Below are 57,671 nucleotides of genomic sequence, written 5' to 3' on the forward strand. Positions count from 1 at the left end.
TGACCTTGGTCACGGAGAAGACCGGGATGACGAAACTCACCGGCCTCCTCCCACCGACCGCCGCAGGTCATTTGCGGGCAGCCCTTGAGCCGTTCACGAGCCCCCGCATCCCCACCTTCACCGACCCCACCGGCACCAGCACCGGCGCCGGCACCCACGACCTGACCGCCCCCGACGGCGACTCGGTCGACCCGCTACTCCGCGACACCCGCACCAGGGGTCAGAAACTCGCCGACGGCCTCCTCCAACTCGTCACCACCGCGGCCGGCCTTCCGTCGATGCCGCGCCTGAACGGGGCAGCCCCCACCGTGAACGTGCACGCCACCCTCGACGACGCCATCTCCGGTCGCGGTATCGGTTGGATCGACGGTCTCACCGAACCCGTCCCTGCAAGCACGATCGAAACACTCCTCTGCCACTCGGATGTCATCACCACACTCTTCGGTAGCCAGGGTCAGGTGTTGCAGCACGGCAAAACGAAGCGCCTGTTCACCGCCGCCCAAAACCGGGCCCTCGCCGCCCGAGACGGCGGCTGCGTGTGGCCCTCCTGCGAAGCCCCACCGTCCTGGTGCGAATCACACCACGTCGAAGGTTGGCAAACGAAAACCTACCAACCCGGCAAAACAGACCTCGACAACGGTGCCCTACTCTGCCACTTCCACCACTCACATGTGCACAAAACGAGGTGGAAGCTGGTGATGCGAAACGGCACCCCACATCTGATACCCCCCGACTGGCTCGACTGGCGGCAAACCCCCAGACCCTGCCAACAAAACCGCGCCCGCCCACTCCCACAAACCGGCTAACCCGCAGCAGACTCAGTCATTCACGGCACAGCCGCCCACCCACCCCCGCGCACCAATCATCCTGACACCGAGCAGAAGTTGACCCTCAACCGCGCACCGCGCACCGCGCACCGCGCACCCTGAACCATGCGGCCGCGCGCCCGCGCGCCCGGCGTCACTCTCGCACACCGGACATCCGTCAGTCACGCGCCGGATTCTCGCAGTGCGCCTCCCGGCCATCCGATCCAGCCACCTCCTGGACGCCCCCAGCTTAGGCGTCCAGCCACTGCACCAACCATCCGCTCAACCCGCCCATCCATCCCCGCCAAGCCCGCAGGGCGCGGCAGCCCCAGCCACCCGCCCACCACACCCATCCGTCGGCAAGCCCGCAGGGCGCGGCACCCCCAGGCATTCAAACACCCCACGCCTCCCCCGGCAAGCCCGGAGAGCGCAGCAGTGCAACCGCACCCTTCCGCAGATAGCCCCATCGGCGGAGCGCGGCCACCGTGACCCAGACGGGCCCACGACAAACCACGTGGTAGGTGATGCCACTCGATCAGCGACGCCATCGCATCAGCAACACTCTGCCAGCCCGCCCGAGCGGTAGACCGGAGTGCAAGCACACACGCACTTCTCTGGCAACCCGTGCCACTGTCGGCGGGGCGTTCTAGGCTTGGCTCATGAGCGACACCCACACCAACCCCGACGGCACTGAGGCCGAGATCACCGCGACCGACACCTCGACAGCCGAGACCACCTCCGACCAGCTCGAGCAGAAGGAAGACGAGCGCGAACAGGAACAGGTTGACACCTCCCTCGAGGGCGAGGGCCTGCTCCCCATCCCCGAGGCGACACCCACCGACGGCCAGGCGCCCGGCGCCTGACCCACGACGCCTTAGCCGCGGCGCCCGGCACCTAAACTGGGGCGCCTTACTCGTGGTGCCGGCGGCTGGGTCACGGCGGCGCTCCGAACCCAACCGGGCGCGCTCAATGCACGGGCCCCGGCGTAGGGCGCTGGCCACGGCGCGTGATCCTCACGGATCGACCCGACTCGCGAGGCCGTGCAGGCCCCGGCAGGGTCGCGCTCGGCCCGCGACGCGGCTGCTTTAGTTTCCTGGCACCCATTTCTTCGCGAGGGCGAACTGGCCGCGGGCGCGGGCGTACTCCTCGATCGCGAAATCCGAGCGCTGTTGCTCGAGGGCATGCAGCCGACCGAAACCGAAGGTGTTCTCTCCTTCGCCGGCGGCCGCGTCGGCGCTGCTGACCAGGAGTCTCTGCAGCAGAAGGCTGTCGCGGTATTCGCCGAGGGCATCCTGAACACGCTCTGAAGCAAGCGCGAGCCGGCGTGCCTTGTCGCCGAAGATCGCCGTATTGCCCGACGAGACGGCCTCGACGCCGAACCGAAGTCGGCGGGCGGCTTTGCGCACATCGTGCACGCGCTCGTTCCACTGTTCAGGGTTGGCCGCATCGTTCACCGCACCCATGTGTTTCGCGACCCGGGCGAAGTCGCGGGCGATCGGCTTCGCGAGCACCTTGGCGGCCGACCCGCGCAATCTCTTGCCGAACGTGGCGTTCGCGCTGAAGTCTTCGAGGGCGTCGAGCAGGCGGAAGTACCGCGGGCCCGACATGATGCGGTTCAGGTACCGCAGCGACCGCTGGTATTCCGCTGCCTTGCCGGCGACCAGGCGCGTCAACACCGCCTCGTGCATGCGCTTGTTCGCCTGCGAACGCACGAGGTTACGGGCCCGGTCGTGCATCACCTGGGGGTCGCGTGTGTCGCCGAGCACCTTGCCGAGCGCCTTCAGTTCTGCTTCGAGATACGTGGCCTCGGGCGACATGAGCACCGCGCGATAGGTCTCGAGGATGCTTCGCAACCGCCGAACGGAGGAGCGCATGGTGTGCACCGCACCGTCTTCGTCCTGGCGTACGAGAGGATCGGCCTCTTTCAGGCGGGCCGTCTGCCGGGCGATCGCGGCCCGCAGAACCTCGCCCGCAGAACTCTTGGAACCCAGCACCCAGCGCGGCTCCTGCTCACCGAGCTTCTCGCGTCCTAGCGCGTGGGCGAGCTTGGAGATACTGGCACTGGGCGTGGCACCGGCGGCCTGCAGCCTGTTCTCTATCGCGTCGAGGAGCGCCTGCCGCTTCTTCGGCGAACCGGGGGCGTCGTCGGTGAGTTCGACCTCCCACTCCCGCCAGACCCTCAGCTGCGCGGTGGCCACGTCACCGGCCGACACGAGGTCGTCGGCGATCTCCGCAAGGACGACGTCGTTCTCGTCGTAGAGACAGATGGTGGTGCGGGTGGTCGTCAGGCGCGCCACCGGGGCGAGCGGATGATCGCGCACATGCACCAGCACGAGGTCGAGCACAGCGGCGGGAACCGGCGATTCATCGCCGAGCGGCCAGTGCAGCTCGAGCCGACCCTCGTCTCCCGGCAGTTTGATGTGCCAGCCCTCATCGGCGCCGCCCCCGCGCCGGCGAAGAACGATGCGCTCGGAGGCGAGACGGAAGTCAGCGGTGTCGTAGTACACGGCGTGCAGCGTCGCGGTGTCGGGCTCGGAGACCCGCGCGATCGACCCGACCCCGGTCAGATCGGGAACGACGGTCGTGTCGTCGACGTCGTACTTGCGCTCGATCTCGATGTGCACCTGGTGGTTCATGCCCCTGCCTTCAACTCCGGATCCTACGGTAGTCCACCGGGGCCGGGACGGATGTCTGGCGCCTCAACTACGGTTGAGCCATGGCCAACCCCGAATCGCTGCAGCCCCCTCGAGCCGCGAAGATCCCCATCCGTCGCACCCATCACGGCGACACGGTGACTGACGACTACGAATGGCTCCGCGACAAAGACGATGCCCGTGTCATCGCTCACCTGACGGCCGAGAATGCCTTCGCCGAGCAGCAGACGGCCCATCTCGAGCCGTTGCGCGCGGCCCTCTTCGACGAGATCAAAGCCCGAACGCGCGAGACCGACCTCTCGGTACCGGTTCGCGACGGAGCGTGGTGGTACTACACGCGCACCATCGAGGGCAAGCAGTACGGCGTGCACGCCCGGGCACCCATCGACTCGCCTGACGATTGGATGCCGCCCACCCTGGAACCCGGGCGACCCGTGCCCGGTGAGGTGGTCGTGCTCGACGACAACATCGAGGCCGAAGGACGGGACTTCTACTCCCTGGGCAGCTTTGACACCAGTGCCGACGGGGGCCTGCTCGCCTATGCGGTCGACACCGTCGGCGATGAGCGCTACACGCTCCGCATCCGCGACCTGGCGACCGGTACCGACCTCCCCGATGTGGTCGAGAACACCGCCGCCGGTGCAACGTTCTCGCCCGATGGCCGCTTCGTCTTCTATCCGACGGTCGACGATGCCTGGCGCCCCGACACCATCTGGCGACACGAGGTCGGCAGCGCGGGCGAAGACACGCTCGTCTTCACCGAACCCGACGAGCGGTACTGGGTCGGTGTCGGAATCACCCGCAGTCGGGCCTACCTTCAGATCGATGTCGGTTCGAGCGTCACCAGCGAGACGCACCTTCTCGCTGCGGCGACGCCCGAGGGCGCGTTCACGGTGGTCTGGCCGCGCCTTGAGGGCGTCGAGTACTCCGTCGAACACGCTGTCGTCGACGGCACCGACAAGCTTCTGCTCACCCACAACGCGAACGGTGACAACTTCGAGCTGCTCGAGGTGGCCCCGGATGCTCCGCTCGACGAGTCGCGTTGGCACGCCGTGTTGGCGCACGACCCCGAGGTGCGGCTGGAGAGCGTCGACGCGTTCCAGACCCACCTGAGCGTGGAATACCGGCGCGACGCGCTCAGCAGGGTCGCGGTCATCCGACTGGCCGGGGCAGATGGTGATGGCAGCGGCTACGGCCCGCTCGAAGAGCTCCCCTTCGATGAGCTGCTCTCCGTCACCGGCACCGGCAGCAACCCGGAATGGACGCAGCCCACCCTCCGCGTGGGCTTCACCTCCTTCGTGACGCCGTCGACCGTGTACGACTACGACATCGGCACCGGCGAGCTGCGGCAGCTGAAGCAGCAACCGGTGCTCGGCGGATACGACAGCTCCGCCTACACCCAGCGGCGAGCGTGGGCCGACGCGGGCGACGGTGACATCGACAACGGCAGTGACACCGAGGGCACAACTGCAGGAACGAGCATCCCGCTCTCTCTCGTCTACCGCACCGACCTCGTCACCCCCGGTACCCCCGCCCCGCTGGTGCTCTACGGCTACGGTTCGTACGAGGCCAGTATCGACCCCTCGTTCTCGGTCGCGCGGCTGTCGCTGCTCGACCGCGGCGTGGTCTTCGCAATCGCCCACGTTCGCGGCGGCGGCGAGCGCGGCCGCTGGTGGTACGAGCAGGGCAAGAAGCTCTCCAAACGCAACACCTTCACCGATTTCGCGGCCGCCGCGCGCCACCTGATCGAGGCCGGCGACACCAGCCCCGACCAGCTCGTCGCGCAGGGCGGCAGTGCCGGCGGGCTGCTGATGGGCGCGGTGGCGAACGACGCACCCGAACTGTTCGCGGGCATCCTCGCGCAGGTGCCGTTCGTCGACGCGCTGACGTCGATCCTCGACCCGTCACTGCCGCTCACCGTCATCGAGTGGGATGAGTGGGGCGATCCGCTGCACGATGCGGAGGTGTACGCCTACATGAAGTCGTACTCCCCCTACGAGAACATTCGTGAGGGCATCCGGTACCCGAAGATCCTCGCGGTGACCAGCCTGAACGACACGCGGGTGCTGTACGTCGAGCCCGCGAAGTGGGTGGCGCGCCTGCGGGAGGCGGGCGCCGACCCGCTGATCAAGATCGAGCTCACCGCGGGCCACGGCGGGGTGAGCGGTCGCTACGAGCGCTGGAAGGAGACGGCCTACGAGTACGCCTGGATGCTCGACGTGCTGGGCCTGGCCTGATTGTCAACTGACCCTCGCCTCCCGCCTCGCTGTGTAGGGTGAAGACAGACCACCGCGAGCGACAATGAAGGCGAACGATGACTGATTCTGTGCTCAATGAAACCTCACCCTTCGACTCCGAACCGTTCGACAACGCTCTGCTGGGTTCCCTGGCCGAATGGATGCCGAGGCAGCGCTGGTTCGGCGGAAAGGCTTCCCGCCCGAAGCTCCGCCTGATCGGCAGCTTCGATCTGCCGCACGGTGACGCCGAGGTGCGGGTCACGACATTCCTCGTGCTCGACGAGGGCGGGCAGCAGTCGCGGCTCTACCAGGTGCCGCTCACCGTGCGGGGCGACCGGGTGCCCGAGTACGAGAATTCGCTCATCGTGGCGCTGAGCGCGCAGCCGGGGTCTGACAGGGCCGACTCCGACACTCCCACGAACGCCGTCACCACCGGCGAGGGTGCCCACACCCAGTTCGTCTACGACGGCACGCACGACCTCGCCTACTCCGGTGCCCTGCTCGACCTGATCACCAGGGACCAGGCCAGCGATGGCACCGGTGGGGCCACGGCGACGGGGCGGGCACAGCTCTCCGGGCATCCACTGACCGTTGTGTCGGCGAAGGTGCTGAGCGGCGAACAGTCGAACTCGTCCATCATCATGGAGGTCGAATCGCCCGAGGGCGAAACCCACACTCCCGTCATCACCAAGGTCTTCCGGGTGCTGCACCACGGCAACAACCCCGATGTCGTGCTGCAGTCGGCGCTGGCGAAGGCCGGCTCCACCCGGGTCCCCGCCTCGATCGGCAGCGTCGTCGGCCAGTGGCACGATTCACGGATGCCCGACGGTCGCACCTCGGGCCACCTCGCCTTCGCGCAGGAGTTCCTGCCCGGCGTACAGGACGCCTGGCGCGTGGCACTCGACGCCGTGGAAGCGGGTCGTTCGTTCGTCGTCGAGGCGACGGCGCTCGGTGAGGCGACCGCCGAGGTGCACGAGACCCTCGCCGAGGTGCTGCCCACGATCGAGCCCGCGGGCGACGTGGTGGCCGCCGTCATGACGAGCATGCGCCGCCGCCACGGTGGTGCGGTGCGTGAGGTCCCGTCGCTCGCCGAACACAACGACGCGATCGAGCGCGTGTTCGAGGCGGCGGAGGCGAGCCCGTGGCCGAACCTGCAGCGCATCCACGGCGACTACCACCTGGGCCAGGTGCTCTCGACGCCCGCCGGCGGCTGGGTGCTGGTCGACTTCGAGGGCGAACCTCTGCGGCCGATGGTCGAGCGCAGCCAGCCCGACCTCGCGCTCCGCGACATCGCGGGCATGCTGCGCTCCTTCGACTACGTGGCCGGCTCCTACGCACAGACCCACCCCGGTGAATCTGCGACAGAGTGGGCACTGGATGCCCGGGCCGCCTTCCTCGACGGCTACATCGCCCGATCGGGGATCGACCTGCGTGCGAACCGGGCCCTGCTGGATGCGTTCGAGATCGACAAGGCCCTCTACGAGGCGATCTACGAGGTGCGCAACCGCCCCAGCTGGGTCTCGATCCCGACGGCCGCCGTCGCCCGCCTCGCGAACCGCCCCCGGCGCTAGCGCACTACCCCCACACCAGCCCCACCCGCCTCGCGGGCCGGACGGACACGAATACCGCCATCCCCGCCGCATAGCGCGCACGAGTGCAGGATTCGTGTCCGTTGCCTTCGGGGGTCGGGGCGGCGCGATTCAGGTTCGGAGGTCGTGGGTGGTGGGGCCCTCGAGGAGGGTGCCGTCTGGGGCGAAGCGGGAGCCGTGCAGAGGGCAGTCCCACGAGGTCTCGGCGGTGTTCCACGTGAGTACGCCGCCGAGGTGCGGACAGACCGCCGAGACCTGGCAGGTGCGTCCGTCGACCGTTGAGGTTCCGGTGGGCCGGAGGCCGGAGCGGGCGATGAAACCCTGGCCCTCGTCGGGCAGCGGCAGATCATCCGTCGCCGGCCCGGTGAGCACACCCGCCCACCCCTTCAACGCCCACCAACCGGTGGCCGCGTTCGCGCCGAGGCCCGAGGCGATGGCGGCGGGCAGCGTCACCCGGTGGTGCAGCACCTTCGCCCAGGGCGGAGTGTCGCCGGTGATGTCGCCGAACAGCGTCAGCGCAGCCTGGACCGCGTTCGTCATGCCCCACTTGTCATAGCCGCTGGCGAAGTAGATGCGGCCCCGACCACGCGGCAGGTAGCCGACGAAGGGCACACGGTGCGGCGTCTCGTAGTCCTGCGCGCTCCACGAGTGGGTGGGTTTGGCGCCCGGGAAGTGGTCGGCCGTCCACTCGTGCAGGTCGTCCACGAGGCGCTGGGTGTCGTGCTCGCGGCCGACCGGATGCCCGTTGCCGCCCACGATCAACGTGTCGGCTGCCAGACCGGCGGCCCCGGCATCCGCCGTCACACCGTCCTTTGCCGGAACCGTACGCACCGACCGGGTCGGCGCATCCACCGACAGGTACATTCCCTGCGGCAGGAGCGTCGCATCCGCCGGCAGGGAGTACGACGCCGCGTACGACCGCTTCGCGCTGAGCTTGGCGAAGTACAGACCACGGTTGAGCATCGGGGTGCCGGTGGTCAACAGCACATGGTCGCCGAAGACCTCGCCGCGCGAGGTGCGCACCCGGGCCGGCTTCTCGGCCTTCACACCGATCACCCGTGTGCCCTGGATGATGACACCGCCGAGCTCGCGGAGATCCGCCGCCAGCGCGCCCAGAATGTCGAGCGGGTCGAACTGCGCCTGGTCGGGCAGCACGACCGCCCCGAATGTCTCGAACGGCAGGTCTGTCGTGTCGGTGAGCCGCACAGGGAGCCCCGCCGACGCGGCGATGCGGTACTCCCGTTCGACGGTCGCGACACCCTCAGAAGTACCGGCGTAGCTCACCGCGTCACGGCGCTGAACCGCTATTCCCCGGGAGTCGGCGTAGTCGAGCAGCCACCGTTGGCCCGCGAGGTTGCCGTCGACGTAGGCCTGTACGACCGACTGGTAGGTGTGCGCCTTGATCTTCTGCAACTGGCTGCTCTGCAGCAGCGAGAGCTTGGCGGTGCTTTTCCCGGTGGCGAGGGCCCCGATGGAGCGCGACTCGAGCACGGCGACCCTCCTGCCCGCCCGGGCGAAGAGCAGCGCAATCGTGAGCCCGGTGAGACCCGCCCCCACCACGACCTCGTCGTAGCGGGCATCCGGTTCGAACGGATCGGTCGTGATCTCGGGTGTCGACGCCAGCCAGAGGGATGTCATCGCCTCAGGCTACGCCCGAAGGTCTCACAGCCACCCGCGCTTCTTGAACATGGCGTAGAGGCCTACACTGAGGCCGACCATGAGGCCGATCGCCGCCGGATAGCTCCAGGTGAAGTGCAGCTCGGGCATGTAGTCGAAGTTCATGCCGTAGATGCCGGTCACGACCGTGGGGGCGAAGAAGATGGCGGCCCAGGCGGAGATCTTCTTGACCTCATCGTTCTGGTGGTTGCTCGTCTCGGCGAGTTTCTTCATGTCTTCGTTCTGGCGCTGCGCGACGAGAGTCGCATTCACGGTGAGGATCTCGCGCAGGGTCTGGCGAAAACCGTCCACCCGCTCGTTGACCACCGCAACGTGGTCGGCGACATCGCGGAACGCCCGCTTGAGCTCGAGGTTTCCCGTCTCACCCTGGCCGTACGTTTCACGGAGGGTCTGCAGCATCCCGGTCAGCGGCAGCGTCGCACGCTGGAAGTCGAGCACCTCCTGAGAGAGTTCATAGATGCGCCGCGAGACCTCGGGGTCACCCTCGAAGACCTGCGCCTCGATCTGGTCGATGTCGGTCTCGAGTCCGGCGACGACAGGAGCGTACTGGTCGACGACCGCATCCATGATGCCGTAGAGCGCGGCGATCGGGCCGAGGGCGAGGAGTTTCGGGTCAGCCTCCATGCGCCGCCTGACGATCGACAGGTCGGGCGAGGCGCTGTGCCTGACAGAGACCACGAAGTTCGGGCCCACGAAGAGGTGCAGCTCGCCGAACTCGACCTCCTCCCGTTCGTCCACATAGAAGGCGGCGCGCAGCACGACGAAGAGCACGTCGCCGTACCGCTCCAGCTTCGGGCGCTGGTGTGCGCCGACCGCGTCTTCGATGGCGAGCGGATGCAGCCCGAATTCGTGTTCGAGTTCTGACAGGGCCGCCTCGTCGGGGCGGAACAGTCCGATCCAGGCGAGGGCGTCGGGGATGCTCGACAGGGCCTCGATCGTCTGCTGGGGTGTCGCGCAGGAGAGCACCCGCTTGCCCTCGGAGTAGATGGCGTTGTCGATGACGCCACCGCCCGCGCCGAACGGATGCAGACTCGGTGCGACCTCGACCGGAGCGTCGTCGTGCGAGGCGGGACGACGCGTGACGGCGCCTTTGATCACCTGTGAGAACTTCATGCAGATCCACCTCCGTGCGGCGTCGTGCGTTGATTCACGGCGACATCTTCTAGCCAAGCCGACCTTACAGTGACATACTTTCTGAGGCACAAATCCAGGCCCGCGCATGTTTGTCTTCTTGCCGCGTGGCGTTTACCCGACATACAGTTTCGTCTGCTTGGCTTTGTTTCGCACCGCCCGTCGTGCAGCCACACAGCGGGAAAGCCAACCCGAAACGGCCCTTGTCAAAAATGCCAGCTCAAGCTGCGTCAACGGAACCCGACCAACCCACCCCGATCTCCCCGGCCCCGGCGAAGACCTTCGCCCAGTACCCGCGGCCCGATCACTTCGTGCTGCACTTCAGCGACACCCACTTCGTCGGCCACGACGACCTGCTGTACGGCAAGGTCGACAGCGAGGCGCACCTCACGAAGATCCTCGGTGAGCTGCTGGAGTCCGGTGCCCGGCCCGAGGCCATCGTCTTCACCGGAGACCTCGCCGACAAGGGCGACCCGAAGGCGTACGAGAAGCTCCGCGCGATCGTCGAACCCGCCGCCGCCAAGCTCGGCGCAGAGGTCATCTGGGTCATGGGCAACCACGACAACCGCGCGGCATTCCGCGCCGGGCTGCTCGACCAGCAGCCCTCGATGAAGCCGATAGACCGTGTGCACGACATCAACGGCCTGCGCATCATCACCCTCGACAGCACGGTGCCCGGGTCGCACTACGGAGAGGTGACCCCCGCCCAGCTCGACTGGCTCGCCGAAGAGCTCTCAAGCCCCGCACCGCACGGCACCATCCTCGCCATGCATCACCCGCCCGTGCCCAGCGTGCTCGACCTCGCCGTCATGGTGGAGCTTCGCGACCAGGCCTCGCTTGCCGAGGTCATCCAGGGCAGCGACGTTCGCTCCATCATCGCCGGGCACCTGCACTACTCGTCGACGGCGATGTTCGCCGGTGTGCCCGTCTCGGTGGCCTCGGCGACCTGCTACACGCAGGACCTGAACGTGCCGGTCGGCGGAACCCTCGCCCGTGACGGAGCCCAGGCGTTCAACCTGATCCACGTCTTCGAGAACACGGTGCTGCACTCGGTGGTACCGATCGGGCACTACGCGCAGGTGTCGTACACCTCCGCGTCGGAGACCGCAGCCATTCTCGAGAAGGCCGGGGTTGCATTCCTCCCCCCGGCCGGTGCCCCCGTCGTGGCCGAAGAGCCCCTGGTCGTGCCGGCCCTGGTCGCCACCGCCTGACGGATCAAGGGATGGGCCGACCTTCCCCGCTGACCTGCCCCGCCGCGACCTACCCTGCCGCGACGAACTGGCCTTTGTCGAGCGGAACCCGGGCAGCGCGCTCGGTCTCCCAGGGGGCCGGGAACGGGAAGTACTGTTCGAGGAACGCCTGCACGACGGCCGTGCGCTCTTCTGCCGACACCTCGGGAAAGCTCCCGTCGTTGAGGCAGAAGAAATCGTAGGCGCGTTTACGCAGTATCTCGGGCAGCATCCCCAGGCCCGACCGCACCGTCGTGTCGACGTACGCGACCCGCGCAGCCTCCTGCACGACGGCCTGCCCGGTCATCAGCGCGTAGTAGTGGTACAGCGAGTTCGTCACCGAGATGTCGGTGCTCGACCGGAAGCGACTGGCCGCCGTGCGTCGGAAGTCCTCGGGGAACTCCCCCTCCAGCTCCGCCATGACACTCCGACGAAGGGGTGCCGCTGCATGCTCGAGGTGCCGGGTGATGATGCGGCCGAACTTCTCGCTGAGCAGGCGGCGGTTGACTCTCGCCGCGTTCTCGAAACCGCTTCGCTCGAGGTCGTTCTCACCCAGCCCGATACGGGTCTGGGCCTCGATGAACTTCGTGACCCCGCCGGGTGAGAAGAACATGTTCGGCTGCACGGGGCGACCGAAGAACATGTCGTCGTTGGAGTAGAGGAAGTACTCGCTGATGCCCGGGATGCGGTGCAGCTGGCTCTCGACAGCCTGCGAGTTGTGGGTCGGCAGCACGGTGACGTCGCCGAAGAACTCCTCACTCCGCACGAAGGTGACCCGCGGATGCTCGGCCAACCATGCGGGCTTCGGTGAGTCCGTGGCGATGAAGATCCGCCTCACCCAGGGGGCGAACAGGTACACCGATCGGAGCGCGTACTTCAACTCGTCGATCTGGCGGTACCGGGCATCCGAATCGTCGCCGTCGCCGGCGACATACCCCTTGCCCTGCGCCCGGCGTCGGCGCTGGTAGTCGATGTCGTTGCCGTCGACCCAGGAGAAGACCATGTCGATGTCGAAGACCACGTCGGTCGCCTGGATGTCGAACATGCCGCGGAGAGTGTTCCACGAATGCCCGTAGAGGTTCACCGTCGTCGGGTTGGCCTCCGACCGCGGCAGGATGCGCCGTGTCAGCGAATTCTCGACGGGGCAGATGATGTTCTCTGCCTCGAAGCTCCAGAGCTGCAGCTCGATTCCAATGGATGACCCATAGGTCAGCCCGCCGCGCGGCTCGACGCGCGGGCGGTACAGCCGGAAGATGCGCGCCTTGCGGCTCTCCGACAGCACGCCCGTGGAGACCAGCAGCGGTGGCCGCTTCTTGCCCGTGACCGTCTTGGCGTACATGGGCTCGTTCTGGCAGGCCAGCGCGAGCGCGCGTTCGAGTTTGCGACGTGCTGCGGCATCCACCACGATCACCGGTCGCTCGTCGTTGCCGCGGATGAGGAAGAAGGCGATGCGGGCCTTCTGCAGCGCCCGACGCACGAACAGCAGGTCTTCGACCAGGGCTTCGTGGGGCGTCAGGGTCTCGTTGACGAGCGCGAGCATGCCCTTGCGTACGACGACGTCGGGCCGGCCATGACTCTTCGGCCACGAGCGCGGTGCGCCCGAACGCCCGGAACCCCGGGTGAACAGCTCCTCAGACGCATCGGGTTCGAGCGGATTCTCCAGCGCGACGTTGTGCGTGGCGGCACTGCCGGCGGAGAGGCCGGCGCCGCCTCCGCCGATCATGACAACGCCCTCTCCAGGAGGCTCACCAGAGCCTCGAGCTGCACACTGTCGCTCGAGCCGATCTCGGCGTCCGACCCGTCGAGCGCCCGGGCCGCGAGACCCTGCTTGCTGTCGATGAGCTCGGCGATCTTCGAATCGATGGTCTGCGCCGCGATGATGCGCCACGCGGTGACAGGCTCGGCCTGGCCGATCCGGTGCACCCGGTCGATCGCCTGGGTCTGTTCGGCCGCCGTCCAGGAGAGTTCAGCCAGCACGACGTTCGACGCAGCCTGCAGGTTCAGCCCCACACCGGCGGCGGTCAGCGAGCACACCGCGACCGCGACATCCGCGTCGTTGTTGAACGCGTCGATCTGCGTCTGGCGGTAGGTCGCGCTCTGGTCGCCGCGGATCGAGATGGTGCGGAGGCCGGCCTTCGCAAGGGCCTCCTCGGCCTGGTCCATCACGTCGATGTGCTTCGCGAAGAAGACGACCTTGCCCACCGAGCGGGCGAGCTGGGCGGCATAGTCGGCCGCGAGACCGGCCTTGGCCTGGCCGATCTTGCGCACCATGGTGAAGACGTTCTCGCCGGTCGAACTGGCTTTCGACTCCTCGAGTTCGGCCTTGGCGACCATGCGCATCAGTTCGGCGTTCGGGCCGTCGCTGGTGTCGTAACCGGCCCCGACCGCCCCTGCGGCAGACCGGCGGTACCGCGTGACGAGACGCTTGCCCAGCTCGGCTTCGGCCTGGCGGATAGAGCGGCCGAGGTCGTCGTCGAGTTCGACCGGGAGGTCGACGACCCGCTTCGCCGGAAGGTCGGCGGCGACATCCACCTTCTTGCGGCGCACGATGCCCATGTCGATGACGGCCTCGCGAGCCTCGGCGAAGAAACCGAAGTCGGCCGGGGTGAGGCCGGTGTCTTCGAGCTTCTCCATCAGCTCGGGGGTGGGCTTGTCGCCGTCGATCCAGCCGAGGTACTGCCAGATCGCGCGGAAGTCGTCGACATCGTTGATCAGCGGCGTTCCGGTGAGGGCCATCATCAGCGGGTCGCCGCCGGGCGCGAACCTGCGGATACGTTCAGCCAGTGCCAGCACGTTCTTCGAGCGTTGCGACTGCAGGTTCTTGATGAAGTGCGCCTCGTCGACGACCATGCCCTTGAAACCGAGGGTGCCGAGCCAGGCGAGGTGCCGGTCGAGAACGTCGTAGTTCACGATCACCACGTCGGCAAAGGCATCGAGCCCTGCCCCGTCGCCCTGGATGACCGTCGCGCGGCGATGCGGGGTCCAGATCTCGACCTCGCGGGCCCAGTTCATCTTGACGACGTTCGGTACGACCGCGAGCAGCGGGTAGGAATCGGAGACGGATGCGGCCAGCAGCGACTGCGCCGTCTTGCCGAGGCCGGGCTCATCGGCGAGCAGGAACGACCGGTGCCCGGCGGCGACGGCCGCGATGAAGCGCGCCTGGTGGTGCATGAGTTCGTGGCCGGGAGGCGAGATGCGGTCGATCTTCGGCGCCTCGGGCAGCTCCATGCTGGCGACCGTGCCACCGGAGCCATACTCGAAGGCACGGTAGAGGGGGCCGAGCAGCTCCCAGCTCGACAGGCGGCCGCGGGAGACCGGGCGGTGCGCCGTCGCGGCACTGAAGTCGGGAGCGAGGAACGGGTTTGCGAGCTGGCGGGCCTTCACCGACTGCGGCATGACCTGTCGCTCCGCAGCGGTGCCCCGGAAGCTGAAGTCCGAGGCGAACGGCGACGCGGCGGCCGGCGGCGGGAGTTCCTCCTCCTCGACCTCGAGACCGGCGTCGGTCAGATACTCACGGCGCATGCGCTGCGCAACGGGCGACACCGGCACGTCGCTCTCCAGCAGCGTGATGAGCGAGGTGTCGCGCGCGGCCGTCTGCGCCAGGATGCCCGCGATGCCGTCGAGCCGTTTCAGCTGCTCGGCGCGTTCGCCGTCGCTCAGCTCGGAGTCGCCCTTGATGCGGGCGCGTTCCTCCCGCATGAGCAGGGCAACGACGAGGAACTTCGTGCGGTTCGAGGGCACGACCTTGCCGCGCTGGGCGGCTGCTTCGACCTCCCTGACCTTCCGCGCGAGAATCGGGATGAGGCCGGTGTTGTCGACCGTGCGGGTTGACCGGCGAACGCCTGATCGTGACATGCTCCTCCTGTGGAGTGTGGCGCTGCCGGCGTTCAGACCCAGCTGAAACGACCTTCGGCGCGAACCTGCACCGGATTGCTGACCAAATCAGCCGTGTTTTCAGAAACAGCTGCGGGTTACCCGGTGCGTTCCCGATTCTAACGCATTGTCGGCTAGAGTCTGCGCTACTTCGCGTTCGACACGGGGATCTTGATCAGCAGGCCCGCCGCGACGAAGACGATGGCGGCGGCCAGGTGCAGGGCGTACCAGACCGGCGGCACGAAGTCGAGCGGCACGATCGGGTTCCACACGACCGCGATCGGCACCAGCCCGATGATCCACCACCACTGTTTCGCCTGGTACGCGAAGACCGAGACGATGAGCGCGAGAATGGCGATCGCGTAGCGGAAGAGGGTGAACCAGCCCGAGTCGATCACGGCGACGGCGGCGAGCAGGATGACCGCGGCGAGAAGCCCCGGAGCCAGGGCGGTGCGGGTGAAGGTGGGGTAGCGCGACGCGGGCGTGGCTCCCGTCGGCCGGTTGCGCAGCTGACGGTTGCGCTCCTGCTGTTCCCGCAGCTGCGCATCGCGCTGCCCCTTGTTCACTGCTGGCCCCGCAGCCATTCGAGGGCGTCGAGCACCAGTTCGTGGTCGTCGGCCTGGGCGAGGCCCGAGACGCCGACGATGCCGATCAGCGAGCCGTGCACGAAGATCGGAACCGCTCCGCCGTGGGCCGCGAAGACGATGGGGTCGAGGCGGGCAGAGGCCTCGAAAGTGGTTCCCCGGGAGCGGAAGAGTGTGCCGACCACGTACGACGATTCACCGAAACGCCGAACCACACGGAACTTGCGCTCGAGCCAGTGGTCGTTGTCAGACGAGGCCCCGGGCATCCCGGCGTGGAAGACACGCTGCTCGCCGAAGACGATCGCGATCGCGATCGGAAGCTCCCGCTCGATGGCCGCGTCGCGCAGGTGCGAGCCCAGCGAGAAGGCGTCAGCGTGGTCGAAGGAGTCGAACTGCAGCGCCTGTTCGCGCTCGCGCAGCCGGTCGAGTCGTTCGGCCTCCGCGAGAATGGCAGAATCGCGTGAGGGCGCAGAGTCGCTGGGGGGCATAGAGCCAGCCTAGAACCGAAGTCGCCCGAACCCTGACCGCTGCCGTAGAAAGACACGTGATGCCCCAGCCCTTCGTCATCTCCGATGCCGTGACAGACGCACTCGAGAACGGTCGCCCGATCGTCGCCCTCGAATCGACCATCATCTCGCACGGGCTCCCCCGGCCCAGAAACCTCGAAGCCGCGAAGGAGTTCGAGGAAATCCTTCTCAGTGCGGGTGTGACGCCGGCGACGATCGCGGTGCTCGACGGGATTCCGCGTATCGGGCTCGACGCCGACGGGATCGCGCGCATCGCCAACGAGGACATGGTCAAGGCGAGCGTTCGCGACCTGCCGATCCTTGCGGCCAAGAAGATCAGCGGAGCGACCACCGTCGCAGCGACCGCCTACCTGGCGGGCCGCGCCGGGGTGCGGGTCTTCGCGACCGGCGGGCTCGGCGGCGTTCACCGCGGCGCCAGCGCGACCTTCGACGAGTCGGCCGACCTCAGCTCGCTCGCCCTCGCCGGGGTGACCGTGGTCGCGGCCGGGGTGAAGTCGGTGCTCGACATCGCCGGGACGCTCGAGCGGCTCGAGACCCTGAGCGTTCCCGTGCTCGGGTACCGCACCACCAACTTCCCGAGCTTCTGGCTCACCGAGTCCGGCGAGCAGATCGACTGGTCGGTGGACTCCCCCGACGAGATCGCCCGGGTCATGCAGAGCCAGGACGAGTTGGGCCACGGGCAGGGCATCATCGTCGCGAACCCCCTGCCGTCTGCGCTGCAGTGGGACCCGGCCGAACACGACACCGTGCTGCTCGAGGCCCTGGCCGAGGCAGACGCGCGGGGAATCCGGGGAAAGGCCGTGACACCGTTCCTGCTGTCGTACATCGTGGGGGCATCCGGCGGTCGGAGTCTCGAGGTCAACCTCGACATCGCACGCAACAATGTGCGGCTTGCGGGCGAGATCGCGACGGCCTGGAGCGGGCTCGACCGTGAGTGACGCCGCAGGGTCGGCGGGCAGTCGCCCGCCCGTCCGTGTCGTGATCGTGGGCGACGTCTTCGACGACATCATCGTGACGCCCTCCTCGGGCATCCGCGCCGACACCGACACGCTCGCGAGCATCGAGCGCCGCGCGGGCGGTTCGGCCGCGAACACGGCAGCGTGGCTCGGCTCGCTCGGAACGCTCGTCGACTTCGTCGGGCGCACCAACGTCGCCGACACCGTGCGGCACGAGAACCTGCTGCGTGATTCCGGCGTCACCCCGCACCTGTCGGGCGAGGCGGTGCTGCCCACGGGCACGATCGTCGTGATCGTCGAGGGCAACGACGTGCGCACCATGCTCACCGAGAAGGGGGCGAACGTCGACACCTCGCCCGCCGACGTGACGGATGCCCTGCTGAGCGTCGCCACCCACCTGCACTTCACCGGCTACACGATCTTCAGCGGGCAGCCGGTCGAGGGGTTCGCCGACCTGATCCGGCGCGCGAAGGCGCACGGCGTGACCGTCTCGGTCGATCCCGGGTCGGCGGGGTTCATCGTCGATCACGGCGCTCCGGGGTTCCTCGGAGCGATCGAGGGTGCCGACATCCTGTTCCCGAACCTCGAAGAGGGCCAGGCGCTCACCGGCGAGAGCGACCCGGGGAGAATCGTCGACGCTCTGGCGGCACACGTCGAGGTCGTCGCCCTGACACTGGGCCGGCGGGGCGCGCTGATCGGAACTCGGGAAGGGTCGCGGGTCGTGATCGAGTGCGTTCCGGCGGAACCGCGCGACACCACGGGAGCGGGCGATGCCTTCGACGCGGGCTTTCTCGCGGGGTTGTTCGACGGCCTGAGCACGGCAGACCGGCCGCTCGAACTCCGCGGCGAGGCGTTCGCGGCACGACTGCGCCGGGCCGGGGAGACGGGGGTCGCCACGGCGTCACGTGCTGTCGGAATCGTCGGGGCGCGACCGAACGGCTCCGTGCCGCTGCACCCGCGTTAGGCAGAACCGCTAAGCGACTTCTTCGGCCGTGTCGGCCTTGTGCGCGGGCGCCTTCGTGGTCGGCCCCGGATGCTCGTTCTTCTGCTCGGCCAGGTGCACGGCGCTCTCGGTGATGTGGTTCGCCATGCCCGGAAAGATGAACCCGTGGAAGGGCAGGATCGAGTACCAGTAGAGGCGCCCACCGAGACCGAGCGGAAAGAACACGGCGCGCTGGGTGTAGCGCGACCCGCCACCCTCACGGGGCGTGACGGTCATCTCGAGCCATGCCCGCCCGGGAACCTTCATCTCGGCGCGGAGGCGGAGGAACGTGCCCCGCTTGATCTGCTCGACCCGCCAGAAGTCGAGCGCGTCGCCGGTGTGCAGGTGGTCGGGGTTGCGGCGACCGCGGCGGAGTCCGACGCCGCCCACGACCTTGTCCATCCAGCCGCGAACAGCCCAGGCGAGGGGGAACGAGTACCAGCCGTTGTCGCCGCCGATGCCCTCGATGACGTGCCAGAGGTCACCCGGCTTGGCGTCGGTGTCGCGCACCTGCAGGTCGGTGTAGACCGTGTGGCCGGCCCAGTCGGGGTCGCTCGGGATGTTGTCGCTCGGAGCGCCCTGCACGTAGCTGTCCTGCCAGCTGGTCTCGACCTGGCCGTCCCGCATCTTGCCGAGCGCAAGCCGCACCGCACGGCGATAGCCGGTGAGTCCGCCCACCGGGTCGGGAACGTAGTCGGCGATGTCGTGCTCGTGCGCGACACAGTCGAACTGCAGCGACTCGATGATCGGCACCGCGAGGCTGCGGGGAATCGGTGACACGAGGTTGACCCACTGCGAGGCCAGCCAGGGTGTGAGCACCGGCAGGGGCGCGATGGGGCGCTGGTTCAGTCCGGCCTCGACCGCATACCCGTTCATCATCTGGCCGTAGCGCAGAACGTCGGGCCCGCCGATGTCGAACGTTCGGTTCAGGGTCTCACCAACATCCGCAGCCCCGATGAGATAGTGCAGAACGTCACGAACCGCGATGGGCTGGATGAAGTTGCGCACCCATTTCGGCGCGGGCATGTAGGGCAGCACCTCGGTGAGGTGCCGGATCATCTCGAAACTCGTCGACCCCGACCCGATCACGACGCCGGCCTGCAGCGCGATGGTGGGCACTCCGGACTGCATCAGGATGCTGCCGACCGCTGCCCGTGAACGCAGGTGCCGCGAGAGTGGCTGGCCCTCGGGGTGCAGACCGCCGAGGTACACGATGCGCTTCACGTCTGCAGCGAGCGCCAGTTCGGCCACGTTGCGGGCCGAAGTGAGCTCGGTCCCGTCGAAGCTGCCCTTGCTGCCCATGGAGTGCACGAGGTAGTAGAGCACGTCGACACCGTCGAAGACGCCGGCCAGCGAGTCGCGGTCGCTCAGGTCGCCCTGCACGATCTCGACCTCGGCTCCCCACGGCACGTCGGAGAGTTTCTGGGGCGAGCGCACCAGGACGCGCACCGTCCACCCCGCCTCGAGCAGGCGCGGCACGAGCCGACCGCCGATGTATCCCGTTGCTCCGGTAACGAGGGCGGTTCTCTCAGTAGTCACCCCATAAGGCTACGCCGCCCGGCCCCGATCGGGCACCCAGTCGTCCTCGATGACGCGGGGGCGTGACACGACGCGAACGAACAACAGGATGACCAGGGCGCTGGTGAGCAGGAAGAGCAGCGGGGCCGTCCAGGCGCCGGTGAGCTGGTGCAGAACTCCCACCAGGAGGGGGCCTAGAGCGCCGATGAGGTACCCGAAGCCCTGCACGAAACCGCTCAGCGCCACCGCGCCCTTCTGCGTGCGGCTGCGCTTGTTGATGAGCAGCAGCGCGAGAGGGAAGAGCAGCGGCCCGGCTCCCGCGAAAGCGACCCAGAGCCACGGCAGGGTGGCCGGCACGAGAAGCAGCCCGAGGTAGCCGAGCACATAGACCGACACCCCGGCGATGATGATGCCGCTGACGTTCCGGAGCCGCGCCGCGATGATCGGGATGAGCAGCGATGCGGGGATGCCCATACCGGTGTAGAGCGAGAGCAACGCCCCCGCCCCCGCCTGGTCGACCCCCGCGACATCCGTCAGTATCTCGGGCAGCCAGGCGAAGCACGCGTAGGAGTTCAGCGCGGTGATGCCGAACACCACACCCAGCCCCCGCGACAGGCTCGAGTGCCGTGCCCGACCGACCAGCTCGGCATCGGCTTCGGGCACCACGCCTTCTGAGGCCCGCGGGTCGGGCGCCCGCCGCCGATCGGCCGAGAGCAGCCGCACCCAGGGGATGAGCGCGACGAGGCCCAGGATGCCCCACATCCCGACCGCGAAACGCCACCCCGCCGCGTCGCTGACCGGCACAGCGACGAGCGGCGGCAGCAGAGCGAACAGGGCCATCACCGTGGCGTAGAGCGCCGTGACCAGCCCGATCCGGTCGGGGAAGTACTTCTTGACCATCGGAGGCAGCAGCACGTTGCCGACCCCCATGCCTGCGAACGTCAGCCCGCTCGCCGCGAGCAGCAGGGGGTACGAGCCGGCGAGGGCCCGCAGAGCGTCGCCCGCCACCATCGCTGCAAGGGCGAAGATCAGCAGGGACTCGACGCGCAGGTACCGCTGGAAGACGGGCGCGAGCAGCCCGAAGAGGGCGAAGCAGAGCGGCGGCAGCGTGCCGATGATTCCCACATCGAGGCTGGAGAGCGGGATGTCGCGGCCGATCTCGGTGAAGATCGGCGACAGCGCGGCCACCGCCGTGCGCAGGTTCATCGCGACCAGGATCACACCGAGAAGCGCCACCGTGCGGCCTGCCCAGAGCGGAACAGGCCGCGGCGCGACAGCATCCGGGCGCGGCGTGGCGGCCCGGCCGTCACCCGTCGTCACAGGATGCGCTTCCGCACCTGTTCGACGTCGTCCTTCATCTGCGCGATCAACGGTTCGATGCCTTCGTACTTGACCATTCCGCGAATGCGGCCCTCGAAGGCGATCAGAACCACATGACCGTAGAGGTCGAGGGTCTCATCGAGGACGAAGGCCTCGACCTGCTTCGGCGGCACGCCGTCGAAGGTGGGGTTGCTGCCCACCGAGATGGCCGCGGGGTACCTCGTGCCGTTGTCGGTCAGCCAGCCCGCATAGACGCCGTCGGCCGGAATGAGACCCTCCGACCTCGGCGACAGGTTCGCGGTCGGAAAGCCGAGCTCGCGCCCGCGCTTCGCGCCGTGCACCACCTCGCCCTGGATGGCCGGGGCGTGCCCGAGCAGCGCGGTCGCGGTCTGCACATCGCCCTCGCTGAGCAGCTCGCGGATCCAGGTCGATGACACCCGCCGGTCGGAGGTGGGCATCACATCGTCGATGATGCGCACCTCGAAGCCGTGGACCCTGCCCATCTCCTCCAGCAGCTGAACATCGCCCTCGCCGCGCAGGCCGAAGCGGAAGTCGCGGCCGACCAGCACCACGCGGGCCTTCAGACCGTGAACGAGGATGCGCTCGACGAACTCCGCTGGGCTGAGGAACGCGACATCCTGGTCGAAGGTCAGCATCAGCGTCGCGTCGAGACCCGTCTCGGCGAGCAGGTCGAGCTTCTGCTCGTTGCCCACCAGCGCGACCGGTGCGCGCTCGGGTGCGAGAAAGGCGAACGGGTGCCTGTCGAACGTGACAGCGGTCGAGACCAGGTTCTGCCGGGCGGCAACAGCGAGAAGCTCCCGGATGACCGCCCGGTGCCCCTCGTGAACCCCGTCGAACTTGCCGACCGTGATGGCCGAGGGCCCGAAGTCGGCGGGGATCTCGTCGACCGATGTGAAGACCTTCACCTCGCGACCACCGGACGGTTCTTCGAGAGCCAGAGCATGCCGAGCACCGGTAGCACCAGGGGAATGAAGAGGTAGCCCACGCCGTAGTACGACCACACCGATGCGTGGGCGAACAGCTCGGGCGCGACGACGCTGAGGGTACCGACCACGAGCACCCCGAGCATCTCGAACGAGATGGTCACCCACGCCACGCGGTACCACACGGCACCGCGGGCGACCAGCGCCACCGTGGCGACGATGTAGACCGCGGCCGACACGGCCGAGAGCGTGTACGCGAGCGGCGCCTCGTCGAACTGCTGGAGGATCTGTACCAGCGACCGGCCGAACGCCCCGAGGGCGAGGATGGCGTAGATGACGACGAGTACGCGACCGATACCGGCGATGCGGGGGCGCCTGGCCGACGCGGGCCCCGGCTCTGATGCAGATGTGGATGGCATGTCAGAGACCAGTTTAGACGCCCTGCACCAGCCAGATCGCGTTCATGCGGTAGACCATCACCGCGATGGCGAGGCAGGCGACCCCCAGGATGACCGTGCTCCACTTCGTGCGGTCGATAAGCGCCCAGAAGACCGCTGCTGCGGGCAACAGCAGGGCCGAGACGGCGTAGACGTAGAACTCCAGCACGTCTCCGCTCGCCGTGTTGCCGAAGGCGGGCGAGAGGAGGGCCACGACGAACTGGATGACCAGCAGAACCTCGACCAGGGCCGTCGACCCCAGCGTGAAGTCGTTCGGGGTGCGACCGGTGAAGCCGACGACGAGGCAGAACACACCCGCGAGCACAGCAATCGCGATCTGTACGTATGAGAACCACTCGATCATGCTGCAGCGCCCGTCATGAGACCGTGTCCGTGGGAAAATTGACGAGCACGCGGGTCGTGCCGTTCGAAAGCTCGACGAGCCCGATCAGCAGACCCTCGGGGTCGATGGCTGCGAGGGGTCCGGCGGTGTCGGGCCGGTCGAGGGCGACGCGCTTCCCGTTCCGCAGGTCGGCGGCCTGTTCGGCGTCGAGCGTCACCGTCGTGAACAGTCGATCGGCGATGGTGGCCGGGGCGACCAGGTCGCGTTCGGGTTCCACCTCCTCCAGGGTGTGCGCCTCGTCGATTCGAAAAGGCCCGATGCGGGTGCGTCGGAGTGCCACGAGGTGTCCGCCGACACCGAGCGCGTCACCGAGGTCGCGGGCGATCGCCCGGATGTAGGTTCCCGACGAACAGACCACCCGCACGCTCACGTCCCGGAACGCCGGGTCGGCCGAGGGTTCGCTCGCCAGCACGTCGATCGACGAGATCGTAACGGAACGGGCATCCAGAACCACCGTCTCGCCGCCGCGCACCCGGGCGTACGCGCGCTTGCCGTCGACCTTGATGGCGCTCACCGAACTCGGGCGTTGCCGCACCTCGCCCGTCTGGGCGGCCAGCCCCGCCACGATTCGCGCGTCGTCGACGGAGTCCATGGCTGCGGCAGAGGCGGTCTCGATGACCTCGCCCTCGGAGTCGTCGGTCGTGGTCGAGGCGCCGAGCCGGATGACCGCCTCGTACTCCTTGTCGAGACCGACGACGTAGGTGAGCAGGCGCGTCGAGCTGTTGACTCCCAGAACGAGCAACCCGGTCGCGAGCGGATCGAGCGTGCCGGCATGGCCGACCTTGCGGGTGCCGGCGAGGCGCCTCGTGCGGGCCACGACGTCGTGACTCGTCAACACCGGGGGCTTGTCGATGAGCAGGATTCCGCTGCGGCTGCTCGGTGACGTCACGTCGACAACGTTAGCAGCGGTCGGCGAAGAGCCTCTTCGGCTCCGCATCGTCGGCGACCGACACGATTGCGTCGCTCTGGATGCGCGGCTGCACCGCCGCCTGGTAGAGCTCGTCGGCGGCCAGCGCACGCGCATCGAGACCGGGAACGGCCGGGCCGCGGCCGGGCTCGAGGTAGACCACGAAGTTCGCCGTGCCCTTCAATTCAGGCCGCTGCAGGAAGGGCCCGTCGACGAGCAGGATGGCGTCGGCCGGGGCGGTCTTCCAGCGCGGCTCGAGCTGCTTGTCGCGTGACGCGTCGAAGCTCGCCGTCACGAAGGCGGCGCTGCCACCCATCCGGAACGGCTGCACCAGCACACGGCCGAAGGTGGCGTAGTCGAAGCGGTCGATGTAGAAGCCCTCAGGCGAGTCTGCGCCGCGCTGCTCGCGGGAGTCTCTCGGCAGCAGGAAGTCGTCGAGCGAGGCACGCACGACCGCGTGCCCCGCATCCCGCAGGGCGACGGCGAGATCGTCGGCGAACGCCCTCGTAGCGGTGACCCCGTCGACCGCCACCAGTCGCCGGCCGCGCGGGTAGTTGTGCGTGATCTCGGAGGCGAGAGCGGCCAGGAATTCACTGCGGGCGGTGGGCGGGTAGACCATGCCTCCAGTCTACGTTCGGCACACCCGTCACCCGGCGGTCGGCGGGTACCCTGGAACGGATGTCCCAGGCCGCCGTGATCTCCTCCACCCTGATCGCGTGGTTCGCCGAGAATGCCCGCGATCTGCCCTGGCGCCGACCCGGTTTCAGCGCCTGGGGAACGCTCGTCAGCGAGTTCATGCTGCAGCAGACACCGGTGGTCCGCGTCGTTCCGCGCCTCGAGCAGTGGCTCGAACGCTGGCCCACCCCGGCCGCCCTCACCGCCGAGCCGGCGGGCGAAGCGGTGCGGGCGTGGCAGTCCCTCGGCTATCCCCGTCGCGCGCTGTGGCTGCACGCGTCGGCGGTCGCGATCGTCGAACGTCACGGCGGAGCGGTTCCGCGGGCGGTGGAGGATCTGCTCGCCCTGCCCGGTGTGGGCGACTACACCGCCCGGGCCGTCGCAGCCTTTGCCTTCGGCGACCGGCATCCGGTGGTGGACACGAACATCCGCCGGGTGATCGCCCGCGCGGTGGACGGCCACGCTGAGCCCGGGCCGCCGAGCTCCCGAATCGACCTCGCCGCCATGGAGGCGCTGCTTCCCGGCGACCCGGTTGCGGCCCGTGCGTTCAACGGCGCCATCATGGAGCTCGGCGCCGTCGTGTGCACCGCCCGTGCGCCGCGGTGCGAAAACTGCCCGATCGCCACGGCGTGCCTCTGGCGCACGGCCGGCTATCCGCCTTTCGAGGGCCGGCGGAAGGTCTTGCAGAAGAAGTACGAGGGCTCCGACCGGCAGGTGCGGGGGCTGGTGCTCGCAGCGTTGCGCGCCCACGAAAGTGCAGTGCCGCGGGCCGTGGTCGAGGCCGTCTGGGAAGACGATGTGCAGCGCGACCGCGCTGTGGCAGGCTTGCTGGGCGACGGGCTGGTCGTCGAGACCCGTGCGGGGTACGCGCTGCCCTGAGAAGCCGCCGCGCCGCCACGCTGGGCTCCCGAGCCCACCCCTGCACCCCACCCCTGCACCCCACCCCACCCCACCCCACCCCCCGAGAGGACTTCCATGCAGATCGCCGTCATCGGCGCCGGAGCCATCGGCGGCACCATCGCCGCGCTGCTCGACGCGGTGGGCCACAGCGTCGAACTGACCGCGCGCGGGGAGCACCTGGCGCGCATCCGTGAGTCGGGCATCCGCCTCACCGGTGCATGGGGAACCCATGTCGCCCGGGTCACCGCGAATGAGACGCTCACGGTGCGCCCCGAACTGGCATTCGTGTGCACGAAGGCCCAGGATGCCCGTTCCGCGATCTCCGCGAACACCGATCTGCTTCGGGGCCTGCCCGTCGTCATTGTGCAGAATGGGCTCGAAGCGCTGGACACCGCCCGCGAAGCCCTCCCCGAGGCCGATTGGATCGGGGCCCTGGCGCTCTATGCGGCGAGCTACCTCTCTCCCGGCGAGATCTCGATCACCACGCCCGGCGTCACGTACCTCGGCTCAGGTCCCGGCGCGCCCTCCCCCGCGACGCGGGCGGTGCGGGCCACGCTGGGCGAGGTCATGCCGACCGAGGCGATTCCGAACTTCACGGGGGCGCAGTGGTCGAAGCTCATCGTGAACCAGGTGAACGCGATGCCCGCGATCACCGGGTTGAGCGCGCAGGAGACCCTCGAGCATCCCGCTCTTCGCCGCATCATCACGCGCAGTATGCGTGAGGCGGTCGGCATCGGGTTCGCGCGCGGCGTGCACTTCGGAAAGGTGCAGGGGCTCAGCGACCTGCGCCTCCGCGCCTTCGCACGGGCACCGCTCACGCTGGCCGAGCAGTTGCCGCTGCTGATGCGGCGGCGGATGGGCGACACCCCGAACCCGGGATCGACGCTGCAGAGCATCCGCCGCGGCCAGCTGACCGAGATCGACTACCTGAACGGTGCCGTGGTGAAGGAAGCGGCCGCCGCCGGTCGCGAGGCTCCCGTGAACGCGGCCCTGACGGCCCTCGTACACGAGGTCGAGCGCACGGGCGCGTTCCTCACCCCCGCCGCCGTCGCCCGCGCGGTGCCCTAGTCTTCCTCGTCGTCGGGGATGACGCGGGGTTTGACGTAGGGGTCGGCATGGCCGGCGTAGGCGGCCTGGCGGGCCAGGGTCTCGACCTCCGCATCGCGGTTGCGCGCCTCGGTCAGCAGGCTGTCGATGAGCTTCGCGTTCTCGGGGATGCCATCGGCGATGAACTCGAGCGACGGGGTGAGGCGTGAGGTGATGTTCTTGCCGACCTCGGTGCGCAGCATCCCGGTCGCCGACTTCAGCGCAGCGGCACTGTCGGCCCGCTCTTCGTCGGTGCCGTAGACCGTGTAGAAGATCGAGGCGTGCTGGAGATCGCCCGTGACCTTGACGTCGGTGATCGTCACGAAACCGATGCGCGGGTCTTTGATGCCGCGTTCGAGCTTCTTGGCGACGATGACCTTGATGCGGTCGGCGAGCTTGCGTGCTCTGGCTTCATCAACCATGACGCGTCCTTTCGTTACGAGTGAGGCGGGACATCCTGAACCAGAAGGAACCGGATGCCCCGCCGAGGGTACTGCTGATCGCTAGGTGCGCGGCTTCTCTTTCATCTCGATCGTCTCGATCTCATCGCCGATCTGGATGTCGTTGAACTTGCCGAGACCGATACCGGCCTCGAAGTCCGTACGAACTTCGGTGACGTCGTCCTTGAAGCGACGCAGCGACTCGATCGCCAGGCTGTCGCCGACCACGACGCCGTCGCGGATGACCCGCGCCTTGGCATTCCTCGTGATCGTGCCCGAGCGAACGATGACACCCGCGATGTTCCCGAACTTGGAGGAACGGAAGATCTCGCGGATCTCGGCCACACCCGACTGCACCTCTTCGAACTCGGGCTTCAGCATGCCCTTGAGCGAGTTCTCGATGTCTTCGAGTGCGTTGTAAATGACCGAGTAGAACCGCACGTCCACACCCTCGCGGGCCGCACGCTCGCGGGCCTTCGGGTCGGGGCGCACGTTGAACCCGATGATGATCGCGTTGTCGATCGTCGCCAGGTCGACGTCGGATGCCGTGACGGCACCGACACCGCGGTGGATGATGCGCAGCTGCACGCTGTCGTCGACCTCGATCTTGAGCAGCGACTCCTCGAGTGCTTCGACAGCACCGGAGACGTCACCCTTGATGATGAGGTTGAGCGACTCGACCTTGCCCTCTTCGAGAGCCTTGGTGAAGTCTTCGAGCGAGATGCGCTTGCGGGCACGGGCCAGCAGGGCGTTGCGCTCGACGGCCTCACGCTTCTCAGCGATCTGGCGGGCGGTGCGGTCTTCCTCGATGACGAGGAAGGTGTCACCGGCGCGCGGCACCGACGACAGTCCCTGCACCTGCACGGGGCGGGAGGGCGTTGCGGCCTGGACCGCGACTCCGTTCTCGTCGTGCATGGCACGGACCCGACCGTAGGCGGTGCCGGCGACGATCGCGTCTCCGACATGCAGCGTTCCCGACTGGATGAGCACGGTCGCAACCGCACCACGGCCCTTGTCGAGCTTCGCCTCGATGGCGACACCACGGGCATCCTTGTTCGGGTTGGCGCGCAGGTCGAGGCCCGCGTCTGCGGTGAGCAGAACGGCATCGAGCAGCTTGTCGATGTTCACATTGTTGCGAGCAGAAACATCGACGAACATCACGTCTCCGCCGTACTCCTCCGCAACCAGGCCGAACTCGGTGAGCTGCTGGCGCACCTTCGCCGGGTTGGCCCCGGGAACGTCGATCTTGTTCACGGCGACCACGATCGGCACATTGGCGGCCTGCGCGTGGTTCAGCGCCTCGATCGTCTGCGGCATGATGCCGTCGTCTGCCGCCACCACGAGAACCGCGATGTCGGTGACCTGCGCACCACGGGCACGCATGGCGGTGAACGCCTCGTGACCGGGTGTGTCGATGAAGGTGATGGCGCGTTCGATGCCCTCATGCTCGGCGACGACCTGGTAGGCACCGATGTGCTGGGTGATGCCACCCGCCTCACCGGCGACCACGTTCGCGTTGCGGATCGCGTCGAGAAGGCGCGTCTTACCATGGTCGACGTGACCCATGACGGTGACGACCGGCGGGCGGATCTCGAGCTCTTCATCGGTCTCTTCGGCGAGTTCTTCGTCGATGTCGATGTCGAACCCGAGCAGCAGCTCGCGGTCTTCGTCTTCGGGCGAGACCATCTGGATCTTGTAGCCGAGCTCGTCGCCGAGCACACCGAAGGTGGCCTCGTCGAGCGACTCTGTCGCCGTCGCCATCTCACCGAGGTGGAACAGCACGGTCACCAGGTTGCCCGGGCTCGCGTCGATCTTGTCGGCGAAGTCGGTGATGGATGCTCCACGGCGCAGACGCACGATGGTCGACCCGTCGCCGCGGGGCACACTCACGCCACCGAGCGACGGAGCCTCTCTGAGCTCGAATTCTGCTCTCTTCGTACGCTTCGACTTGCGCGCCTTGGCACGCCCGCCACCACGACCGAAGGCACCTGCGGTACCACCGCCGGGACCACGGCCACGGCCACCGGCACCACCCGCGGGGCGGGGTGCACCGAACGTGTTGCCGGGAGCGGCACCCGGGGCGCCACCGGGACGGAACCCACCGGCGCCGGCCGGGCGAGCACCACCGGCACCGCCGGGACGGAACCCTCCGGCACCGGCCGGACGGGCGCCGAAGCCACCGGGGCGGTTGCCCTGGCCGGCTCCACCCGGACGCGGAGCGCCGGGGCGGGGTGCACCCGGGCGCGGGGCACCGGGACGCGGAATGTTACTGGGGGCAGAGCTGCCGCCGGCCGGTGCGCCGGGACGGGCGCCTGCGGCCGGAGCCGCACCCATTCCCTGCTGGCTGGCGAACGGGTTGTTGCCCGGGCGCGGTGCGCTGCCGGGGCGCTGCATGCCCTGGCTCGACGCGAACGGGTTGTTGCCGGGGCGCGGTCCGCCGGGGCGTGCCGCGCTGCCGGGGCGCGGGGCCGAGCCGTCGGTCGGGGCCGCTGTGTCGGTGGCGCCCGCTACGGGTGCACCGGGCGTGGCGGATGCCGCGGCGGGGGTCGACGACGGAGCCGCCGGCGCCTGGCCGCTGTTCGCGGGCGCCTCCGCGGAGGGGGTCGGGGTGGCCGGGGCCGGGATCGCTGTGCGTGACGACTGGCTGGTCGGCGGAACCATCGCACCCGAGCGGCCCGGGCTGACCGCGGTGCGCGGCGCGGGAGCGCTCGATGACCCGCCGGAAGCGGGCGTCGAGGGCGCGGGCGCCGACGACGAGGTGGCTGGGGCTGGAGCCGAGGGCGCCGAGGGTGCCGGAGCCTTGGGTGCTGCGGGACCGGGACGGCCACCACCCGGACGAACGGCGGTAGCCGTCGCGGTGGCGGTGGATGATGCGCCGGGGACGCTCGCTCCGGCCGAGGCCTTCGCGCTCTCCTGCTGCAGCGCCTCTTTCAGGCGACGGGCAACGGGGGGTTCGATACTTGACGAAGGTCCCTTGACGAACTGGCCCATCTCTTTGAGCTTCGCCAGGGCGACCTTGCTGTCGACGCCGAGTTCGCTTGCGATCTCGTGTACGCGTGGTTTTGCCACAATTCTCCTTGTTCGGGCCGTGACCCCGAACAGGGACGGCCTTATTTGCTGGCGGAACTCATTTCGAGCCGCTCATCAGTTGGCGTTCATTACTTGTTCACAGTGGCGTTCAGCCTTGTCTCTAGTTCGGAAATGTCGAGTTGCTTGTCAGTACGCAACGCCCGGCCGAAGGCCCGACGTTTCACGGCGTTCTGAAAACACTGTGTGCTCGCATGCAGGTACGCACCGCGGCCCGGCAACACGCCCGCGTCATCGACGACGAGCAGTGATTCTGGGGCCACGACCCTGAGGAGGGACGATTTCTCGGCGCGTGCTCGGCAACCGACGCACGTTCTTACGGGTTCCATTCTAGCACCGCCAAATTTTGATCTGTCGGTCTCCACGCCGTCGATACTGGCGAATGGATGTTTCGACTAGTCATCCTCGAGGATCGAGTCGGGCTGGATGTCGATCTTCGCGCCGGTGAGTTTGGCGGCGAGACGGGCGTTCTGCCCCTCTTTGCCGATGGCGAGCGAGAGCTGGTAGTCGGGAACGAGGGCACGCACAGCCTTCAGCGAGGCGTCGATCACGAACGAGCTCGTCACCTTCGCGGGTGAGAGCGCGTTGGCGACGAAGGTCGGCAGGTCATCCGAATAGTCGACAATGTCGATCTTCTCGTTGCCGAGCTCATTCGTCACGGCGCGCACGCGCTGGCCGAGTTCGCCGATGCAGGCGCCCTTGGCATTGATGCCGGACTCGGTCGCGCGAACCGCGATCTTGGTGCGGTGGCCGGCCTCGCGGGCGAGCGACACGATCTCGACGACCCCGCTCGCGATCTCGGGAACCTCGAGGGCGAACAGCTTGCGAACCAGTGACGGGTGCGTGCGGGACACCGTGATCTGCGGGCCCTTCAGACCACGCGCAACCGCCGTGACATAGACGCGGATGCGGTTGCCGTGCGTGTAGGTCTCACCGGCCACCTGCTCCTCGGGAGGCATGATCGCCTCCACCGTGCCGAGATCGACGTGGATCATGCGCGGGTTCGGCCCCTGCTGGATGACGCCGGCGACGATGTCACCCTCACGGCCCTTGAACTCGCCGAGCACGGCGTCGTCGGCGATGTCGCGCAGGCGCTGGTTGATGACCTGCTTCGCAGCGAACGCAGCGATGCGGCCGAAGTCGCTCGGGTTGTCTTCACTCTCGCCGATGACCATTCCGTCGTCGTCGAGCTCGGGCACGAAGATGCTCACGTGGCCCGTCTTGCGATCCAGGTGCACGCGGGCCTTGGCGGCATCCGTGTGCGCGGGCGGCGTGTGCGCCGCGGGCTCCTGGTCGGGGCGCACCGCGTGCGAGCGCACGGCGCCGGAGCGGTCTGCACCGCGGTCGCCGCCGCGCGCTCCCGCGGGCGGGGCGACATGCTCGGCCTGGCCGGTGTGCTTCAGGTAGGCGGTGAGGATCGCCTGTTCGATGATCTGCACAAGCTCTTCAAAGGGAATCTCGCGTTCGCGTTCCATGAGCTTGAGCACGCTGAGGTCGATGTCCACGGCCGGCCTCCTTCTTTTACGTATTCAGTTGATGTGGCACGCAGATCCATGATCTGCAACTCCCTAGAATAGCCGATCGGCCGGTGCCGTGGCATACCAGAGGCGAAGCCTCTCGATCCCCGCGTCGAGGCTGACGCTCGGCTGCCAGGCCAGGGCTGCCCGGGTCTCGCGCTGGTCGTACCAGTGCGAGGTCGAGAGCTGCTCCGCCAGGAAGCGGGTCATCGGGGGTTCGTCGGCACCCGGATGCACGGACCACACACGCTCGATGAGCCCGCCGGCACCCCGTGCCACGGCTGCGGGAACACTCCACGCGGGCGCAGGAACCCCGGCCGCGCCGCAGATGGCCGCCAGCAGCTCGGCGACCGTGCGCGGCTCCCCGTTCGTGACCACGAACGACCGTCCGTGAACCTCGGCAGCGCGGTCGAGTGCAGCGGCGATGGCCGAGGCGGCATTGTCGACGTAGGTGGTGTCGATGAGCGCGAGTCCGCCGCCGAGCAACGGCAGCCGGCGGCGGCGGGCCCGCTCGACGACCCGCTCGATCAGCTGGGTGTCGCCCGGACCCCACACGATGTGCGGGCGTACCGCCACCACACTGAATCCGGGCCCGTCGGCCTCGAGGGCGAGCAGTTCGGCCGCCGCCTTCGAACGCGCGTACTCCCCGCGGGCCCGTGCAGGGTCGGCCGCCCGTGCACCATCCCCCACGATCGACAGCCCCGCGTGCGCGACCGAAGGCGACGAGACCATCACGAAGCGATGAGCTCCCGCCCGGCGCGCGGCCTCGACGAGGGTCCGGGTTCCCTCGACGTTGACCGCGTTGAACTCCTCAGCGCGGCCCGCGAACGACACCTTCGCCGCGAGATGGATGACCGCGTCGACGCCCTCGACCGCCGCCGTCACGGCACCGCGGTCGGTCACGGAGCCCCGGGCATCCTGCACCCCCTCGATGCTCGAGGCACCGCGCTGGAAGGTGCGCACAGCGTGGCCCGACTCGAGCACGGTGCGGGCGACGGTGCGGCCGAGCATCCCGCTCGCCCCGGTGACGAGCACCCTCACCGCGCATCCGTCCCGGGGTCGAGGAACATCGGCCCGGTCATTCCGCCGAGGGTCACGGCCTCTGCCGCCGACCGCCGGCCAGGACCGCCGCGGCCCAGACAGCCAGAGCGCTGCGGTCGATCTTCGAGTTGTGGCGGATGTCGGTGGGCAGCTCGGCGACCACCAGCACGGCGACGACGTCGACTCCGGATACACGGCGAACCTCGGCCGCGAGCTCGGGCGCGGCGACGGTGACGGGCCGACGGGTGCGTCTGCGGGTGGGCTCGGTGGGCTCGGTGGGCTCGACGACGGCGACGACCTGCTGGGTGCCGCGGGGGCCGACGCCGACGAAGGCCGCGCGGCGCACACCCGGCAGGCGTTCGGTGGACTGTTCGGGGCCGACGGGGGTCAGGATGCCCGTGGCCGTGGTGATCACGTGTGGCAGGCGGCCCTCGACCCAGAGTCGTCCGCGGGAGTCGAAGCGTCCGACGTCGCCGGTGCGGTGCCAGCGCTGGGCGGTGCGGGGAGGTGCGGCGGTGCGGGGCCGTGCGGCGGCGCTGGGCGTGCCGCGGGTGGCCTCGCGGTCGGTCAGCCAGAGCTGGTCGTAGTGGTCTTTGAGGTGGGCAGCGGAGACGACGATCTCTCCGGTGACGCCGGGTTCGGTGGAGAGCGGGCCGGATGCGACGCCGAGTTCGTCGAGGGCGCTCAGACGCAGCTCGACTCCGTCGACGGGGGTGCCGACGCAGACGCCCACAGGGGCGGGTGGCGCGCCTGACTCCCCCGCTGCCTCTGCCTCAGCCTCAGCCTCAGCCTCCAGGATCTGCTCGAGGGTGATGTCGGTCATCAGCAGGCCCTCGGTCATGCCGTACGGGGTGTGGATGCTGGCGGAAGGCACCAACGCCTGCACCCGCTGCAGGAGCGGGGCGGGCAGTGGCGCACCTGCTGAGAGCAGCGTCGTCACGCGGCCGAGGGCCGTGCGCTCGGCGGTGGTCAGGGCATCCGGCGTCGCGAGAACGTTCCGCAGGGCGGCGGGCGAGGCGAACGCGACCGTGGCGTCGACCGCCTGCGCCGCCTGGGCGAAGGCGTGGGCGGTGAGGGTCTTGGGTGAAGTGACGTTCATCGCCGGGGTGACCGACGTGGCTCCGAGCGCCGGGCCGAGCAGCGCGAACGGCGCGAACCCGGCGACGAGCCCCGTGCCCGGCCCGATGTCGTACCGGGCGCGCAGCACTTCCACCAGTGCGCTCAACTGCCGGTGCGTGTACACGACACCCTTGGCGGGCCCTGTCGACCCCGAGGTGAAAAGGATCGCGGCGACCGTGTCGGCGATGGCTTCCGCAGGGCCTTCCGCGGAGGCCTCCGCCTCCTCCTCACCCGCGCCGACCCCGACCGTGGAGGCAGGGCTCCGCGCGAGGTCGGGCCCGCGGAGCGGGGCGGCGGTCGCGGCGCCGAGGCGCACCAGCTGCGGGAGGGAGCGGGTGACGCCGAGGGCTGCGGCGACCGGCGACGGGAGTGTCGTCGTGGAGATCTTCTGGCCGGGCCAGCCGAGGGTGCGGGCGGCGGCCAGCGCGGTCCCGATGCCGATGATGTGGTCGGGGCGGGCGCCGCGCACGGCGCGGCCGAGACCGGCGAGACCGAGCCCGGCATCGGCGACCACGACGACGGCTCCTAGGCGCAGGCAGGCGTAGAGCACCGCGGTGAGATCGGCGCCCGGCGGAACCAGGAGTGACACCCGGTGCCCGCGCTTCACCCCAGACGCTGCGAGCCCGGCAGCGACGTCGTCGACGCGGCGCGCGAGCAGACGCCAACTGACGGTACGGATGCCGCTCCGCCGCGGGGCGCCCCGCGGCGCCATCTCGACGACGGCCGCGGAAGAGTCGTCGAAGCGCTCGTCGAGGGTGGCCCACAGCGGCCGGAACGCGGGCTCCGCAGTGTGGGGAGCCGGCGAATCGGGCACCTCGGTCAGTGCAGCAGCCGTCGCCTTGCCCGGCACCGTGAAATTGTCGGCCAGCCAGGCCAGCATCATCGGCGCCACGGGCACGTCTTCGCCCACCAGGTGACCGGCCTTCTCGAAGCGGGTCACGTCGGCGTGCGGCAGACGGCGCAGCAGGTCGCCGAGATAACGGTCGCTGAAGACCGTGTCGCGAGGGCCCCAGAGCATCAGCGCCGGCACCGTGAGACGCGCCACGGCCGATGACACCCGGCGGAGTTCGGCGAAGCTCCGGTGCGAGGCGTCGACCGGGATATCCGCGACGAATGCACCGATGCCGGCTCGGCGAGCTGTCGACCGATAAGGAGCGCGAAAGGCCCGCCGAACATCCGGAGCCAGCGCCGGATGTGCAATCGCCAGCGTCGTATCGAGGAACGCTGTCGTTCGCACGGTGCTGGCGGCCAGGAGCGATCGCTGCAGCACGAGGCGCAGGGCGGCCGGCAGCGGTGCGTTCTCGGGCTGGTGAACAGCGGTGTTGAGCAGCATCACCCCCGCCAGCAGCTCAGGATGATCGACCGCCCAGCCGAGCGAGACCACACCGCCCCAGTCGTGGCCCAGCGTGACGACCGGGCCGCCAACGCTGAGCGCGTCCGTCAGTGCTCCGAGGTCGGCGACGCGCTCAGGGAGGCTGCGATCGACGCCGGTGCGTTCGGAGAAACCCATGTCGAGCTGGTCGACAGCGATGACCCGCCAGACGGGATGCTCCGCTTCACCGCTGAGCGCAGCATCCGTCGCCGCCGCCAGCACCGACCGCCAGAGGTACGACCAGGTGGGGTTACCGTGCACCGCCAGGATGGTGCCGGTCGGCGTGCGCCCGGCCTCCTCGAGCAGCCCGAGGTTGTCGAGCAGATGCCAGGTGCGGGACACTCCCGCCGAGTCTGGAGCCGTCACCAGCCGGGACCACCGCTCGTCGAGGCCCGGGAACTCCCCGGACGGTCCGTGACTGTGCGGCAGTGACGCCGGTTCGAGCGTGGGCTTCGGGCTCACTACCAGACGATCTCGGTCATGGCCGTGTTGATGCCCGACCCGACCCCCATGCAGAGCACACGGTTGCCCTTGACGAGCTTCGACGACTCCAGCGCCAGAGTCATCGGCAGCGAGGCCGGGCCGACATTGCCGAGTTCGGGGTAGGTGAGCGGAATCTTCTGGCGGTCGAGCTTGGCGGCCTTGACGATCGAATCGGTGTGTACGTCAGAGACCTGGTGGAGGATGTAGCGGTCCATCTTCTGCCAGTCCCACGAGCCCTTGGCCTCTTTCCAGGCCTCGACGACCAGAGCCATGCCGCCCGCCAGCAGTTCCTTGGTGTGGGTGAACATGCCGTCCTTGTCGCCGACGCAGAGCAGGTGGTGCTCGGTGCCGGCCCGAGAGATGCCGCCCATGATGCGGTGGCCTTCGGGATGCTTGTCGGCCGGGCCGAGCACGGCCGCCGCGGCGCCGGAACCCAGCGTCAGCGACGCGAATTCATTCACGAAGTCCTTGCGCGAGATGCCCGGCTGAGAGAGGCGGTGGATCGTGTTGGCCTGGATCTCGTTCGAGTCTTCACCGTCGACGATCACGGCGTACTTGATCTGGCCGGAGTCGATCATCTGCGACGCGAGCGTCATACCGTTCACGAAACCGAGGCACGCGTTCGTGATGTCGAAGTTCATCGCCGACGACGGCAGGCCGAGGGCGTGGTGGATGCCCACCGCCACACTCGGTTCCAGGTGCTTGCGGGTGACCGACGTGTTGATCAGCAGGCCGACGTCTTTCGGGTCGACGTTCGCTTCGCGGAGGGCCTCGCCCGCGGCTCCGGCGGCGGCCTCGTCGAAGGTGCCCGTGTCGTCCCAATTGCGGCGGGAGATGACACCGGCGACCCGCTGCAGGAGGCCCGTGGGCAGACGGAGGCGCGTGAGGGCCTCTGCCAGACGGATGTCGATCTCCTCAGACGTCACCACGAGCGGCGCGAGTCGCGCTTTCACCGCGAGCAGAGCGGAGTTCTGATGCCGAAAAGTGGCATTCGATTCAGTCAATGGAGTCCTTCATACGCGCTGTGCAGATACGCCTCGTGCAGCCGACCTGTGGCGGCACATCGATCAAGTCTAGGTTGAGCTGGTTGTGAGTTGCCCCACGGAGGTACCGATTCCCGTCGGGGGTCTCGGCGTGCTAGGGCGCCGGGCGCCCGTCTGAGGGCCCGGAGCGGCTCTACTCAGAGCGCGGCGACGACCCCGTCGAGGGCCACTTCGACCCGGTCGCCCGTCGTGCGGTTCCACACCTCGACGGTTCCGTCGGCCACGCCGCGGCCCACGATCACGATGCGCGGAACGCCGATCAGCTCGGCGTCGCGGAACTTCACCCCCGGTGAGACCTTGGGGCGGTCGTCGAAGAGCACGTCACGACCGGATGCCTCGAGATCGGCGACGATGTTCTCTGCGGCCGCATAGACGGCCGGGTCTTTACCCGTGGCGACCACGTAGACGTCGAAGGGTGCGACGGCCTTGGGCCAGATCAGCCCCTTGTCGTCGTTGTTGAGCTCGGCGATGATCGCGAGAATGCGCGTCACACCGATTCCGTACGAACCCATCGTCACGGTGACGAGTTTGCCGTTCTCGTCGAGCACCTTGAGCCCGAGCGCCTCGGCATACTTCCGACCGAGCTGGAAGACGTGCCCGATCTCCATGCCGCGTGCAGTCTCGATGGGGCCAGAACCGTCGGGCGCGGGGTCGCCGTCTCGAACATCCGCGACCTCGACGAAGCCGTCGGCCGTGAAGTCCCGCCCGGCAATGAGCCCGAACACGTGCTTCTCGGCCTCGTTCGCTCCGGTGATCCACGGCGTTCCCGTCACGACGCGGGGGTCGAGCAGGTACCGGATGCCGGTGGTGGACTCCTCGCCCAGCACAGGCTTCTCGCCGCCCTCGACCCAGGGGCCGATGTAGCCCTTGATAAGACCGGGGAACTTCGCGAAGTCGTCATCGTTGGCCGGCTCGACCTCGGCGGGCTGGAACGCCACCTCGGCCCGCTTCAGGTCGGCATCACGGTCGCCGGGCATGCCCACGACGACGAGCTCGCGGGTTCCGTCGAGCTGGGTGACCGCCAGAACGACGTTCTTGAGCGTGTCGGCCGCCGTCCATTCGCGACCGTCGGCCCGAGGCTGCCCGGCGTTGGCAAGAGCGACGAGGCTCTGGATGGTCGGGGTGTTCGGCGAGTCGAAGACGGTGGGTGCGGGCAGAGCCTCGGTGGGCAGCGCTGCGGGCACCAGCGTGGTGAACGCCTCGACGTTCGCGGCGTACCCACCCGCAGAGCGCACGAAGGTGTCTTCGCCGACGGGTGTGGGGTGGAGGAACTCCTCGCTCTTCGAGCCACCCATCGCGCCGGCGTCGGCCTTCACGATGACGTACTCGAGGCCCAGACGGGTGAAGATTCGCTCGTAGGCATCACGCTGCGCCTGGTAGGAGACATCGAGCCCGGCATCGGTGTAGTCGAAGGAGTACGCGTCTTTCATCGTGAACTCGCGGCCGCGGAGGAGGCCAGCACGGGGTCGCGCTTCGTCGCGGTACTTGTCCTGGATCTGGTAGATCGAGAGAGGCAGGTCTTTGTAGCTGTTGTAGAGGTCTTTGACGAGAAGGGTGAAGACCTCTTCGTGGGTGGGGGCGAGAACGTAACCGACACCGCGGCGGTCGGCGAGGCGGAACATGCCGTCGCCGTAGTCGACGTAGCGACCGGTGACCTCGTAGGGCTCCTTCGGGAGCAGGGCCGGAAAGTGAACCTCGTGCGCCCCGGCTGCGGTCATCTCGTCGCGGATGATCGCCTCGATCTTCGCCTTCACGCGGAGGCCGAGGGGCAGCCACGCGAAGATCCCCGGTGCCTGACGGCGGATGTAACCGGCCCGCACGAGCAGGCGGTGGCTGGTCACCTCGGCATCGGAGGGGTCTTCGCGGAGGGTCTTCAGAAAGTAATTGGTGAGGCGAGTAGGCACCGGAACAGTCTATTGCGGCGGGCTAGGGCGTCGCGGCGGAGGGCTCATGGCCCTGCGTGAGCGAGCCGTGGCCTGCCGCCTGCGCCGGGACGGCCTGGCCGCACCCCGTGCAGAACCGGTTGCCCGCTGCCAGTGTGTTGCCACAGTTCGCGCAGTGCAGCTCGGCGGCCGGCGGAGGCGTGGGTTGCGGGGTCGGGGTGGGAGGGGCTGGTGCTGGCGCTGGTGCTGGGGCTGGGGCATACGTGGGTGTCACCGCCACCTGCGATGGGGTTTCGGGCCCGACCGGTCCGGTTGCAGGGCCCGTCGTCTGCTGCTCGCGCTGGCGGCGGCGCTTGGCGGCGCTTCGCACAACGAGGAGGATCACGAGACCCACCACCAGCAGGAGGAACACCGCGACACCGATGATCACCCAGATCACCCAGCCGGTCGTGTTCTCCTGTGGGAAGGCCGCTGTCGCCTTGGACTGGTACTGCTGGGCGATCGCGTTGTCGGGGTTGGCCGAGAGGGCCTTACCGAGATCGGCAGCGGCTGCGTGGTACTTGCCCGAGAAGTACTCGTCGAGCCCGAGACGGAAGCTCTTGTCTGCGTCGGTCAGTTCGACCTTCACGCCATTTCGCGACAGGAGTGCCGTGATGGTCTCCCGCGCGGCGGCGAAATTCAGCTGCTGGGTGTCGCCGGAGGGGCCGAAGCTGATCGTGCCGACGACCTCGCCGCTGGCGTTGATGACAGGCCCACCGCTCATTCCCGGGCTCATCGTCACGCCGATCTGGGTGAACGGACCACCATCGGTCTGCTGGCGCCCGCTGACCTGGCCGACGGCGAACGTCGGCTGGGGGTTGCCGCTGACGAGGTCGGTCACGTTGCCCGGGTAGCCGATGGCATTGACCTGCTGGCCTGTGGCGGGGTCGTCTTGGGCGACGCTCAGCATCGGCAGCGGGGTGGGTGTGTCGATCTTGAACAGTGCCACATCGCCCTGGCTGATGGGCCGGTCATCCTGCAGCACGGCGGTGTAGCTGGTGGAGTCGTCGTTCGAGATCGTGATGGCGGGATAGACCTTCATCGCCAGCACCGGCGGCTCCCCTGTCTTCTGCCCCTCGACCGGCCAGGCCTCCTCGGCGCCGGCGGCGATGTAGGCCTGCGCCTCCTCCTGGGTGATGTCGCCGTTGTCGATCTCGTTCGAGAGGAACTGGTCGACGAGGGCGGTCTTGCCCTCCGCGACATCCGCACAGTGACCGGCCGTCACGACGTAGCCCTCGGAACCGGCGATGAAACCGCTGCAGCTGAAGGAGGAGTCGACCTCGTCTGACCAGGCCGTCGTTCCGTCGGGGAGGGGAAAGTTCACGAATCCCGACCACGTTCCGCTGAGGTACACCGTACCCGCCTCGCCGAGCGCGGCGAGCTGCTCCTGCCCGAGACCGGGGGCCGGCTCTGCGACGGCCAACACCCCGGAAGAAGGCACCGCAGAGCCAGACATCGCAGAAGAAGACATCGCAGAAGAAGACAGCCCAGAGTCCGACAGCGCAGAGGCCGACGACACCGGGCCGACAACCGATCCGGAGCCGGCCATCAGCAGCCCGAGAGCCGCACCGCCGACCGCCAGGAGCCGCAGCCCCGGATTGTGCGCTGCCCCGGGGCGCCCCTGGGCATCCGCAGTACCTGTTCGTGTCTTCACGCTGCACCGACCTCTCATCTCGATGAGTGAGAGAATATCAACAAATCAGCTCCCATGAGAAATCGTCAGAGTGATCTTCAGCGTTTGTCAGCGACCTCGTCTTCGAGGAGGTCGTCGGCCAGGCGGTCCCTTTCGATGGTGGCGGTGGGATGCGTCTCGAGCAGGTCGAGCGACCGCGTGTCGCCGTCGTGCGACACGATGAAGTGCGGGGAGCTGTGCAGCTGCATGGTGAGGCGCAGGTGTTGGTGCCTGACCATCCAGACGAGTCCCACGATCGCGGCGGCGAACCCGGCCGCCGCCGCCACGCCGATGGCCCAGCGCGGCCCGAACGAGTTGGCGACCCAACCGACGATGGGCGCACCGATGGGCGTGCCACCCATGAAGATGGCCACGTAGAGCGCCATCACCCGGCCGCGGAATTCGGGCGCGGTCGTCATCTGCACGGTACCGTTCGCGGTCGTCATCAGGGTCTGCGCGGCAAAGCCGAGCAGCACCAGGCACAGCGCGAAGGTCAGGTAGGTGGGGGCGAGCGCACCGAGCAGGCAACTCAGGCCGAAGAGGGCAGACGAAGCGAACATCAGGCCGAGACGGGGCCGCTCCCGGCGGGCGGACAGCAGCGCGCCCGTCACCGAGCCGACCGCCAGCACGGAGGACAGCAGTCCGAATGCTGTGGAGTCCAGATGGAAGGTCGCCGTCGTCATCGTCGAGGTGAAGATCTGGAAGTTGAGGCCGAATGTTCCGATGATGGCGATGACGACCAGCACGATGATGATGTCGGGCCGCTTCGACACGTAGCGGAAGCCGTCGAGCAGCTGCCCCGGGCCGCCCTTCGACCTCTTGGGCACCCGCAGATCCTCCCGTCGCATCCGGGTCAGCGAGAAGAGCACCGCGCCGAAACTCGCGGCGTTGATCAGAAAGACCCAGCCCGATCCGACCACCGCAATCAGCACACCCGCCAGGGCCGGGCCGATCATCCGCGCAGCATTGAAGGAGGCCGAGTTCAGAGCAACGGCGTTCGAGAGGTTCTTGTCAGAGACGAGGTTCGACACGAAGGACTGCCGTGCTGGCGCGTCGAAGGCACTGGTGATGCCCAGAAGCAGGGCGAAGATGTACACCTGCCAGAGCTGGGCCGCGCCGGTCAGCACGATGAGTCCGAGCGCCAGGCCCAGGATGCCCATCACCCCCTGCGTCGCCATCAGCAGCTTTCGGCGGTCGACGCGGTCGGCGACCAACCCTGTCCAGGGCACGAGCAGGAGCTGGGGGCCGAGCTGGAGCGCCATCACCGCCCCCACCGCGACCGCGTCGTTCTGGGTGAGGATGGTGAGCACGATCCAGTCCTGGGCGGTGCGCTGCATCCACGTTCCCACGTTGGAGACCAGGGCGCCGCCGAACCAGACACGGTAGTTGTAGTCGCTGAGCGACCGGAACATGGCGCTCAACTGTCAGCGAGCTGACGCAGGATGATCGCCGCGGACTCGAGGGTGGAACGCTCCTGGGGGCTCAGCTCGGCGAGCCTCTGGTCGAGCCAGGCGTCGCGCCGGCGACGGGTCTCTGCCACCAGCGCCTGACCCTCGGCGGTGAGCGAGACGACCACCTTGCGGCCATCGTCGGCGGATGGGCTGCGTTCGGCATATCCGGCGTCGACGACGGCATTGATCGTACGGTTCATCGAGGGCGGAGTGACACGTTCGAATGTCGCAAGGGTGCCGGGAGTGCTCGGCCCATTGTGCTGCAGGTAGCCGAGGATGGCGGACTGCGAGTCGCTCAGCTCGTCATCGGCCTTCTCTGCGCGCAGGCGCCGCGACACACGCAGCACCGCTGGGCGCAACCGAGCGGCAAGATCGTCGACCGCGGGGCTGGACGCCGAGCCGGGCGCACCGAGAGGCGCTGTGGGAAGGGTAGTTGTCGGCACCTCATTAGCCTAGCTCATTAGTTCGGCTAACAGCGCGGGCCGGCGCCCTCAGCGAAGGCGGCGCCCCGTCGAGGGCTGCGCGCACAGCGAATACGGCGGGGTCAGACCGATGGCGGGGGGGGTCAGACTGACGACGGGGGGGTCAGACCGACGGCGCGAAGCCGTAGGCGAGCACCCGTGCGCCCGACGGCGAGACGTGCTCGCTCTGAAGCGTCATCCCGAGGCGTGACGCGACCGCAATCGAGGCGGTGTTGTCGGCGTCGATCATCGAGACGGGCTGACGGATGCCGCGGGTTGCGGCTCTCGCGAGGCAGACCCGCGCGGCAGCGGTTGCCAGGCCGAGACCACGGTGCGCTGGGCCGAGCCGCCAGCCGAGCTCGAGGCGGCCGGTCGGGCCCCACGGCTTTGTCCACGGTTGGAGGCCGACGAAGCCGGCCACCTCCCCCGCCGTCCCCGTGCGGACCAGCGAGAACAGGCAGAGGCCGGTCTCGAGGGCGAGGGCCTGTTGGCGCGTGACGAAAGCCCGGTACCACTCGAGCGGCTGGACCCGGCCGTCGCCGATGTAGCGCATCACCTCGGCATCGTCGAAGAGGGCGAACCATGCGTCGGCGTCACCCTCGAGGGGCACGCGCAGTTCGAACGCCGGCGGGGCCGGCCGCGCGATCTGCACGCCCATGCGTCAGACCGTGACGACCTGCGGCGAGCCGAGCTCACCCGGGGGCATCTCGGCGGCGAGGCGGTTGGCCTCCTCGATGAGGGTGGCCACGATGTCGGCCTCGGGGACGGTCTTGATGACCTCTCCGCGCACGAAGATCTGGCCCTTGCCATTACCGGATGCCACACCCAGGTCGGCCTCGCGGGCCTCGCCGGGCCCGTTCACGACACACCCCATGACCGCGACGCGGAGGGGGACGGTCATCCCTTCGAGCCCGGCGGTGACATCGTTCGCAAGGGTGTAGACATCGACCTGGGCACGGCCGCAGGAGGGGCACGACACGATCTCGAGCTTGCGCTCACGCAGGTTCAGCGACTGCAGGATCTGCAGGCCGACCTTGACCTCCTGCGCGGGCGGCGCCGAGAGCGAGACGCGGATCGTGTCGCCGATGCCCTCGCCGAGCAGGATGCCGAAGGCGGTCGCCGACTTGATCGTGCCCTGGAACTCGGGGCCGGCCTCGGTCACGCCGAGGTGCAGGGGCCAGTCGCCGCGGGCCGCGAGCTGGCGGTAGGCCTTCACCATGATCACCGGATCGTTGTGCTTCACCGAGATCTTGAAGTCGTGGAAGTCGTGCTCCTCGAAGAGGCTGGCCTCCCAGACGGCACTCTCGACGAGGGCCTCGGGGGTCGCTTTGCCGTACTTCTGCATGATGCTGGGCTCGAGCGACCCGGCGTTCACACCGATGCGGATACTCACTCCGGCAGCCTTGGCCGCCGCGGCGATCTTGCCCACCTGGTCGTCGAACTTGCGGATGTTGCCCGGGTTCACCCGCACGGCCGCACACCCGGCGTCGATCGCCGCGAACACGTAGTTTGGCTGGAAGTGGATGTCGGCGATCACCGGGATCTGGCTCTTCTTGGCGATGATCGGCAGGGCCTCGGCATCGTCGCGGCTCGGCACGGCGACGCGCACGATGTCGCAGCCGCTGGCGGTGAGTTCGGCGATCTGCTGGAGCGTCGCATTGATGTTCGTGGTCGGGGTGGTGCACATGGACTGCACACTCACGGGGGCGTCACCGCCCACGAGCACCTTGCCGACCTTGATCTGACGGGACTTGCGACGGGGGGCCAGAGTCTCGACGACTTTGGGCATACCCAAGTTGATTGCTGCCACGCGTTCAGCTTACCCCTCGCCCGTTCCGGGCCCGCCCGTCGCCCCCGAACGGTCGGCTGCCGTTCAGCCGGAAGCGCGGATGCGAGAGGAGGAATCCCCGGGGAAGGTCGAGTCGTCGAAGAGGGTGGGCGCGGCATCCGTCGCCGACGAGCCCGGAACACCGCCCTCGGAACGGAGGAAGCCGAGCACGCCCCGCACCTCGTCGAGCGCCGTCGTGCTCGTCGCCCGGATCTCGGCGAGCGCCTCCCGCGCCTGCTCGGGCTCGGTGTCGAGAAGGTGCAGGCCGATGCCCGCCTGCACGGTGATCAGCGACAGCGAGTGGGCCAGAACGTCGCCCAGCTCGCGCGCGATGCGTTCGCGTTCGGATTGCGCCGCATCCTCACGCCGCTTGCGCATCGCGGCACGGAAGAGGGCGAGACGTTCAGCCCGGGTACGGATGATCTCACCGATCACCAGCACGAGGAGGATACCGAGCGAGGTGGCGATGGTGCGGAACGGATGCCAGTCGATTCCGAGCAGGATTGCGCCGACCAGGGCGAGCACCCAGCCCGTGGCGACGGATGCGACGGCCCAGTTGCGCGCGCCGCGCACCATCGCCGACAGAATCGCGAAAGCCAGGGCGAGGTAGGGGGCGCCGGAGCCGGGGGTGAGCAGCAGGTCGGCGCAGGACACAGCGGTGGCGATCGCGACGACCGGGCCGGGGAATCTCCGCGCGCCGATGAGCGCGAGCGGGCCGACCACCGCGAACAGCACGCCGAGGAAGCCGCCGAGTGCCCGGTCGCCCCGGTCGAACGCCATGACCGCCGGCACGACCTGCACGAAGAACGAGATCACGACGGGCAGCCAGAGCCGCACGGCCGGAGGCGGGCCGAAGCGTGTCACCGGGTGGTCGAGGTCGAGCAGACCGAGCGCTGGCGGCGGGGCCGGGGGCACAGGGGTCGAGTGCTGCGGGGCCGGGTACTGCGGGGCCGGGTGCACGGCGGCCTTGCCGGTCGCCGGCCCCTCGACACCGGCACCCCTCGAACCCACGAGCCGCTCCTCGAGTCGCCGAGCGGACTCCGCCCGTCGTCGACGCTCATCGGCCCACGACCACCGTCGGCCGGCGGGCTCACCCGCCGCATCCGCTCCGGCAGGCCCGCTCACGCCGCCCTCACCACGCTGTGCACCCTCACCACGCTGTGCGCCCTCACCACGCTGTGCACCCTCACCACGCTCAGCACCCTCACCACGCTCAGCACCCTCAGCGGCGCCCACGGCACCTACCCAAAGAGGTTCACCGGGTTCACGATGTCGGCGTACACCAGCAGCGCACTGAGCCCGCCGAGGAAGATGACGACCACGAACGTGAGCGGCATGAGCTTGGCCGTGTCGACCGGTCCCGGGTTGGGCCGCTTGAACAGTTTCGCAAGCTGGCGGCGCAGGCCTTCCCAGAGCGCTCCGATGATGTGGCCGCCGTCGAGCGGCATCAGCGGCACGAGGTTGATCACGAACAGCCCGATGTTGACCGACCCGAGCAGCCCGACCAGTGTCGCGACCTTGCTGGCGAGCGGGATGTCGATGGTCGCGATCTCCCCCGCCACCCGGCCGACCCCGACCACGCTGATCGGCCCGTTGGCGTCGCGGGTGCCTCCGCCGAACGCGGCGTCGGCGACTCCGACGATGCGGGCCGGCAGGTTGAAGATGGTGTTCGCGACGCCGCCGATGTTCTCGCCGACGAAAGGGAGCACCGCGGTCAGCGGCTGCGGCTGCAACTCGGTCGCGTAGCCGATGCCCACGAAACCGACGTCTTCGGTGACAGCGGCACCACTCGCATCCGTCTTGGCGACCGACTGCCCGTTCACCACCTCGGTGACCGCGCGCTCGGTGAGCAGGGGCGTGACGCTGAGCGTCTGCTCGCCGCCGTCCCGCGCGACGACGACCGAGAGGGCGACCCCCGGCGACTGCCGGATGATCGCGGTCGCCTGGTCCCAGGTCGAGATGGCCTGGCCGTCGACACTCACGATGCGGTCCCCCGGCAGGATGCCCGCCGCACTGCCCGGCGACACCGGATCGCTCGCGGCGCACGTCGTACTCGTGCTTCCCGCCGGTTGAACGCACGAGCTGACACTGCCGATGGTCGTGCTGGGACCGGCGAGGCCGAAGCCGCAGAGCACGATGGCGAAGAAGACGATTCCGAGCAGGAGATTCATGGTCGGCCCGCCGAGCATGATGATCACGCGCTTGTAGATGGGTAGCCGATAGAAGGAGCGGCCGTCGTCGTCGCCGATCGTCTCGAGGCTGGCCTTGCGGGCATCCTGGATCAGCGTCTGGAAGAAGCCCGTCGTCGCTCGACGCGCCTTTCCGCCCTCCTTCTGCGGCGGGAACATTCCGATCATCGAGATGTAGCCGCCGAACGGAATCAGTTTGACGCCGTACTCGGTCTCACCCTTCCGTCTGGAGAAGACGGTGGGCCCGAAACCGACCATGTACTGCGTGACCTTGACGCCGAAGAGCTTGGCGGGCACGAGGTGCCCCACCTCGTGCAGGGCGATCGAGATCGCGAGGCCGAGCGCGACGATGACCACACCGACGATGTAGAGGAGCACGTTATCCACCTGCACACGATAGCCCCCGGCAGAAGGTCGGCGCTGGGCAGGGGCTGAATGCGCCCCTCGAAGTCACCCAGCGCTCAGGATGCCCGGCTCACGCCCTGCCGATCAACCGGTCGGCCTCGCGCCTGGCCCAGAGCTCGGCCTCGAACAGCGACTCTCGGGTCAGCTCACCGTCGTCCGGCTCGTGCTGCTGCAGAACATCCTGGATCGTCTCGACGATGCCGAGAAACCCGATGCGCCCGTCGTGGAAGGCCGCCACGGCCTGCTCGTTCGCCGCGTTGAACACAGCGGGCGCCGTGCCGCCGGCGCGCCCGACCTGCTTCGCCAGTTCGACCGCCGGGAAGGCCTCGGTGTCGAGGGGTTCGAAGGTCCACGAGTGCGCGGTCGACCAGTCCAGCGGCGCACCGACCCCCGCAACGCGGTGCGGCCAGTCGAGACCGAGCGAGATCGGCAGCCGCATGTCGGGCGGCGAGGCCTGCGCGAGGGTCGAGCCGTCGATGAACTCCACCATCGAGTGGATGACGGACTGCGGATGCACGGTCACCGCGATACGCGAATACGGCACATCGAACAGCAGGTGCGCCTCGATCACCTCGAGGCCCTTGTTCACCAGCGTCGCGGAGTTCGTCGTGACGACGAGCCCCATGTCCCAGGTCGGATGCGCGAGGGCCTCCCGCGGGGTCACCTTCACCAGCGAGGCGCGCGTGCGCCCGCGGAACGGCCCGCCCGAGGCGGTGAGCACGAGCCGGTCGACCTCGGCCGCCGTGCCCGAGCGCAGCGCCTGCGCGATCGCGGAGTGCTCGGAGTCGACCGGCACGATCTGGCCGGGAGCGGCAATGCCCCGAACGAGCTCGCCGCCCACGATCAGGCTCTCCTTGTTCGCGAGCGCCAGGGTGCGACCGGTCTCGAGCGCGGCGAGGGTCGGGCCGAGTCCGACGGAACCCGTGATGCCGTTCAGCACGACGTCGGCCTCGACGCCCCGCACGAGCTGTTCGGCCTCGTCGGCGCCCAGGGCGGTGTCGGTCACGCCGAATTCGGTGGCCTGGGCATCCATTGCCGCCCGGTTCGTCCCCGCGGCGAGCCCAACGACGTCGAAGCGCTCGGGGTTCGCCCGGATGACGTCGAGCGCCTGCACGCCGATCGAACCGGTGGAGCCGAGGATGATGACGCGACGCACGGTACTCACTCCCCCGTCGTGGTGCCGGTCGTGGCGGTGGGCGTCGGTGCCGGACCGACGTCTTTCACATCGACCACGAAGACGAGCGCGTCGGCCGGTGTGACGCCGAGCGCGGCGTTGCCGTCGGAACCGTACGCATCACCGGGCGGCACGACCACGACGACCCGCGAGCCGACGGCCGAGCACGCGACGGCCTTGACGAGCCCCGGGAGGAACTGTGACTCGTCGACGATGATGGGCAGCGCCTGGCCGCCGGCGTCGAGCGTGCTGAACAGCTGCGCACCGGTTGTGGCGTTGTAGAGCGTGAAGTCGACGGTGGCCTGGGCCCCGGATGTCGCGACAGCCCCGGTCCCGGTGATGACCACCGATCGCTCGGTGATGTCGCTCGTCACGGGCGTGGCGAACGTCGTGGTGGGCGCCGTGTCGAAGTCTCCGCTGACCGACACGGAGTCGGAGGCGGGCCCGGGAGCCGTGAAACTGCAGTCGACGCTCGCGCTCGGAGCGGGCTCGGGTGACCCGGAGCAGCCGGCGAGCGCCATCACCAGAGCGATCGAGGCAGCAGAGGCGGCGACCAGGGCGGCGGGAGTACGCATGCCACAGTTCTACAGGATCAAGCTGTCCCGAGCTGGCAGGTTGACGAATGCTCTGCTGTGTGGCGGGGCGCGCCGCCCCGCCACCGCTCTGCACCTAGACTGGCGGCCGGTTTACCTCCGTGTCACCGGTGCCCGCTACACTCCGAGGCACTCTCAGACAGAACAGGAATCCGGCATGACTCCCCCCGCAGACGGCATCCTCTCGGCCGGGCCCACGCCGGATGCGCGCACGCTGGTCGACATCCTGCACGCGAGCGCCGTCTCGAACCCGCAGGCCTCTGCGCTGGCCGACACGGGCGGAACGCTGAGCTACCGCGAGCTGCTGCGGGAGGTCAACCGTGCGGCGGCGCGGCTGGCCGAGGCGGGTGTTCGACCGGGCGACCGGGTGGGCATCCGCATCCCGTCGGGCACCCGCACGCTCTACATCGGCATTCTGGCGACGCTGGTGGCGGGGGCGGCGTACGTTCCGGTCGATGCCGACGACCCTGACGAGCGTGCCGCGCTGGTGTTCGGCGAGGCGGCCGTGGTGGGCGTGATCGGGGTCGACGGCGAGCTGGTGCTGCGGGAGACAGCGGTGCCGCCGGGGCGCGGTGCGGGTGCTGCGGCGACCGCTCCTGCGGATGCTGCGGCGGGTGCTCCGGATGCTGCCGCCCCCGAGCATCCTGGGGCCGCGGCCGGCGCGCACCCGTCGACCGCCGGCATCGCGACCCTCGGCTCGGCGACCGGCACCCTGCCCGTGGTGGGTGGCCCCACCCCCGACCTCGACGCCTGGATCATCTTCACCTCGGGGTCGACGGGCACCCCGAAGGGCGTCGCCGTCACGCACCGCTCGGCGGCCGCCTTCGTCGATGCCGAGGCGCGCCTCTTCCTGCAGGGCGATCCCATCGGCCCCGGTGACCGGGTGCTCGCCGGTCTCTCCGTCGCGTTCGACGCCTCCTGCGAGGAGATGTGGCTCGCCTGGCGGCACGGCGCGTGCCTCGTGCCGGCGCCCCGGTCGCTCGTGCGCTCGGGCGTCGACCTCGGGCCGTGGCTGATCGCGCACGGCGTCACGATCGTGTCGACGGTTCCCACTCTCGCCGCGCTCTGGCCGCTGGAGTCGCTCGAGCTCGTGCGCCTGCTCATCTTCGGCGGCGAGGCCTGCCCACCCGAGCTCGTCGCCCGGCTCGCGGTCGACGGCCGGGAGGTGTGGAACACCTACGGCCCCACCGAGGCGACGGTGGTCGCGTGCGGCGCCCAGCTCGACGGGGTCGGCCCGGTGCGCATCGGCCTCCCGCTCGACGGTTGGCTGCTCGCCGTGGTCGATGACCGCGGGCACCCGGTCGCCGAGGGCGAGACCGGCGAGCTCATCATCGGCGGTGTCGGGCTGGCGCGGTACCTCGACGCGGCGAAGGACGCCGAGAAGTATGCCCCGATGCCGACCCTCGGCTGGACGCGCGCCTACCGCAGCGGCGACCTCGTCGTGTTCGACCGTGCCGGTCTGCTGTTCCAGGGACGCGCCGACGACCAGGTCAAGCTCGGCGGTCGGCGCATCGAGCTCGGCGAGGTCGAGGCGGCCATCCAGGCACTGCCGGGTGTCGCCGGGGCGGCTGCTGTCGTGCAGCGCACCGCCGCCGGCAACCAGGTGCTCGTGGGGTACCTGGCGCTCAGCGACACGGGTGGCGGTGCGACCGAGGGCGGCGCGGGCGGCGCGGGCGGTGCGAGCGGTGCGGGCGCCTCCCGCACCGCCTTCGACACGGGCTCCGCGATCCAGGCGCTGCGGGAGACGCTCCCGGCTGCCCTCATCCCGCTGCTGGCGGTCGTCGATTCGCTGCCCACACGCACCTCCGGCAAGGTCGACAAGGCGGCGCTGCCCTGGCCGCTCCCGGCCGCGGCCGCCCATGCCGCTGCCGACGCGTCGACGGCCGACGCGACATCCGGAGCCGGCGCTGGCGCGAAGAAGGGCGGCTCGGGCGCCCTCAGCGACACCGCGCTCTGGATCGCCGGGCACTTCACCGCCATTCTCGGCGCCCCCGTCACCGGTCCCGACGACGACTTCTTCGCGTTCGGCGGCGGCAGCCTGTCGGCAGCGCAACTCGTGTCGGTCATCCGCACCCGGTTCCCCGAGACCACGGTGGCCGACATCTACGATCACCCGCGCATCGGCGCCCTGGCGACCGAGCTGGATGCCCGCGCACCCGTCACCACGGTGTCGCGCCCGCCCGTGCTGCCCACCCCGGCGAAGACCCAGCTCGCGCAGACGCTCCTCGGCATCCCGCTCTACGTGCTCGTCGGCCTGCGCTGGCTGGTCTACGTGCTCGCCGCCAACAACGTTCTGCAGCTGTTCGAAGTGTTCCCGTGGGCGCCGACGGTGTCGTGGTGGTGGCTGCTCGTCGGATTCGTCGTGCTCATCACCCCCTTCGGGCGCATGGCGATCTCGGTGGCGTCGGCGCGGGCGCTGCTGGCCGGCGTCGAACCCGGGGAGTACCCCCGGGGCGGCAGCGTGCACGTGCGGCTCTGGCTGGCCGAGCAGATCGCGCAGCTCGTGGGCGCCACGAACCTCGCCGGTGCGCCCTGGATCATCACCTACGCCCGCGCACTCGGCGCCAAGATCGCCCCCGGCGTCGATCTGCACACCCTCCCGCCCATCACCGGAATGCTGAAGATCGGCGCCCGCGCCTCGGTCGAGCCCGAGGTCGACGTGTCGGGCTACTGGATCGATGGCGATGTCCTGCGTCTCGGCTCCGTGCAGATCGGGGCGGATGCGGCCGTCGGCGCCCGCAGTACTCTCCTCCCCGGTACACGCATCGGGCGCCGCGCCGAGATCGCACCGGGGTCCTCCGTCGCGGGCAGGGTGCCCGCGGGACAACTCTGGGCCGGCTCCCCCGCCGAGCGCCGTGGCAAGGCGCACCCCGACTGGCCCGACCAGCGCCCGCCCCGCAACGCCCGCTGGCTCGTCGCGTTCGCCCTCGGATCTGTCGCACTCTCGCTGCTCCCCGTCGTCTCGGTGCTCGCCGGCGCCGCGGTCGTGGGCTGGTCGCTGGGGCTGGGCTTCGGCGCCGCCTCCGCCGCTGGTTCTGCCGCCGGCTCCGCCGCTGCTTCCGCCGCAGGTACGGCCGCCGTAGACACCGCTGCTGTGGCCCTCCCCGCGGTGGCCTCGGCTCTCCCCACCCTCGGCGACGCTGCCCTGCGGGCCCTGGCCGCCATCCCGCTCGCCACCCTCGCCGCGGGAATCGTGTACGCCGGCCTCACCGTCATCGCTGCCCGCCTGCTCGGCCTCGGCCTCCGCCCCGGCAGCTATCCCGTGCGCAGCCGCATCGGCTGGCAGGTCTGGGCCACCGAACGCCTCCTCGATGCGGCGAGAACCGTGCTCTTCCCCTTCTACGCGAGTCTGTTCACGCCCGTCTGGCTCCGAATGCTCGGGGCCACGGTCGGTAAGAACGTCGAAGCCTCGACGGTGCTCCTCCTGCCCCGCATGACGACCATCGCCGACCAGGCCTTCCTCGCCGACGACACCATGGTCGCCTCTTACGAGCTCGGCGGCGGGTGGCTGCGCATCGGCGAGGCGAAGGTCGGCAAGCGCGCCTTCCTCGGCAACAGCGGTATGACCGGCCCGGGTCGCTCCGTGCCCCGCAACGGTCTTGTCGCCGTGCTCAGCGCCACACCCAAGAAGGCCAAGAGCGGGTCGTCATGGCTCGGCAACCCGCCCGTGCGCCTGCGTCGTCAGGTCACCGAGTTCGACGAGGGCCGCACCTTCCGGCCCTCCGGCCGGCTGAAGCTCGCCCGAGCGCTCTGGGAGCTCGGCCGCATCGTGCCCGTGATGATCAGCATCGCGATCGGGCTCGGTATCGCCGTGCTGCTCGAACTGCTGCTCGGCACCCTCGGCCTCGGCTGGACGATCGTGCTCTCCGGTGCCGTGATGCTCGCCGGCGGAGCGGTCGCGGCTGTGGTCACAACCGCAGCGAAATGGGCACTCGTCGGGCGCATCCGTCAAGGGGAGCATCCACTCTGGTCGTCGTTCGTCTGGCGCAACGAGGTGTCGGATACCTTTGTGGAGATGGTTGCCGCCCCGTGGTTCGCAAATGCCGCATCCGGCACGCCCGCCCTGGCGTGGTGGCTGCGCTCCATCGGGGCGACGATCGGCCGCGGCGCGTGGATCGAGACCTACTGGCTGCCCGAGGCCGACCTGATCTCGATCGGGGCGGGCGCCACCGTGAACAGAGGGGTCGTCGTGCAGACCCATCTCTTCCACGACCGCGTGATGAGCCTGGACAGCGTGGCGCTCGACGACGGAGCGACGATCGGGCCGCACGGCGTCATCCTTCCCGCTGCCTCCATCGGAGTCGACGCCACCGTCGGCCCGGCCTCACTCGTGATGCGCGGCGAGCACGTGCCCCGGGGTTCGCGCTGGGCGGGCAATCCGATCGCGCCCTGGGCAGGTGCCTGATGGCCCGCCCCACCTCGACCGCCCTCGCGGCGGCGGGCGCCCGCTCGCTCGGCGACCCGTACCTGCCCACCAGCGGCAACGGCGGCTACACCGTGCTGCACTACGACCTCGATTGCGACTATCGCGTCTCGGGCAACCGGCTCTCCGCCACCGCCACCATCACGGCGGTCGCGACACAGCGGCTCTCGAGCTTCAGCCTCGACTTCGCCGGTCTCGTCGCGAGCAAGGTCAGCGTCGACGGGCAGCGCTCGGCGAACCTCACCCAGACCGCGCGGAAGCTCGTGGTCACCCCGGTCACTGCACTGAACAAAGACGTACAGTTCACCATCGTCGTCAAATACGCCGGGCTGCCGAAGCCGGTGCGAAGCGCGTGGGGCGAGGTCGGCTGGGAAGAACTCACTGACGGCGTGATCGTGGCCGGCCAGCCCAGCGGGGCTCCGTCGTGGTTCCCCTGCAACGATCATCCGTCGAACAAGGCGACCTACTCCATCGCGTTCGCTGTCGAGTCGGCCTACCGGGTGCTCTGCAACGGCAAATTGGTGAAGAGGACGCCGCGGGCCTCGCGAACCCGCTGGGAGTTCTGTTCGACCGAACCGATGGCGACCTACCTGGCGACCGTGCAGATCGGGCTCTACGAGACGATGCACGTGTCCCAGGAGGGCGTACCGCAGTATGTGCTGCTGCCCGAAGACCTGCGGTCGAACGCTCTGGCCGACTTCGAAGCCCAGGACCGCATGATGGCGCTGTTCGAGCGACTCTTCGGCCCGTATCCGTTCGCGGACTACACAGTGGTGGTCACCGACGACGAGCTCGAGATCCCCCTCGAGGCGCAGGGGCTCGCCATCTTCGGCCGCAACCACATCGACGGCGTCGGCGGCTCGGAACGCCTCATCGCGCACGAGCTGTCCCACCAGTGGTTCGGCAACTCGCTCACCGTCGGCCTCTGGAAGGACATCTGGCTGCAGGAGGGATTCGCCTGCTACGCCGAATGGCTCTGGTCGGAGGAGTCGGGCAACGCCACGGCCGATGAGTGCGCCTCGACGCACTGGGCGCGGGTCAACCGGCTGCCCAAAGACCTGATGATCAGCGACCCGGGTGCCGCGCGCATGTTCGACGACCGCCTCTACAAGCGCGGAGCCCTTGCGCTGCACGCCCTTCGCCGCACGATCGGCGACGACACCTTCTTCGGGGTGCTGCGCGAGTGGACCGCGACGCACCACCACGGCACCATCTCGACACCCGAGTTCATCACGCTGGTCGAGCAGCACGCCGCCGTACCGGTGCGCGCCCTCTTCGCCGCCTGGCTCGACCAGCTCGCCCTCCCCAAACTCCCACGCCGCGCTCCGCGCTGAACCGCCGCACAGGCCGGGTCAGGATGCCGGTGGTGTGGCCTGGGCGGGCCTGCGGGCGTTCTGGATGCCGATCGCCGACACCACGCCACCCACCACGAGCAGCGCGGCCGTCGTCAGGACACCGCGCGAGAACCCGTCGACCGTCAGCGCCTCCCCCACGATGAGGGCTGCGGCCGCGGTCGCGATCAGTCCGGCGACCCGAGAGACCGCGTTGTTCACGGCCGAGGCGATGCCGGCGCGCTCGGGATCGATCGCCCCGAGAATGGCGGCGGTGAGAGGCGCGACGGTCACGGTCATGCCGAGCGCGAAGACCACCGTGCCCGGGAACACCTGCGTCAGATAGTCGGCCGAGGCCGACACCTGTGAGAGCAGCACCCAGCCGACTGCCGCGATCACCGGCCCCACCGCCATGAACAGTCGAGACCCGTACGTGCCGGCGAGCGTACCGAACAGCGACGACAGCGAGATGCTGATGATCGTCGACGGCAGCGAAGCGAGGCCGGCCTGGGTGGCCGTGTACCCGGCCACCTGCTGCAGGAACAGCGTCAGCAGGAACGACCCGAGCGAGATCGCAGCGTACACGAACGTCGTCGCCACGTTCCCCACCCAGAAGTTGCGCACCGCGAACAGGCTGAGCGGCAGCATCGGCTGCGGCACCCGCCGCTCGTTCAGGATGAACAGCGCGAACGCTGCGATGCCGACGATGAGCGCGCCCGATACCACCGGGTTCGACCACCCGAGCCGGCCCTGCTCGATCAGCGCGAACACCGGAAGCCCGATGCCGAACACCCCGAGCACTGCCCCGCGGTAGTCGATCACCGGCTTCACCGGCCTCGGCGGCTCGGCATGGATCCTGCGGAGCATCACCAGCGTGACCGCGATCGGGATGACGTTGATCGCGAACACCAGCCGCCACGACAGCAGGTCGACGAGCACCCCGCCAAGCAGCGGCCCCGCGAGGAAGGCCGTGCTGGTCCACGCCGTCCACTGACCGATCGCCTTCGCCCTTTTCGGCCCGTCGAAGTTCGAGATGATGATGGCCAGCGAACTCGGCACGAGCAGGGCCCCGGCGATGCCCTGGATGCCCCGGCTCACGATCAGGAACTCGTCGGTCGGCGAGATCGCACAGAGAACGGATGCCGCACCGAACCCGATGAGCCCCCAGAAGATCACCCGGCGGCGCCCGAACGCGTCGCTCAGCGAGCCCGCGAGCAGAATGACGGCCGTCAGCGAGATGAGATACGCGTCGACCACCCACTGCTGCCCGGCCAGCCCCCCGCCGAGCTCCCGGGTGATCGCAGGCAACGCGACGTTGATGACGGTGCCGTCGAGAAAGGAGATGAACGAGGCGAGAATCGCCACCCCGAGAACGACGCGCTGGTACCTCGTCACCGGACTGGCCCTGCGACCGGCGGGGCGGGCATCCGGATGTCGCGGCCGGCTGCGCTCGTCACTGGGCCCGCGGCTCGTGCAGCACCGGGAAGTTGACCGACTGGGCGATGAAACAGTGCCCGCTCGCCTCGTGGTGGATCGCGTTCGCCAACTCGGCCTGCCCGGGATCGGCCAGGGTCACCACCGGACGGAGCAGAACCTCGGTGAAGTGCCCGCCCTGCCCCTCCTGCTCCATCGTGCCGAGCGCCTCGTCTTCGTACCCCGTCACCACCACTCCGTGCTGAACCGCCACGTGCAGGTACGACAGCATGTGGCACTCCGCGAGAGCGGCGATGAGCAGCTCCTCGGGGTTCCAGCGGTCGCGATCGCCGTGGAACGCGCGGTCGGCCGACGACGGCAACTCCACCTTGCCCGCCGCACGGATGACCCCCTGGCGCGAATAGTCGCGGTAGCCGCTCGTTCCGGTGCCGCGATTGCCCAGCCATTCGACACTGACCATATAGCGATGCTCGTTCACGCCTTCAGCCTATGCCCGCCGCATGCTGACCCCGCCGGACGAACGCCGGATCGCGGCCGGAACTCCCACCGCCCCCATCGTGTTCGTACGCAACCGCGGATGCATCCACGATGAAGACACCCTGCACGATCGCTCCCGCGCCCCAGCCGCTCCGCCCGGTAATCTGGGGGGTATGACTGACACACTCGGCACCTCCGTCTACACCGTCCCCCAGGAGCGCAAGATCGTCACGGCGATCCCCGGGCCTTTGTCGAATGCCCTGCACGAGCGACGTCTCGCTGTGGTGCCGGTCGGTGTGTCATCCGTTCTGCCCGTGTACATCGCCAAGGCGAACGGTGCCATCCTCGTCGACGTCGACGGCAACCAGTTCATCGACCTCGGTGCGGGCATCGGTGTCACAACTGTCGGGCACACCCAGGCGGGGGTAGTGGATGCCGCGGTCGAGCAGCTGCACGACGTCACCCACACGCTCTTCACGGTCACGCCCTACGAGGAGTACGTGCGGGTCGCCGAACTGCTCGCCGAGCACACCCCCGGTGACTTCGCGAAGAAGACCATGCTCGCGAACTCAGGGGCCGAGGCTGTCGAGAACGCCGTCAAGATCGCCCGCAAGTACACCCGCCGCGTCGGCGTCGGCGTGCTCGAGCACGCGTACCACGGCCGCACCAACCTCACCATGGCCATGAACTTCAAGGCCGCGCCCTACTCCACCGGGTTCGGCCCGTTCGCGGGCGACGTGTACCGCGCCCCGAACTCGTATCCCTACCACGACGGGCTCACGGGTGCCGAGGCCGCGGCCAGAACCATCTCCTACCTCGAGAAGACGGTCGGCGCCTACGACCTCGCCTGTCTCGTCGTCGAGCCGATCCAGGGCGAGGGCGGCTTCGTGCTGCCCGCCGAGGGGTTTCTGCCGGCCCTGCAGCAGTGGTGCACCGACAACGGCATCGTCTTCGTTGCAGACGAGATCCAGAGTGGCATGGCGCGCACCGGCAAATACTTCGCCAGCGAGCACTTCGGCCTCACCCCCGACCTCGTCACCTCGGCCAAGGGCATCGCGGGCGGTCTCCCCCTCGCCGCCGTCACGGGTCGTGCCGAGATCATGGATGCCGCCCTGCCGGGCGGTCTCGGCGGCACCTTCGGCGGCAACCCGGTCGCTGCTGCCGCCGCGGTCGCGGTCTTCGGGGAGATCGAACGCCTGGGCCTCCTCGCCGAGGCGACCCGCGTCGAGCAGACCCTCTCGCACGGTCTGCTCGAGCTGCAGAAGAAGTACGACGTGATCGGTGACGTGCGCGGCGTCGGCGCCATGATCGCCATCGAGCTCGTGCAGCCCGGAACCGGCACCACTACCAAGGAGCCCAACGGCGCCGCGGTGACCGCCCTGGCCGCCTACGCCGCCTCGCACGGCGTGATCATCCTCACCGCAGGAACCTACGGCAACGTTCTTCGCTTCCTCCCCAGCCTCACCATCACCGACGCCCTGCTCGAAGACGCCCTCAGCGTGCTCGACGACGGCTTCCGGGCGTTGGCCGCCGGGGAGCTCGCGTGAGCGGTGCCGCGGGCACCCCTGACGCAGGCACGAACCCGGCAGGCACGTCCGCGGCAGGCCCGTCCGCGGCGGGCACCTTCGCCGCTGCCGATGCTGTCGAGCTGGCCGTCGTCGAGCGCAGCGGGTTCGTCGAGTCGCGCCATGTCGGCTCGGCCGTCGTGCTCTCTCCCACCGGCGAGATCCTCACCACCCTCGGAGACCCGTCGGCCCCGATCATCCCGCGCTCC

The 57,671-nt window shown here is 69.0% G+C and carries 46 protein-coding genes (1 of these 46 running past the window's edge); 13 read left to right on the top strand and 33 right to left on the bottom strand.

Features of this window, described 5'->3' with window-relative positions; all coding sequences use genetic code 11:
* Both B7R24_RS09440 and B7R24_RS09445 read left to right on the top strand, forming a co-directional pair.
* A partial coding sequence (locus B7R24_RS09440; RefSeq protein ID WP_147304010.1) for an HNH endonuclease signature motif containing protein occupies window positions 1–806 on the top strand: 806 nt, incomplete at its 5' end.
* A gap of 659 nt (window positions 807–1,465) precedes the next feature.
* Window positions 1,466–1,669 carry a hypothetical protein gene (locus tag B7R24_RS09445; RefSeq protein ID WP_116418728.1) on the top strand — a complete coding sequence of 68 codons (204 nt, stop codon included), beginning with the start codon at window positions 1,466–1,468 and terminating at the stop codon, window positions 1,667–1,669.
* 222 nt (window positions 1,670–1,891) lie between these two features.
* Here the strand turns inward: B7R24_RS09445 and B7R24_RS09450 are convergent, their stop codons facing one another.
* Window positions 1,892–3,442, bottom strand: coding sequence for a CYTH and CHAD domain-containing protein (locus B7R24_RS09450; RefSeq protein ID WP_116418729.1), 1,551 nt, complete (start codon window positions 3,440–3,442; stop codon window positions 1,892–1,894).
* An 80-nt stretch (window positions 3,443–3,522) separates the two neighbouring features.
* On the opposite strand from B7R24_RS09450, the gene B7R24_RS09455 reads away from it, so the two are divergent.
* Both B7R24_RS09455 and B7R24_RS09460 read left to right on the top strand, forming a co-directional pair.
* Window positions 3,523–5,697 (top strand): S9 family peptidase, encoded by a 2,175-nt coding sequence (locus tag B7R24_RS09455; RefSeq protein WP_116418730.1) that lies wholly within the window; start codon window positions 3,523–3,525, stop codon window positions 5,695–5,697.
* A gap of 89 nt (window positions 5,698–5,786) precedes the next feature.
* Complete coding sequence (locus B7R24_RS09460) at window positions 5,787–7,268, top strand: maltokinase N-terminal cap-like domain-containing protein (RefSeq protein WP_253259954.1); 1,482 nt, start codon at window positions 5,787–5,789, stop codon at window positions 7,266–7,268.
* 129 nt (window positions 7,269–7,397) lie between these two features.
* Here the strand turns inward: B7R24_RS09460 and B7R24_RS09465 are convergent, their stop codons facing one another.
* Together B7R24_RS09465 and B7R24_RS09470 are read right to left on the bottom strand one after the other, a co-directional pair.
* Entirely contained in the window at window positions 7,398–8,924 is a 1,527-nt protein-coding gene (locus tag B7R24_RS09465) for an FAD-dependent oxidoreductase (protein WP_116418732.1), read from the bottom strand.
* Between the two features lie 24 nt (window positions 8,925–8,948).
* Window positions 8,949–10,076 (bottom strand): magnesium and cobalt transport protein CorA, encoded by a 1,128-nt coding sequence (locus tag B7R24_RS09470; RefSeq protein WP_116418733.1) that lies wholly within the window; start codon window positions 10,074–10,076, stop codon window positions 8,949–8,951.
* Window positions 10,077–10,306: 230 nt separating this feature from the next.
* Here B7R24_RS09470 and B7R24_RS09475 point away from each other — a divergent pair, with 230 nt between their 5' ends.
* Complete coding sequence (locus B7R24_RS09475; protein ID WP_116418734.1) at window positions 10,307–11,305, top strand: phosphodiesterase; 999 nt, start codon at window positions 10,307–10,309, stop codon at window positions 11,303–11,305.
* Between the two features lie 49 nt (window positions 11,306–11,354).
* Here B7R24_RS09475 and B7R24_RS09480 read toward each other — a convergent pair whose 3' ends face one another.
* The 4 genes from B7R24_RS09480 to B7R24_RS09495 form a co-directional block, all read right to left on the bottom strand.
* Window positions 11,355–13,046 carry a stealth family protein gene (locus B7R24_RS09480; protein WP_116418735.1) on the bottom strand — a complete coding sequence of 564 codons (1,692 nt, stop codon included), beginning with the start codon at window positions 13,044–13,046 and terminating at the stop codon, window positions 11,355–11,357.
* A complete protein-coding gene (locus B7R24_RS09485) occupies window positions 13,043–15,178 on the bottom strand; it encodes a DEAD/DEAH box helicase (RefSeq protein WP_116418736.1) in 2,136 nt (711 codons plus the stop codon). The genes B7R24_RS09480 and B7R24_RS09485 overlap by 4 nt, the downstream gene beginning before the upstream one ends.
* A 164-nt stretch (window positions 15,179–15,342) precedes the next feature.
* A complete protein-coding gene (locus tag B7R24_RS09490; RefSeq protein ID WP_253259376.1) occupies window positions 15,343–15,762 on the bottom strand; it encodes a DUF6804 family protein in 420 nt (139 codons plus the stop codon).
* The gene (locus B7R24_RS09495) at window positions 15,759–16,268 is read right to left on the bottom strand and encodes a heme-degrading domain-containing protein (protein WP_116418737.1); all 510 of its coding nucleotides are present in this window, start codon (window positions 16,266–16,268) and stop codon (window positions 15,759–15,761) included. Before B7R24_RS09495 ends, B7R24_RS09490 begins: the two co-directional genes overlap by 4 nt.
* A 59-nt stretch (window positions 16,269–16,327) precedes the next feature.
* Between B7R24_RS09495 and B7R24_RS09500 the strand changes: the two genes are divergently transcribed.
* Both B7R24_RS09500 and B7R24_RS09505 read left to right on the top strand, forming a co-directional pair.
* Window positions 16,328–17,245: a pseudouridine-5'-phosphate glycosidase gene (locus tag B7R24_RS09500; RefSeq protein ID WP_116418861.1), complete on the top strand. Its 918-nt coding sequence runs from the start codon at window positions 16,328–16,330 to the stop codon at window positions 17,243–17,245.
* A complete protein-coding gene (locus tag B7R24_RS09505; RefSeq protein WP_172582776.1) occupies window positions 17,238–18,227 on the top strand; it encodes a carbohydrate kinase family protein in 990 nt (329 codons plus the stop codon). The genes B7R24_RS09500 and B7R24_RS09505 overlap by 8 nt, the downstream gene beginning before the upstream one ends.
* Before the next feature lie 9 nt (window positions 18,228–18,236).
* On the opposite strand, the gene B7R24_RS09510 is transcribed toward B7R24_RS09505, so the two are convergent.
* From B7R24_RS09510 to B7R24_RS09540, 7 genes are read right to left on the bottom strand one after another with little or no spacing between them, the layout of a single operon-like run.
* Window positions 18,237–19,784: an SDR family oxidoreductase gene (locus B7R24_RS09510; RefSeq protein ID WP_116418739.1), complete on the bottom strand. Its 1,548-nt coding sequence runs from the start codon at window positions 19,782–19,784 to the stop codon at window positions 18,237–18,239.
* A gap of 9 nt (window positions 19,785–19,793) precedes the next feature.
* Window positions 19,794–21,083 (bottom strand): MFS transporter, encoded by a 1,290-nt coding sequence (locus B7R24_RS09515; protein WP_253259377.1) that lies wholly within the window; start codon window positions 21,081–21,083, stop codon window positions 19,794–19,796.
* Window positions 21,080–22,009, bottom strand: coding sequence for a bifunctional riboflavin kinase/FAD synthetase (locus B7R24_RS09520; protein WP_116418740.1), 930 nt, complete (start codon window positions 22,007–22,009; stop codon window positions 21,080–21,082). The genes B7R24_RS09515 and B7R24_RS09520 overlap by 4 nt, the downstream gene beginning before the upstream one ends.
* Window positions 22,006–22,446 (bottom strand): hypothetical protein, encoded by a 441-nt coding sequence (locus B7R24_RS09525; protein ID WP_116418741.1) that lies wholly within the window; start codon window positions 22,444–22,446, stop codon window positions 22,006–22,008. Before B7R24_RS09525 ends, B7R24_RS09520 begins: the two co-directional genes overlap by 4 nt.
* 13 nt (window positions 22,447–22,459) lie before the next feature.
* Window positions 22,460–22,828 carry a hypothetical protein gene (locus B7R24_RS09530; protein ID WP_116418742.1) on the bottom strand — a complete coding sequence of 123 codons (369 nt, stop codon included), beginning with the start codon at window positions 22,826–22,828 and terminating at the stop codon, window positions 22,460–22,462.
* Between the two features lie 13 nt (window positions 22,829–22,841).
* Complete coding sequence (gene truB / locus B7R24_RS09535; RefSeq protein ID WP_253259378.1) at window positions 22,842–23,756, bottom strand: tRNA pseudouridine(55) synthase TruB; 915 nt, start codon at window positions 23,754–23,756, stop codon at window positions 22,842–22,844.
* A gap of 10 nt (window positions 23,757–23,766) precedes the next feature.
* Window positions 23,767–24,393, bottom strand: a complete 627-nt coding sequence (locus tag B7R24_RS09540) for a hypothetical protein (protein ID WP_116418744.1) — start codon at window positions 24,391–24,393, stop codon at window positions 23,767–23,769.
* 59 nt (window positions 24,394–24,452) lie between these two features.
* On the opposite strand from B7R24_RS09540, the gene B7R24_RS09545 reads away from it, so the two are divergent.
* Window positions 24,453–25,328 carry an A/G-specific adenine glycosylase gene (locus B7R24_RS09545; RefSeq protein WP_116418745.1) on the top strand — a complete coding sequence of 292 codons (876 nt, stop codon included), beginning with the start codon at window positions 24,453–24,455 and terminating at the stop codon, window positions 25,326–25,328.
* 96 nt (window positions 25,329–25,424) lie between these two features.
* Complete coding sequence (locus B7R24_RS09550) at window positions 25,425–26,417, top strand: ketopantoate reductase family protein (protein WP_116418746.1); 993 nt, start codon at window positions 25,425–25,427, stop codon at window positions 26,415–26,417.
* On the opposite strand, the gene rbfA is transcribed toward B7R24_RS09550, so the two are convergent.
* From rbfA to B7R24_RS09635, 17 genes are all read right to left on the bottom strand, one after another.
* Window positions 26,414–26,857: a 30S ribosome-binding factor RbfA gene (gene rbfA / locus B7R24_RS09555; RefSeq protein WP_116418747.1), complete on the bottom strand. Its 444-nt coding sequence runs from the start codon at window positions 26,855–26,857 to the stop codon at window positions 26,414–26,416. The two genes, B7R24_RS09550 and rbfA, sit on opposite strands and share 4 nt — an antisense overlap.
* Before the next feature lie 81 nt (window positions 26,858–26,938).
* The gene (gene infB / locus B7R24_RS09560) at window positions 26,939–29,944 is read right to left on the bottom strand and encodes a translation initiation factor IF-2 (protein ID WP_116418748.1); all 3,006 of its coding nucleotides are present in this window, start codon (window positions 29,942–29,944) and stop codon (window positions 26,939–26,941) included.
* Window positions 29,945–30,033: 89 nt separating this feature from the next.
* Entirely contained in the window at window positions 30,034–30,291 is a 258-nt protein-coding gene (locus B7R24_RS09565) for a YlxR family protein (protein ID WP_116418749.1), read from the bottom strand.
* Between the two features lie 66 nt (window positions 30,292–30,357).
* Complete coding sequence (gene nusA, locus B7R24_RS09570; RefSeq protein ID WP_116418750.1) at window positions 30,358–31,467, bottom strand: transcription termination factor NusA; 1,110 nt, start codon at window positions 31,465–31,467, stop codon at window positions 30,358–30,360.
* A gap of 63 nt (window positions 31,468–31,530) precedes the next feature.
* Entirely contained in the window at window positions 31,531–32,520 is a 990-nt protein-coding gene (locus B7R24_RS09575; RefSeq protein WP_116418751.1) for an NAD-dependent epimerase/dehydratase family protein, read from the bottom strand.
* 52 nt (window positions 32,521–32,572) lie between these two features.
* On the bottom strand, window positions 32,573–35,473 hold the full coding sequence (locus B7R24_RS09580) for an alpha/beta fold hydrolase (RefSeq protein WP_216363667.1): 2,901 nt from the start codon (window positions 35,471–35,473) through the stop codon (window positions 32,573–32,575).
* Window positions 35,473–36,498 carry a 3-oxoacyl-ACP synthase III gene (locus tag B7R24_RS09585; RefSeq protein ID WP_116418752.1) on the bottom strand — a complete coding sequence of 342 codons (1,026 nt, stop codon included), beginning with the start codon at window positions 36,496–36,498 and terminating at the stop codon, window positions 35,473–35,475. Before B7R24_RS09585 ends, B7R24_RS09580 begins: the two co-directional genes overlap by 1 nt.
* 176 nt (window positions 36,499–36,674) lie before the next feature.
* Entirely contained in the window at window positions 36,675–38,441 is a 1,767-nt protein-coding gene (locus B7R24_RS09590) for a proline--tRNA ligase (RefSeq protein WP_116418753.1), read from the bottom strand.
* A gap of 22 nt (window positions 38,442–38,463) precedes the next feature.
* Window positions 38,464–40,113: a trypsin-like peptidase domain-containing protein gene (locus B7R24_RS09595; protein ID WP_172582777.1), complete on the bottom strand. Its 1,650-nt coding sequence runs from the start codon at window positions 40,111–40,113 to the stop codon at window positions 38,464–38,466.
* A gap of 77 nt (window positions 40,114–40,190) precedes the next feature.
* Entirely contained in the window at window positions 40,191–41,543 is a 1,353-nt protein-coding gene (locus B7R24_RS09600; protein ID WP_116418755.1) for an MFS transporter, read from the bottom strand.
* A gap of 5 nt (window positions 41,544–41,548) precedes the next feature.
* Complete coding sequence (locus B7R24_RS09605; RefSeq protein ID WP_116418756.1) at window positions 41,549–42,025, bottom strand: MarR family winged helix-turn-helix transcriptional regulator; 477 nt, start codon at window positions 42,023–42,025, stop codon at window positions 41,549–41,551.
* Window positions 42,026–42,167: 142 nt separating this feature from the next.
* A complete protein-coding gene (locus B7R24_RS09610; protein WP_116418757.1) occupies window positions 42,168–42,701 on the bottom strand; it encodes a GNAT family N-acetyltransferase in 534 nt (177 codons plus the stop codon).
* A gap of 3 nt (window positions 42,702–42,704) precedes the next feature.
* A complete protein-coding gene (gene ispG / locus B7R24_RS09615) occupies window positions 42,705–43,832 on the bottom strand; it encodes a flavodoxin-dependent (E)-4-hydroxy-3-methylbut-2-enyl-diphosphate synthase (RefSeq protein WP_116418758.1) in 1,128 nt (375 codons plus the stop codon).
* 84 nt (window positions 43,833–43,916) lie between these two features.
* Window positions 43,917–44,996 carry a sensor histidine kinase gene (locus B7R24_RS09620; protein WP_147304011.1) on the bottom strand — a complete coding sequence of 360 codons (1,080 nt, stop codon included), beginning with the start codon at window positions 44,994–44,996 and terminating at the stop codon, window positions 43,917–43,919.
* Between the two features lie 116 nt (window positions 44,997–45,112).
* Complete coding sequence (locus B7R24_RS09625) at window positions 45,113–46,447, bottom strand: M50 family metallopeptidase (RefSeq protein ID WP_116418864.1); 1,335 nt, start codon at window positions 46,445–46,447, stop codon at window positions 45,113–45,115.
* A gap of 88 nt (window positions 46,448–46,535) precedes the next feature.
* Entirely contained in the window at window positions 46,536–47,621 is a 1,086-nt protein-coding gene (gene dxr / locus B7R24_RS09630; protein WP_172582785.1) for a 1-deoxy-D-xylulose-5-phosphate reductoisomerase, read from the bottom strand.
* Between the two features lie 5 nt (window positions 47,622–47,626).
* Window positions 47,627–48,214, bottom strand: coding sequence for an FKBP-type peptidyl-prolyl cis-trans isomerase (locus B7R24_RS09635; protein WP_116418761.1), 588 nt, complete (start codon window positions 48,212–48,214; stop codon window positions 47,627–47,629).
* 175 nt (window positions 48,215–48,389) lie between these two features.
* Between B7R24_RS09635 and B7R24_RS09640 the strand changes: the two genes are divergently transcribed.
* On the top strand, window positions 48,390–52,637 hold the full coding sequence (locus B7R24_RS09640) for a Pls/PosA family non-ribosomal peptide synthetase (protein ID WP_116418762.1): 4,248 nt from the start codon (window positions 48,390–48,392) through the stop codon (window positions 52,635–52,637).
* Complete coding sequence (locus B7R24_RS09645; RefSeq protein ID WP_116418763.1) at window positions 52,637–53,989, top strand: M1 family metallopeptidase; 1,353 nt, start codon at window positions 52,637–52,639, stop codon at window positions 53,987–53,989. The genes B7R24_RS09640 and B7R24_RS09645 overlap by 1 nt, the downstream gene beginning before the upstream one ends.
* 18 nt (window positions 53,990–54,007) lie before the next feature.
* Here B7R24_RS09645 and B7R24_RS09650 read toward each other — a convergent pair whose 3' ends face one another.
* Both B7R24_RS09650 and B7R24_RS09655 read right to left on the bottom strand, forming a co-directional pair.
* Complete coding sequence (locus B7R24_RS09650; protein WP_116418764.1) at window positions 54,008–55,381, bottom strand: DHA2 family efflux MFS transporter permease subunit; 1,374 nt, start codon at window positions 55,379–55,381, stop codon at window positions 54,008–54,010.
* A 58-nt stretch (window positions 55,382–55,439) separates the two neighbouring features.
* The gene (locus tag B7R24_RS09655; RefSeq protein WP_116418765.1) at window positions 55,440–55,880 is read right to left on the bottom strand and encodes an OsmC family protein; all 441 of its coding nucleotides are present in this window, start codon (window positions 55,878–55,880) and stop codon (window positions 55,440–55,442) included.
* A gap of 190 nt (window positions 55,881–56,070) precedes the next feature.
* Here B7R24_RS09655 and gabT point away from each other — a divergent pair, with 190 nt between their 5' ends.
* Together gabT and B7R24_RS09665 are read left to right on the top strand one after the other, a co-directional pair.
* Window positions 56,071–57,444 (top strand): 4-aminobutyrate--2-oxoglutarate transaminase, encoded by a 1,374-nt coding sequence (gene gabT, locus B7R24_RS09660; RefSeq protein WP_116418865.1) that lies wholly within the window; start codon window positions 56,071–56,073, stop codon window positions 57,442–57,444.
* Window positions 57,441–57,671 carry the beginning of an asparaginase gene (locus tag B7R24_RS09665; RefSeq protein ID WP_437123524.1) on the top strand. The gene runs 1,017 nt beyond the window's last position, so 231 of the gene's 1,248 nt are visible here — the first part of the coding sequence; its start codon is at window positions 57,441–57,443; its stop codon lies beyond the right edge, outside the window. Before gabT ends, B7R24_RS09665 begins: the two co-directional genes overlap by 4 nt.

It is taken from the genome of Subtercola boreus, from assembly GCF_003399645.1.
Classification (GTDB): Bacteria; Actinomycetota; Actinomycetes; order Actinomycetales; family Microbacteriaceae; genus Subtercola; species Subtercola boreus_A.

Bases quoted from the DNA above. Each gene is read 5' to 3' on its own strand.
- B7R24_RS09445 (WP_116418728.1), top strand. From the start codon at position 1,466: ATGAGCGACACCCACACCAACCCCGACGGCACTGAGGCCGAGATCACC.
- B7R24_RS09450 (WP_116418729.1), bottom strand. From the start codon at position 3,442: ATGAACCACCAGGTGCACATCGAGATCGAGCGCAAGTACGACGTCGAC.
- B7R24_RS09455 (WP_116418730.1), top strand. From the start codon at position 3,523: ATGGCCAACCCCGAATCGCTGCAGCCCCCTCGAGCCGCGAAGATCCCC.
- B7R24_RS09465 (WP_116418732.1), bottom strand. From the start codon at position 8,924: ATGACATCCCTCTGGCTGGCGTCGACACCCGAGATCACGACCGATCCG.
- B7R24_RS09470 (WP_116418733.1), bottom strand. From the start codon at position 10,076: ATGAAGTTCTCACAGGTGATCAAAGGCGCCGTCACGCGTCGTCCCGCC.
- B7R24_RS09475 (WP_116418734.1), top strand. From the start codon at position 10,307: ATGCCAGCTCAAGCTGCGTCAACGGAACCCGACCAACCCACCCCGATC.
- B7R24_RS09480 (WP_116418735.1), bottom strand. From the start codon at position 13,046: ATGATCGGCGGAGGCGGCGCCGGCCTCTCCGCCGGCAGTGCCGCCACG.
- B7R24_RS09485 (WP_116418736.1), bottom strand. From the start codon at position 15,178: ATGTCACGATCAGGCGTTCGCCGGTCAACCCGCACGGTCGACAACACC.
- B7R24_RS09495 (WP_116418737.1), bottom strand. From the start codon at position 16,268: ATGCCCCCCAGCGACTCTGCGCCCTCACGCGATTCTGCCATTCTCGCG.
- B7R24_RS09500 (WP_116418861.1), top strand. From the start codon at position 16,328: ATGCCCCAGCCCTTCGTCATCTCCGATGCCGTGACAGACGCACTCGAG.
- B7R24_RS09525 (WP_116418741.1), bottom strand. From the start codon at position 22,446: ATGCCATCCACATCTGCATCAGAGCCGGGGCCCGCGTCGGCCAGGCGC.
- B7R24_RS09530 (WP_116418742.1), bottom strand. From the start codon at position 22,828: ATGATCGAGTGGTTCTCATACGTACAGATCGCGATTGCTGTGCTCGCG.
- B7R24_RS09540 (WP_116418744.1), bottom strand. From the start codon at position 24,393: ATGGTCTACCCGCCCACCGCCCGCAGTGAATTCCTGGCCGCTCTCGCC.
- B7R24_RS09545 (WP_116418745.1), top strand. From the start codon at position 24,453: ATGTCCCAGGCCGCCGTGATCTCCTCCACCCTGATCGCGTGGTTCGCC.
- B7R24_RS09550 (WP_116418746.1), top strand. From the start codon at position 25,425: ATGCAGATCGCCGTCATCGGCGCCGGAGCCATCGGCGGCACCATCGCC.
- rbfA (WP_116418747.1), bottom strand. From the start codon at position 26,857: ATGGTTGATGAAGCCAGAGCACGCAAGCTCGCCGACCGCATCAAGGTC.
- B7R24_RS09565 (WP_116418749.1), bottom strand. From the start codon at position 30,291: ATGGAACCCGTAAGAACGTGCGTCGGTTGCCGAGCACGCGCCGAGAAA.
- B7R24_RS09600 (WP_116418755.1), bottom strand. From the start codon at position 41,543: ATGTTCCGGTCGCTCAGCGACTACAACTACCGTGTCTGGTTCGGCGGC.
- B7R24_RS09610 (WP_116418757.1), bottom strand. From the start codon at position 42,701: ATGGGCGTGCAGATCGCGCGGCCGGCCCCGCCGGCGTTCGAACTGCGC.
- ispG (WP_116418758.1), bottom strand. From the start codon at position 43,832: ATGCCCAAAGTCGTCGAGACTCTGGCCCCCCGTCGCAAGTCCCGTCAG.
- B7R24_RS09635 (WP_116418761.1), bottom strand. From the start codon at position 48,214: ATGCGTACTCCCGCCGCCCTGGTCGCCGCCTCTGCTGCCTCGATCGCT.
- B7R24_RS09640 (WP_116418762.1), top strand. From the start codon at position 48,390: ATGACTCCCCCCGCAGACGGCATCCTCTCGGCCGGGCCCACGCCGGAT.
- B7R24_RS09645 (WP_116418763.1), top strand. From the start codon at position 52,637: ATGGCCCGCCCCACCTCGACCGCCCTCGCGGCGGCGGGCGCCCGCTCG.
- B7R24_RS09655 (WP_116418765.1), bottom strand. From the start codon at position 55,880: ATGGTCAGTGTCGAATGGCTGGGCAATCGCGGCACCGGAACGAGCGGC.
- gabT (WP_116418865.1), top strand. From the start codon at position 56,071: ATGACTGACACACTCGGCACCTCCGTCTACACCGTCCCCCAGGAGCGC.